Source organism: Rhodococcus sp. USK10, from assembly GCF_019378875.1.
Lineage (GTDB): Bacteria > Actinomycetota > Actinomycetes > Mycobacteriales > Mycobacteriaceae > Rhodococcus_F > Rhodococcus_F pseudokoreensis.
This window is the reverse complement of the sequence record NZ_CP076048.1, coordinates 4438021-4495301: the sequence shown is the minus strand read 5'-3', so window position 1 is coordinate 4495301 and position 57281 is coordinate 4438021. Positions and strand designations below refer to the sequence as shown.

The following is a 57281-nucleotide window of genomic DNA, read 5'->3' as shown; positions in this document are numbered from 1 at the left end:
CGTTGCGCTGCGCGGTGATCGGTATCGCCGCGGTACTGCTGATGTTCTGGCGCTACCCCACCGGACTGGTCGTACTGTGGATCGTCATCATCGGCCTGTTGGCGCTCGTGGCGATCGAGTTGCTCATCCGTCCGGCCCGCACGTCCGCCGCGGCGACAGACGCTATGCCAGCGTCTTCGCCTTGATCGTCTGGGTGACGTGGGCACTCGGCGAACGCGGCCAAACCGAACGCGCGCCACACCCTCGAAACCGTCGATTGCGAGATATCGAGATGCTCGGCCACCGAGCGTGTGGACCAGTCTGTCTCGCCACCGCCGCACCGTGCCTCGGTTCAACCCCAGACTCTGCGCCACTTCGGTATTCGATCCACCATCGGCAGCAGCAAGGCTAATGCGCGACCGTACCGCCACACTTGCAGCGGTCTTGCGTCGCCGCGCCCACAGGACACTGGTGAACGCGCAGCGCAGCCGCCGCGGCTTCGGGCAGCCGCGGCGACGACAAACCCTATGCCAGCGTCTTCGCCTTGATCGACTGGAACTCCGCCTCGGTGATCGCCCCGGAATCGAGGAGCGCCTTGGCATCCGAGATCTGCTGAGCCGGAGACTGTCCTGCCACGTCCCGAATGTAGGTGTCCTGCGCCTGCTTCACTTGCTGGGCGGCAGCCATCGACCGCTTCGCCATGCCGTCGCTGTTGACGATCAGGTAGATCAGCGCCGACAGGAACGGAACGAAGAACAGGAAGAAGATCCAGATCGCCTTCACCCAACCCGAAGTGTCGCGGTCCCTGAACAGATCGGTGATGATCGAAAACAGCACCGTCAGGTACGCCACGAAGGCGAAACAGACGAAGATGAACCAGAAAAACTCCCAGAAGCCTTCCATTTTCGGCGCTCCGTCCACTCGGTGTTGCGGTCAGGAGGCCAGGATTCTGGCCTTCTCGCTGGCGAATTCTTCCTCGGTCAGAACCCCCTGAGTGCGGAGTTCACCGAGTTGTTTCAGGGCGGCAATACGATCCGTGCCGCCGGCCGGCGGTGCGGGCTGCGCCGGCGGTGGGGGCGGTGGGGGCGGGGCCTGCTGCTGCGGAGCAGGTTGGTTCGCAGCCCACCGCTGCCCTTGACGTCGCGAAACCCGGTTCGAGACGGCGGTCGCTGTGCCCGCCACCACGGCGGTTCGGGCGACGCCGCGCAGGAGTCCTGGCATGATGTGCTCCTCAGCTCTCGATTCGGCGGCCTTCAGCTGGCAGAGTCGAGCGCGTCGAGCGCCGCCAGAATGCCTTGTACGGGGATGCGCCCGGATGCCACGAGCTGGGCCCCCTCGCGCCGCAGGGCGGAGGCGAACGGTGCGGCCCAACAATTCTCGTAGACGAGAATCGCCCCGGAACACCCCGGTTCGAGCACCGCCGCGGCTTCCTCGAGATCGGTGCGGTCGATCAGGCCCGATGCCGCTTCGGCAAAGAGCGTCACGTCCACACCGCCCTCGAACCCGAGGTCCTCGATCGCGATACCCGACAGCGCTCCGTCGGGTTCCTTACGGACGAAGATCAGGTCGAGTACCCGGATGATGTTCCGATCGACGAGATCGATCAGCAGTGGTAGTGCAGAACCGTCGGGTTTCCGGTCTGCGGGGAACTCCACGACGAGATAGTCGATGGGCCCGAGTACATCCAGATCGTTGTCGTTCACCGCAGGACCTCTCTTCTGAAGACAGCAGCGGCAGCCACACGGGCCTTCGCCCAGTATCCATGAGCGAGTGCGGCACCGCTAGAGCACAAAGTCACCCGACCGATTCCGTCGCACGGGCGGCGAGGTCGCGCCGAGCCGCCTTCTCGACGAGAAGGGGGATGAAGTCGCGAACGCGGCTCTCCGCCAGGCGTTTGTGGACAGTGCGCACGATGTGCTCGATGTCGACCGACGAAACCGACGGATATCGAGTGATCAGGCGCTCGATGACCTTTTCGACTTGAAGCAGTTCGTCGTCCCCGGTCATCGATCAATCGTCATCCCGGCGGGCGGCTACCGTCAAGACACGAAATGAACTCTCGAACAACACGGTTCGGTTCCGCTCGACGTATGTGCGGGATCCTGGAATGAATCCAGTATCCAACGGCGTCCGGAAATATCGTTTCACGACTGCGGCGGGGGTGGAACGGCGGACAATGGGGGGTACCGGGCCGCCGGCTCGCGGTAGAGAACTCGCGGTAGAGAAAGGGACTGTCATGTCCGAGACATCATCGGTCAAACAGGGCGTCGCGGCAGGCACCTCGATCGGGGCAGCCATCATCCTCGTCACGGTCGGCATCATCCAGTTCTTCCAAGGGGTCGCCGCGGTCGCCGAGAACGAAGTCTTCGTCGTCGGTATCGAATACGTCTACAAGCTGGACCTGACGACGTGGGGCTGGATCCACATCGTGCTGGGCATCGTGGTCCTGGGGGTCGGACTCGCGTTGTTCACCGGAGCGGGCTGGGCGCGGGTATCGGCGATCGTGGTCGCGGCCGTGTCGATTCTCGCCAACTTCCTGTGGCTGCCGTACTACCCGTGGTGGTCGCTGCTCATCATCGCACTCGACGTCGTCGTCATCTGGGCCGTGTCGACCTGGAAGCCGGATCGGGTCTGACACCCGGCAGAGCGGGAGAGACCGTGGGAAAGAAGAGCAAGCGCAGGGCCGGAGGCGAACTGTCCCGGCCCGACGCCGCCGAGCCGACCGCACCGATGAAGAACAAGGAGTACCGGCGACTCCTGAAACCCCTCCATGCCGAACTCGTCGCGCTGCAGGAGTGGGTGAAGTCATCCGGCGCGAAGGTGTGCGTCGTCTTCGAGGGTCGTGACACCGCGGGCAAGGGCGGCGTCATCAAGGCGATCACCGAACGGGTGAGCCCGCGGGTGTTCCGGGTGGTCGCGCTGCCCGCCCCCACCGAGCGCGAGAAGTCGCAGATGTATGTGCAGCGGTACCTGCCGCACCTGCCCGCCGGCGGAGAGGTCGTCATCTTCGACCGCAGTTGGTACAACCGTGCAGGGGTCGAACGGGTGCTCGGCTTCTGCACCGAGGAAGAAGCCGAGCACTTCCTCCAACTGATCCCGACGGTCGAACGCTCGATGGTCGACTCGGGAGTCATCCTGCTCAAGTACTGGCTGGAAGTGAGCGAGGAACAGCAGACGATGCGCCTGCAGAGCCGGATGGACGACCCCCGAAAGTACTGGAAGCTGTCGGAGCTCGACCTGAAGTCGTACAGCCGCTGGTACGACTACTCCCGCGCGCGGGACGAGATGTTCCACTTCACCGACACCGGCTGGGCACCCTGGTACGTCGCGAACAACGACGACAAGAAACGCGGACGGCTCAACGTCATCAGCCACTTGCTGAGCCAGGTCCCGTACGAGCCGCTGGACCGCCCCGACCTCACCCTGCCGAAGCGGCAGAAAGCGGAGGGCTATCAGGAACCGGCGCAACCCCTGCACTGGATTCCCACTCCTTTCTGAGAGTCCGAGACACGCGAAGGACGAGTGGTCATGGTCACCAGAGAACCCGCCCCGGCGCACACACCTATCACCGCAGAGTCGCGGACGGCCTGGCACGCCCAGGACGCCGCGGTCGTCGTGTCCACACTCGCCACCGACCGGCAGTCGGGTCTGCTCGACGGCGAGGCCGACGAACGACGCCGCCGGTACGGCCCCAACTCGATCGCGGCCGAGCCTGCGCCGTCGGCATGGTCGATCGCGCTGCTGCAGCTGAAGGATCCGATGAACCTGATGCTCGTCGCGGTGGCGATCGTCAGCGTGGTCATCGGCGAGGTTCCGACGGCGATCATCGTCGCGGCACTCGTCGTGCTCAACGTCGTGCTGGGCACGCGGCAGGAACTGAAGGCGCGCGCCAGCGTGGACGCGCTGGCGCGGATGCAGACGCCGCAGGCACGCGTGATTCGCGGTGGCACGCTGGTCCAGCTCGACGCGACCGACCTCGTGCCCGGGGACGTCGTCGCACTCGAGGCGGGCGACATCGTTCCCGCCGACGGCCGTTTGCTCACGTCGGCCACTCTCGAAACCCAGGAGGCGGCGCTTACGGGGGAGAGCGCGCCCATCGCGAAGGACCCGCAGACTCTCGCCGGCGCCGACGTCTCCCTCGGTGACCGCAGCGACATGGTGTTCCAGAACACCTCCGTCACCCGCGGCACCGCCACCATGGTCGTCACGGAGACGGGCATGCACACGGAGATGGGCCGGATCGCGTCGATGCTCTCCGCGGTCGCGCCGAGCAAATCTCCACTGCAGCGTGAACTGGACTCGCTCACCAAGGTGCTCGGCATCATCGCGTGGACGGCGGTCGCGATCATCGTGATCATCGGCGTGCTGCGCGGGGACAGCGTCACGACGCTCCTGCTGCTGGGCATCTCGATGGGCGTCTCCGCCATCCCGACGGGCCTGCCGACGTTCGTCCAGGCGATGCTGGCGTTCGGTGCACGCCAGCTCGCCGACGCCAAGGCCGTCGTGAAGAACCTCACCGACGTCGAGACGCTCGGCGCCACGAGCGCGATCAACTCCGACAAGACCGGCACGCTGACGATGAACCAGATGACCGTGCGGTCGCTGTACTTCCACTGCCGCTGGTACACGGTGGAGGGCGAGGGCTACAGCAAGTCGGGGAAGATCACGCAGGTTGCGGGAGAATCGGTTCCGGACTTCACCCTGCTCGCTTACGGGTTGTGCCTCGACAGCGACGCCACCGTCTCCGACAGCGGGGAGGTCGTCGGCGATCCGACGGAGGCCGCACTGGTGGTCCTCGCCGCGAAGATCGGCGTCGACGCGCCGCTCACCCGGCGAACATATCCGCGCGTCGCCGAGGTGCCGTTCGACTCCGCCTACAAATTCATGGCGACGTTCCACCACCTGCAGATCGACGGCACCACCCGGTTCGTCGAGCTCGTCAAGGGCGGGCCCGACGTGGTTTTGGCGCGGTGTACGACCGCGTACCGGCCCGGCCGCCAGGCGGTGCCCGTCGACGAAGTCCGGGACGAACTGACGGCAGCGAACCAAGCCCTGTCCGAGAAGGGACTTCGCGTGCTGGCGTTCGCGGTTCGCCGGCTGGACGGGCAGGAGGATGCCGCGACCGCCGACCCGATGTCGTTCGTCGAGGACCTCACATTCGTCGGCATGGTCGGCATCATCGACCCCCTTCGGCCGGAAGCGATCGACGCCGTGCGCACGGCCCACGAGGCCGGCATCGACGTCCGCATGATCACCGGCGACCACGCCGTCACCGCATCCGCGATCGGCGCCGAACTCGGGCTCGGACCGGGGGCGATCGGTGGAACCGAGCTCGCAGCCATGAGCGACGACGAACTCGCGGCGGCGCTGCCGAACCTGCACGTGTTCGGACGCGTCACCCCCCAGGACAAGCTGCGCCTGGCCGACCTCATGCAGAAGGGCGGCGCGATCGTCGCGATGACCGGCGACGCCGTCAACGACGCCGCCGCACTGAAGAAGGCCGACATCGGCGTGGCGATGGGATCGGGCAGCGAAGTCACGAAACAGGCGGGCAAGATGGTGCTCACCGACGACAACTTCGGAACCCTGATCACGGCAATCCAGCTGGGCCGCAGCATTTACGACAAGATCGTGTCGTACATCCGCTACCAGATGTCGAAGCTGTTCTCGCTGGTGCTGCTGTTCCTCGTCGCGAGCATCTTCGACATCAACGACGGGGTCGCGCTGACCCCGCTCATGGTGTTGTTCCAGCACTTCTTCATCACGCTGTTCCCCGTCGCCGTCATCATGCTCGACCCGGCGCCGCCGAACCTGATGAACCAGCCACCCCGTGACCCCGGGATGCCGATCGCCAATCGGAAGGCGTTCGTGCAGTGGTTCGCCTACGGTGTCCTGCAGTTCGCCGTCACCCTCGCTGCGATGCTCCTCGCCCCCGGTGACATGAGCACGACCGAGGCGAACGTCCCGATGACCATGGCGTTCGTGGTGTTGTCGATCGGATCGATTCTCGCCGGACTCGTCATGCGCCGCGATCCGGAATCCGGCCTCACCGCACCCATCCTCGGCGCACTGAAGATCCTGTCGATCCCGCTCGTCGTCACCGTGTGCGCGGTGGAACTCGGGTTCCTCCAGGACCTTCTCATGACGACCTCGCTGACGGGCGGCCAGTGGCTCGCCTGCCTCGGCTGGTCGCTGATCATTCCGGTGGTCGTGGAGGCGGAGAAAGCTCTCCGCCGCCGGCGGCACGCGCGGCCGATCGCACCGATCTCCGCCGCAGCCGCAGTCGATCCTCAACGCGCGCGCTGAAACCGGCATCATGTCCTGGACAGGAAGTCTCGCGCAGTTGCCCGGGATCGCGACGGCACGGGTGTACCGCCGCGAGTGGCTGCGGCCCGACATCACCGCCGGACTCGTCCTCACCGCACTGCTCATCCCCGCGGGGATGGGGTACGCGGAGGCTGCCGGGTTGCCCGCCTACGCCGGGCTGTACGCCACGATCGTCCCTCTGCTCGCGTACGCGGTGGTGGGTCCGTCGAAAATCCTGGTTCTCGGACCGGATTCGTCGCTCGCGCCGCTCATCGCCGCGGCGGTCCTGCCCCTCGCCGTCACCGACGATCCGGAGAGCGCCCTGGCCCTCGCAGGCATCCTGGGCGTCCTGATGGGCCTCATCCTCCTGGTCGGCGGGTTCCTGCATCTCGGCTTCGTGACCGAATTGCTGTCGAAGCCCATCCGGCTCGGGTACCTGAATGCGATCGCGTTGATCGTCGTCGTCGGCCAGTTACCCAAACTGCTCGGGTTCGACGTCGATGCGTCCGGACTCATCGGGGAGATCGGCGGGATCGGAAAGGCCGTGTTCGGGGGCGACATCGACCCCGTCGCCGCCGCGGTGGGTCTCGGCTCCCTCGCCGTCATCGTGGCGTTCCGCATCTGGATTCCCCGCGTCCCGGGCGTTCTGGTGGCGGTGGTCGGGGCGATGATCCTGTCGGCGGCGCTCGGGCTGACCGACGACATCGGGATGGTCGGCGCCCTCCCCGCGGGCCTGCCGCTGCCGTCGTTCGGCGGCGTCGACTGGGGCGACGTGGGACAACTCGTCGGACCAGCCGCCGGAATCGCCCTGATCGCGTTCGCCGACACGGGGGTGCTCTCGCGCACGTTCGCCGCCCGGCGCGGCGAAGATGTCAACGGCAGCACCGAGATGAAGGCGGTCGGCGTCGCCAACATCGCGGGCGGGCTGTTCGGCGGCTTCCCGATCTCGGCCAGCGGGTCCCGCACGCCGGTGGCCGAACAGAGTGGCGCCCGCACGCAATTGGCGTGTGTCGTCGGCGCCGTCGCGGTGCTGGTCTTCGTCCTCGTCGCCCCCGGTGTCACCGCATACCTCCCCGACGCCACGCTGGGCGCCGTGGTGATCGTCGCGGCCACGGCGCTGGTCGACGTGAACGGCATGGTCCGCATGTGGCGGATGAGCAGCGTGGAGTTCGGGCTCGCCGTCGCCGCGTTCCTCGGGGTCGCCCTGGTGGGTGTGCTGCAGGGCATCCTCGTCGCGATCGGGCTGTCCTTCGTCGCCGTGGTCGCGCAGGCCTGGCAGCCGTACCGCACCGAACTCGTCCGGACGGCGGACCGGCCGGGCTTCCACGACGTCGAACGCCACCCCGGCGGGGACCGCATCCCCGGACTGGTGCTGGTGCGCTTCGACGCTCCCCTGTTCTTCGCGAACGGTGAGATCTTCGACGAGTACGTGCGTTCGGTGGTCGCGGAGGCGCCGACCCCGGTCGAGTGGGTCGTGATCGCCGCCGAGCCGATCACCGGACTCGACACCACCGCCGTCGACGAACTCGTCGACCTCGACACCTACCTCGAGGGCAAGGGAATCCAGCTGGCGTTCGCGGAGATGAAGGGCCCGATCAAGGATCGGCTCATCCGGTTCGGGGTGGGCGACAGGTTCGACGCCACGCACTTCTACCCGACCATCGACTCCGCGGTGGCGGCATTCCGCGACCGGGCCGGAAGCGCCGGGGATCCGGCCGAAGACTGATTCGCTCAGACGGCCTGGCCGCGAAAGGTCCTGCGATACGCCGACGGCGGAACCCCCAGCACCGCACCCATGTGCTGCCGCAGGGAGGTGCCGGTGCCGAACCCGACCTCACGGGCGATGACGTCGACGGACAGGTCGGTGGTCTCGAGGAGCTGGCGCGCACGGTCGACCCGTCGGGTGGTCAGCCAGCGGTTCGGGGTGGTGCCGACCTCCTCGCCGAAGCGCCGGGTGAACGTGCGGACGCTCATGTTCGCGTGCGCCGCCAACCGGTTCAGCGCCAGCGGTTCGCCGAGGCGCTCCAGCGCCCACTCGCGGGTCGCCGCGGTCGACTCCGACGTGGTCTCCGGGATCGGCCGCTCGATGTACTGGGCCTGCCCGCCGTCGCGCCACGGTGGGACGACGCATCGGCGCGCCACCCGGTTGGCGACGTCCGACCCGTGGTCGCGGCGCACGATGTGCAGGCAGAGGTCCAGTCCGGCGGCGACGCCCGCCGAGGTGAGGATGTGGCCCTCGTCGACGAACAGCACGTCGGGGTCGACCCGGACCTGCGGATAGGTGCGCTGGAAGTGCTCGGTGTTGCGCCAGTGGGTGGTGGCGCGCAGGCCGTCGAGCAACCCCGCCGCGGCGAGGACGTACGAACCCGTGCAGATCGAGACGTACCGCGTGCCGGGCCGGACGAATGCGAGGGCCCGCTCGAGGTCGGCGGGCAGATGGCCTTCGTCGTACGCCGGGCCGAGTTCGTAGGACGCGGGGATCACGACCGTGTCGGCCTCGGTCAGCAACTCCGGGCCGTGGTCGACGGACACCGAGAAGTCGGCGTCCGAGCGCACCGGCCGTCCGTCGGCCGTGCACGTCTGCACGTCGTACAGCAGATTCCCGTCGGTGTCGTGCGCCCGTCCGAAGACCCGCGACGGGATTCCGAGTTCGAACGGGATCACACCGTTCAGGGCGAGCACGACCACCCGATGAGGCACAACCATGGCCAGATTCTTTCACATGTTGTCATTCCGGCAACTGTTCCGGCGCGGCGCCGTCCCGCAGACTTACCGTCGTGACGTCCGACATCGCGCCCCCGGCATCTCCCGCCCAGACGGCCCCGCCGCGCCTGCACTACGCCTGGCTCGTCGCGGCTGTCGCGTTCCTCGCCCTCGTGGGAGCCGCCAGCTTCCGGGCGGCGCCCTCGATCCTGATCGACCCCCTGCACCAGGACTTCGGCTGGTCGCGGGCGAGCATCTCGTCCGCCGTGTCGATCAACCTGGTGCTCTACGGGCTGACGTCGCCGTTCGCGGCGGCGCTCATGGAACGCTTCGGCATGCGCCGGGTGGTCACCGCCGCGCTGGTCCTGGTGTCCGCCGGCAGCGGACTGACCGTCTTCATGACCGCCACCTGGCAACTCGTACTGCTGTGGGGCGTGCTCGTCGGGCTCGGCACCGGCTCGATGGCACTCGCCTTCGTCGCCACCGTCGTCGACCGCTGGTTCGTCGCCCGCCGCGGCCTCGTCACCGGCATCCTCACCGCAGGCAGCGCCGCCGGACAGCTGGTGTTCCTGCCGATCCTCGCGATGGTCGCCGAACGCTACAACTGGCAGACCGTGGCGCTGACGGTGTCGTTCGCCGCCCTCGCCGTCGTCCCGCTGGTGCTCGTGTTCCTGCGCAACCGGCCGTCGGACGTCGGGACGGTCCCGTACGGCGCCGGGCCCGGCTACGTCGCGGAACCACCCGCCCCGACCGGTCGCGGCGGCGCCGCGGGCCGGGCCGTGACGGTACTGCTGTCGGCGGCTCGGACCCGCGTGTTCTGGTTGCTGGCCGGCACGTTCGCCATCTGCGGGGCGAGCACCAACGGACTCGTCGGCACCCATTTCGTCCCGGCCGCGCACGACCACGGCATGCCGGTGACGGCGGCGGCGACCCTGCTGGCGGTGATCGGGATCTTCGACGTGATCGGCACCATCGCGTCGGGCTGGTTCACCGACCGGTTCGACTCACGCAAGCTCCTCGGCATCTACTACGTGCTGCGCGGGATCTCGCTGATGCTGCTGCCGATCCTGTTCGCGAACACCGTGCACCCGCCGATGATCGCGTTCGTCATCTTCTACGGCCTCGACTGGGTGGCGACCGTCCCCCCGACCGTCGCGCTGTGCCGCAAACACTTCGGCAGCGACGCCCCCATCGTGTTCGGCTGGGTGCTGGCGTCCCACCAGATCGGCGCCGGCCTCGTGGCGTTCCTCGCGGGACTGGTGCGCGACCAGTTCGGCGGCTACGACGCCGCGTTCTACGTCGCGGGCGGGCTGTGCGCGATCGCGGCCGTGATGTCTCTGGCCATCGTCGCGAAACCCCGCAGGGTGGCGTCCGGGGTCGCTTGACCCGCGCCGAAACCACTCCCCGGAGCGCCCCCGGTTCCTAAGATCGGTACATGGCAGCTCAGCGCGCATCGGACGAAGTCATTGACCGCTCCAAGATCGAGAATCGGGCTCCGTCGGTAGCCGCACTGTTCGTGGACCGGGTGGCGCACTCACCCGGTCGCGAAGCGTTCCGATACGTCGACCCGGACGACCCGACGATGTGGGCGAGCGTCACGTGGTCCGAGGCGGGCGACCGGGTGCGCAACCTCGCGGCCGGTCTCATCGTCCTCGGCGTGCAGGCCGAGCAACGGGTGGCGCTGGCGTCCGCCACCCGCTACGAATGGGTGCTCGCCGACCTCGCCGTGATGTGCGCGGGCGCGGCCACCACCACCGTGTACCCCACCACCACGGCCGCCGACGTCGCCTACATCGTCGCGAACTCCGGCAGCCGCGTCGTCTTCGCAGAGGACGACAAGCAACTCGCCAAGCTGCGCGAGAACCGCAGCGAACTCGGCGACGTCGAGAAGGTCGTCCTCATCGACGGCAGCCCCGGCGACGACGACTGGGTCATCACGTTCGACCAGCTACACGACCTCGGCGAAGAACTGCTGGCCGAGACACCCGACGCCGTGCACGACCGGATCGAGGCCATCGACCCCGACGACCTCGCCACCCTGATCTACACGTCCGGCACCACCGGCAAGCCGAAGGGTGTGCGACTGTCACACTCGGCGTGGACGTACGAGGCCGCGGCGATCGACGCCACCGGCATCCTCGACGCCGACGACCTGCAATACCTCTGGCTCCCGCTGTCCCACGTGTTCGGGAAGGTCCTGCTCACGCTGCCGCTGCAGATCGGTTTCGCGACGGCGGTCGACGGCCGCGTCGACAAGATCGTCGAGAACCTCGCGGTCGTCCAGCCCACGTTCATGGGCGCCGCCCCCCGCATCTTCGAGAAGGCGTACGCGCGGATCGTCTCCACCGTCCGCGACGAGGGCGGGCCGAAGGAGAAGATCTTCGACTGGGCCATCGGCGTCGGGCTGCGGGTGTCGAAGGCCAAGCAGGCCGGCAAGAGTCCGTCGCTGCTCGACTCGCTACAGCACGCCGTCGCGGATCGGCTGGTGTACAGCACGATTCGCGAACGCTTCGGCGGCCGCCTGAAGTTCTTCATCTCCGGGTCCGCGGCGCTCAATCGTGATGTCGCGCAATGGTTCGACGCCGTCGGCATCGTCGTCCTCGAAGGGTACGGACTGTCCGAGACCAGTGCCGCCTCGTTCGTCAACCGCCCGTCGGCATACCAGTTCGGCACCGTCGGCTGGCCCATCCCGGGCACCGAGACCCGGATCGCCGACGACGGCGAAATCCTCATCAAGGGTCCGGGCGTCATGAGCGGCTACCACGAGAACCCCGAGGCCACAGCCGAAGCGCTCACCGACGAAGGCTGGTTCCGCACCGGCGACATCGGCGAACTCGACGACAAGGGCTATCTGCGGATCACCGACCGCAAGAAGGACATGTTCAAGACGTCCAACGGCAAATACGTCGCACCGTCCGCGCTGGCGGCCACGTTCAAGGGCATCTGCCCCTACGTCGGTGAACTCATCGTCGACGGCGAAGGGAAGTCGTACTGCGTCGCCCTGATCTCCCTCGACGCCGAATCGATCGAAGAATGGGCGAAGAACAACAACCTGGGCGGCAAATCTCTCGCCGAGATCGCCAACGCCCAGGAGACCCGCAACCTGATCGGAGGTTACGTCGAGGAACTCAACGCCGGACTGAACCGGTGGGAACAGATCAAGAAGTTCCGCATCCTCGAACGGGAACTCACCGTCGAGAACGGCGAGATCACCCCGAGCATGAAACTCAAGCGCAAGGTCGTGATGACCAACTTCTCGGGCGAACTGGAAAATCTCTACACCTGAGTTGACCCTCACGCGACGTAAGGCTGCACGGTAGGAGTCGTGAGCGAGAAACACACGGTCGGCGTGGTCGCCAGACTGGTCGGAGTGAGTGTGCGCACCCTGCACCACTACGACGAGATCGGTCTGGTGACCCCGTCCGACCGCACCCCCGGTGGGTACCGCAGCTATTCGGGCGCCGACGTGGAACGTCTGCACCGCGTACTGACGTACCGCGAACTGGGATTCCCCCTCGAGGAGATCGCAGCCCTCCTCGACGACCCGGACGTCGATGCCCTCGCGCATCTTCGGCGACAGCACGCGTTGCTGAGCGAACGGATCGATCGCCTGCACGAGATGGCTGCAGCCGTGGAGAAGATGATGGAGGCGAAAAGCATGGGCATTCAACTCACCCCCGAAGAGCAGAACGAAATCTTCGGCGACAACTGGCCCGGCGAGGAGTACGCGGCCGAGGCCGAGGAGCGGTGGGGCGACACCGACGCGTGGAAGCAGTCCCAGCAGCGCACCGCGAAGATGAGCAAGGACGACTGGAAGCGCATCAAGGCCGAGGGCGACGCGGTCGAAGCCGCACTCGCACAGGCGATGACCGACGGCGTCGCACCCGGATCCGATCGCGCCGACGCACTTGCCGAGCAGCACCGCGCCGGCATCGAACGGTTTTACGACTGCGATCACGCGATGCAGGTGAACCTCGCCGAGATGTACCTCGCCGACAATCGCTTCCGCAGGCACTACGACGACGTCGCCCCCGGCCTGGCGCAGTACGTGCGGGACGTCATCGTCGCGAATGCGGAGAAGCAGTAGCACTATCCTGAAACGCATGTCCGATCCGCAGCGTCCCAGCCCCAGTCAGTACGTCGGGTATCTGTTCGGTCGGACGCTGCCGGATTCGATGCAGGACTGGGTCCGCAACGACCTCGTCGGGCCGGGCGCGTCGGTGCGGTACGTGCTCCGTTTCATGCTTCCCGTCGCCGCGGTGCTGGCGTTGTTCCTCCTCATCCCCGGTCCGATCTGGATTCCGCTGGCGATGATGGCCCTGCTGCTGCTCCCGTTGCTCTACTTTGCGGTCGCGCTGATGAACATCTACCGTCGCCACCGTCTGCTCAGCCACGGCCTCGATCCGGACCTCGTCGGTGAGAAAGCGCAGCGCCGCGCCGACCGCACCCGCGAGGACTATGAACGCCGCCACGGCCGCACCGAGGACCGGTAACTGCAGGGTGACGCATCACACCGCCCCTCCGGGAGTGATGCAGCGCACGTGAACGATCGATAAGTAATGCGTTAAAGTGGCGAACGTCCGAGTGGGTACTCCCACGAACCGCGTACCCCACAGGGTGCAGCGCAGGTTCCGACAGCCTCGACGGGAAGAGCAGTCATAGATGACAGTCACAGATTCGGCGGTCACGCCCGATATTCACACGACGGCGGGAAAGCTCGCCGACCTGCGTAATCGTCAGGCCGAGGCGCAGCACCCGAGCGGTGAAGCCGCGGTCGACAAGGTCCACGCCAAGGGCAAGCTCACCGCCCGCGAACGCATCACCGCGTTGTTGGACGAGGGCTCCTTCGTCGAACTCGACGCCCTCGCCCGCCACCGCAGCGTGAACTTCGGCCTCGCCGACAACCGCCCCGTCGGCGACGGCGTCGTCACCGGCTACGGCACCGTCGACGGCCGCGACGTCTGCGTCTTCTCGCAGGACGCCACCGTCTTCGGCGGCTCCCTCGGCGAAATCTACGGCGAAAAAATCGTCAAGGTCATGGACCTCGCCCTCAAAACCGGGCGCCCCCTGATCGGCATCAACGAAGGCGCCGGCGCCCGCATCCAGGAAGGCGTCGTCTCCCTCGGCCTCTACGGCGAAATCTTCCACCGCAACGTCCAGGCCTCCGGCGTCATCCCCCAGATCTCGCTGATCATGGGCCCCGCCGCCGGCGGCCACGTCTACTCCCCCGCCCTGACCGACTTCGTCGTCATGGTCGACCAGACCTCCCAGATGTTCGTCACCGGCCCCGACGTCATCAAGACCGTCACCGGCGAAGACGTCACCATGGAAGACCTGGGTGGCGCGCACACCCACATGGTCAAATCCGGCGTCGCCCACTACGTCGCCTCCGGCGAACAGGACGCCCTCGACTACGTCAAGGACCTCCTCTCCTACCTGCCCAGCAACAATCAGGCCGCCGCCCCCCGGATGCTGCCCACCGACCCGATCACCGGCGCCATCGAGGACTCCCTCACCGCCGAGGACCTCGAACTCGACACCCTGATCCCGGACTCGGCGAACCAGCCCTACGACATGCACGAGGTCATCCGCCGCATCCTCGACGACGACGAATTCCTCGAGGTCCAGGCCGAACGCGCCGGCAACATCGTCGTCGGCTTCGGCCGCGTCGACGGCCGCTCCGTCGGGATCGTCGCGAACCAGCCCACCGTCTTCGCCGGCTGCCTCGACATCGACGCCTCCGAAAAAGCCGCCCGCTTCGTGCGCACCTGCGACGCGTTCAACGTCCCGATCATCACCCTCGTCGACGTCCCGGGGTTCCTGCCCGGCACCGACCAGGAATACAACGGCATCATCCGCCGCGGCGCGAAACTGCTCTACGCCTACGGTGAGGCCACCGTCGGCAAGATCACCGTCATCACCCGCAAGGCCTACGGCGGCGCCTACGACGTGATGGGCTCCAAGCACATGGGCGCCGACGTCAACCTGGCCTGGCCCACCGCCCAGATCGCCGTGATGGGCGCCTCCGGCGCCGTCGGGTTCGTCTACCGCAAACGCCTGCTCGAGGCCGCCAAAAACGGCGACGACGTCGACGCCCTGCGTTTGCAACTGCAGCAGGAATACGAGGACACCCTCGTCAACCCGTACGTCGCCGCCGAACGCGGCTACGTCGACGCCGTCATCCCCCCGTCCCACACCCGCGGACAGATCGTGGCCGCCCTGCGCCTGCTCGAACGCAAAATGGTCACCCTCCCGCCCAAGAAGCATGGGAACATCCCGCTGTGACCGCGGAGTTGGTCGTCGACGAGGTGCTCGACGAGATCGCGCTGGGCTCCGGCATCGCCGAAGAGTCGCCGGCGGCGCCGGCCGTGACGTTCTCGGGCAACCCGAGCGACACGGACATCGCCGCGGTGCTCGCAGTGTTCGCTGCGATCGCCTCGTCCGGTTCCGCGGCGGAAACGCCCGCGTCCGATGACGATTCGTGGGGCACCCCCGCCCTCATTCTGCGTCGGCAAGTAGCCGCCGCTGCCGTCCTGGTCAACGCAGGCTACTGAAACTGTAGAAAAGGGAAGACATTTCGATGAGTAGTGCACGTATTTCCAAGGTGCTCGTCGCGAACCGCGGTGAGATCGCAGTGCGGGTGATCCGGGCCGCCGCCGACGCCGGCCTGGCCAGCGTCGCCGTCTACGCCGAACCCGACGCCGACGCCCCGTTCGTGCGCCTGGCCGACGAAGCCTTCGCCCTCGGCGGACAGACCTCCGCCGAGTCCTACCTAGTGTTCGACAAAATTTTGGACGCCGCCGCCAAATCCGGTGCCGACGCCATCCACCCCGGCTACGGCTTCCTCTCCGAGAACGCCGACTTCGCCCAGGCCGTGCTCGACGCCGGCCTGATCTGGATCGGCCCGTCCCCGCAGTCGATCCGCGACCTCGGCGACAAGGTCACCGCCCGCCACATCGCCGAAAAGGCGAAGGCCCCGATGGCCGCCGGCACCAAGGACCCCGTCAAGAACGCCGACGAGGTCGTCGCCTTCGCCAAGGAATACGGCGTCCCCGTCGCCATCAAGGCCGCCTTCGGCGGCGGCGGGCGCGGCATGAAGGTCGCCCACACCATCGAGGAAATCCCCGAACTGTTCGACTCCGCCACCCGCGAGGCCGTCGCCGCGTTCGGCCGCGGCGAATGCTTCGTCGAACAGTATCTGGACAAGGCCCGGCACGTCGAAGCGCAGGTCATCGCCGACCAGCACGGCAACGTCATCGTCGCCGGCACCCGCGACTGCTCCCTGCAGCGCCGCTTCCAGAAACTCGTCGAGGAGGCCCCCGCCCCGTTCCTCACCGACGACCAGCGCGCCCGGATCCACTCCTCCGCGAAGGCCATCTGCAAGGAGGCCGGATACTACGGCGCCGGCACCGTCGAATACCTCGTCCAGGGCGACACCGTCTCCTTCCTCGAGGTCAACACCCGCCTGCAGGTCGAACACCCCGTCACCGAGGAAACCGCCGGCATCGACCTGGTGCTGCAGCAGTTCAAGATCGCCAACGGCGAACACCTCGACCTCACCGAGGACCCCACCCCCGCGGGCACGCCTTCGAGTTCCGCATCAACGGCGAGGACGCCGGCCGCGGCTTCCTGCCCGCCCCCGGACCGGTCACCAAGTTCGTGCCCCCCACCGGCCCCGGCGTGCGAATGGACTCCGGCGTCGAAACCGGATCCGTCATCGGCGGCCAGTTCGACTCCATGCTCGCCAAGCTGATCGTCACCGGCGCCACCCGCGACGAGGCCCTCGCCCGGGCCCGCCGCGCCCTCGCCGAATTCCAGGTCGAAGGCCTGGCCACGGTCATCCCGTTCCACCGGGCCATCGTCTCCGACCCCGCCTTCATCGGCGACGGCACCGGCTTCGACGTCTACACCAAGTGGATCGAAACCGAATGGGACAACCAGGTCGAACCGTTCACCGGCGGCGCCCCGCTCGACGACGAGGAGAACCTGCCCCGGCAGAACGTCGTCGTCGAGGTCGGCGGCCGCCGCGTCGAGGTGTCGCTGCCCGGCCAGTTCACCCTCGGCACCGGCGGCGCCCCCGCCGGCCCGGCCCGCAAGAAGCCCAAGGCCCGCACCCGCGGCGGCGCCGCCGGCGGCGCCGCGTCCGGTGACGCCGTCACCGCCCCCATGCAGGGCACCGTCGTCAAGGTCGCCGTCGAAGAAGGCCAGCAAGTCGCCGAGGGCGACCTCATCGCCGTCCTCGAGGCCATGAAAATGGAAAACCCCGTCAACGCCCACAAGGCCGGCACCGTCACCGGCCTCGCCGTCGAACCCGGCTCCGCCATCACCCAGGGCACCGTCCTCGCAGAGCTGAAGTAGCTGTGAGTACTTGTTAACCGCCCGCGGTTAACAAGTACTCACGGGTGGCGGCCGTGCATGGCGGTCGTCACCCGGGCCGCGGCGTCGCGGACCAATTCTCCGATTTCCGCCGTGCGCACCCCCGACATCGGCCGGGACGCATCGGCGACGCACAGCACGACAGCCGGTTCACCGTCGCGGTCGAACGCCGCCGCGTTGATCGACAGCGGCTGGTAGCTGCCCTCCGGGTCGATGTCGCCGACCACCGCATCCGCCGACAGCAGTTTGCGCGCCTCCCGCAGCGCGACGGTCGAGCGGTGCCCGCCCACTCCGCGACCGCGGAGTTCCGACACCGCATCCGCCAGCGAATGCTGTTGCTGCTGCATGCATTCCATCGCATATCCGCGCTCGCGGACGAGCGCGAGGGCCGGCTCGTACGTCGCGCGCAGCACGTCCACGTCGACACCCAGGCTCTGCCCGCCGAGGGCGTACCACTCGTCGCGCTGCTCCTGCGGATACCAGGCCGCGATTCCCGAACCGATGGGCGGCACCAGCAGCACCTTGTCGCCGAGACGCAACCCGAGGGTTCCCCGGCGCCCGCCGACCGGTTGCACCACCTCCGCGACCACCACGTCGCTTCCCGATTGCACGAACGCGATGGACGCCATATCGGACGCGTCGGCCAGTTCGTGCATCACCGACCGCGCGAGGTCGACGACGTCCGTGGCGGTCTCCGCGGCACGCCCGACCGGGATCAGTGCGGGACCGAGACGGTACGTCTTGCGGGTGGGGTGCCGGATGAGCCAGCCGGCTTCGGTCAGTGCGACGACCATCGGGTAGCAGGTCGCCTTCGCGACGCCGAGGTGCCGGGCGATGTCGGCGAGGCTCCGGGGCGTCTCCGGCTCGTCGGCGAGGAGTTCCGTCAACATCACGATGCGGTCGGTCTGCGGGGAATTTCGTGCCATGTGTTTGCATAATGCCACTCTGGCGTCGCACTGTGACAGGGGATACAGTCGAGCCATCTGAACGATCGCTAAATTGCCTGGCCATCTGTCACAGCCGCTGCAGGAAGTGAAACTCATGAAACGCTTCGACCTACGTCGCCGGACCGACCGCCTCGACCCCGAGACGCAGTACGAAGAGATCGCCCGGATTCTCGCCACGCAGGAGTTTCCCTGGGACATCAACCAGGCCCTCAGCTTCGCGCTGTTCCGGACGTACGCGGTGCCCACCATCGGCAGGCTGCTGTTCGAGACCGGCGAATTCACCGAGCGCGTGCAGAAACGCTACGACGACACCGGCCTGATCCTCGACGCGGTCCTCGAACACGGCCTCACCAGCGAGCCCGGTCGCGCCGGCATTCGCCGGATGAACCAGATGCACGGCTCCTACGACATCTCCAACGACGACATGCGGTACGTGCTGTCGACGTTCGTGGTGATCCCGGCGCGCTGGATCGAAGACTTCGGCTGGCGGAAACTCACCCACAACGAGATCGTCGGTTCCACCAACTACTACCGTGCGCTCGGCAAGTACATGGGCATCAAGGAGATTCCCGAGACCTTCGAGGCGTTCGAGAAGTTCCTGGACGACTACGAGCGGGAACACTTCCTCTTCGACCTGGGCGGCCGCGCCGTCGCCGACTCCACGCTCGACCTCCTCTGCACGTTCCCACCGAACAATCTCGCTCCCGCCGCCCTGATCAAGCGGTTCTCCTGGGCGCTCATGGACGATCCCCTTCTCGACGCGTTCGCCTACTGCAGGCCGTCCCGCCTCGTGCGGACACTGTCCCGGGGCGCGTTGAAGGCCCGCGCCCGCCTCGTCCGGTTCTATCCCGTGCGCACCGTGCCCAAGTTCGCCCGCGACCTCCCCAACATTCGCAGCTACCCGACCGGGTACGAAGTGGAGAAACTGGGCACCTTCCCCCGAACCTGTCCCGTGCAGCACACCAACGGTACGGTCCCGCCGGAAAACACCGCATCCCGAACAGCTTTGGACGCCTGATCGACGTAAAGCCGTGTGTTCGAACTATTCTCGGACACACGGCGAATGAGGGTGGGCAACTCCCGGTTCTGCCGTAACGTGGCTGCGCGTAGCGACCGTCGACAGGAAGGGATTGTGTGAACTTCACGCGAGGGACCCTGACCATTGCCGCACTGGCCGGAGCGGCCACACTTGCTCTGGCGCCCACGGCAACCGCCGCCACCACCTACCAGATCACCGTCATTCCGCCGATCGGCACCGTCCGCGCCAACAATCTGGTGACGCTCGGGACGCTGGTCACTCCCACCCCGACCGGCACGGACGGGTCCACCCCGGTCGAGCTGGAACTCAGCGACCCCTCCGGCGACGTGACCGCGCAGTCGATCCCCCTCACCCTCGGTGCCGGGACGGCCGCGATCCGGACCCACGAGGCCGGCCGCTACTCCGTCGTGTTCACGTTCGCCCCGCCGAACGGCACCCCCGCCGAGGCGACGGCGCAGTTCGACGTCGTCGCGTCATCGGGTCTGGGGAGCTGAAACCCGCACCCTGCCGGGGCGCATCGCCGGTCAGACGTCGGCGGTGCGCCTCTTCTTCGGCTTGACGGGAAGCTCGGTGGAGCCGACCGTCTTCATGGCGATCTCGACGTACTTGCGGGCCACGGCGTCCGGGGTCAGCTTGCCCTCGGCGTGGTACCAGCGCGGAATCGACTGGCACATGCCGAGAAGCGCCCGCGTGGTCTCCGCGGCGTCTGCCACGTCGAACAGTTCCCGCTTCTTGCCTTCCTTGACGATCTCGAGGACCAGTTCCTCCACGCCCTTGCGGACGATGCGGTACCGCTGCCGGTTCTCCGGGCTCAGGTAGCGCACCTCGCTCTCGAGCGCCGCCAGGCGGGACCGCATGGTCATCCGCAGCACGATCGCCTCGATCACGTTGGCGAGTCGTTGCACCGGATCGTCGCCGCCGTCGGCGCTCGCGGCGTGGGCCCGCTCGAGGACGTCGCTGGTGGAGAGTTCGAGAAGCGCGAGGAGAACGGCTTCCTTGTTCTCGTGGTGGTAGTAGAGAGCGGGTACCGTGACACCGACTCGGCGGGCGATGTCGCGCACCGAGGTGCCGTGGAAGCCGTGTTCGTAGAACGCGTCGAGGGAGGCGCTGAGGATCGGCGTCAACTTCGTGGGTTCGAGGCGGCGCCAGTCTGCCGCGTTGCCGACCTCGATGGGCGGCGTCGCACCCTTGGATGAGCTGACCATCAAAGACCTATCTACCGCTCGCTATGCCAGGACGGGTCAAGTGTAGCTGTAAAGGTAGTCGGCGAAGGTCTGCGGCGGGCGCCCGGTGAGCGCCTCGACGTCGCCCGTCACCACCGCCAACTCGCCGGCCGCGATCGCTGCGTACGAGGTCACCCACCCTGCGACCTCGAATTCCGGCGCCCCGTAGTGGGCCCGGGACGCGTACGCCTCCTCCAGGGTCTCGTTCTCGAAACGCACCGAACGTCCGGTCACCCTCGTGATCGTCTCCGCGGCCTCGGTGAGGGTGAACGCGTCGGGTCCGGTCAGCCGGTAGGTGACGCCGTCGTGGTCGCCGTTACCGGTAGTGAGGACGGCCGTCACGGCATCGGCGACGTCGCCGGGTGCTACCGCGCTCACCCGGCCGTCCCCGGCAGGTCCCCGGATGACGCCCTGATCGTCGGCCATCAGCGGAATCATCGACTGATACCAGCCGTCCTGCAGGAACGTGAACTTCAGGCCGCTCTCCCGGATGTGCTGCTCCGTGAAGTAGTGGTCGCGGCCGAACGTGAACGTGCACTCCGGCGCCGCACCCAGAAACGACAGGTAGACGATCCGCTCCACCCCGGCGGCACGGGCCGCGTCCACAGCGGTGCGGTGCTCCTCGCGCCGGGTCGCGCTCTCGTGACCCGAGACGAGGAACAGCAACCGGACACCGTCCAGCGCGGCCGTCATCGCCGGACCGTCGGCGTACGTGGCCACGGCGAACGCGGAGTCGAAATGCTCGGCCAGCGGCTCGAGCCGCTGCGCGTTCCGCCCGATCAGCCGCACACCCGCGCCGCCGCCGAGCCTCTCGAGCACCTTGCCGCCGACGGACCCGGTGGCTCCAGTCACTGCAATGGTCATGGCTCGCATTCTCCCAGCGCCGGACCTCTATCCTGGCGCGTATGACTGAACCCGTGGCAACCGCTGACCTGGCAGACGAGATCGGACCCGACATCCGGAGCTGCGACACGCAGTTCATCCAGTTCGGCGGCCGTGAAGTGTTCTCCGGCCCCATCACCACCATCAAGTGCTTCCAGGACAACCTGCTGGTCAAGCAGACCCTCGGCGAGCCCGGCAACGGCGGCGTCCTCGTGGTCGACGGCGACGCCAGCATCCACACCGCGCTGGTCGGCGACATCATCGCCGGTCGCGGCGTCGACAACGGCTGGGCCGGCGTGATCGTCAACGGCGCGGTCCGCGACTCGGCGATCCTGAAGACCCTGGACATCGGCGTCAAGGCACTCGGCACCAACCCCCGCAAGAGCACCCAGACCGGCTCCGGTGAGAAGAACGTCCCGATCGAGATCGGCGGCGTGACGTTCAACCCCGGCGAGACCGTCTACAGCGATCAGGACGGCGTCGTCGTCCGCTGAGTGCGCGCTCTGCACGTTACGACCTCGGTGCGGATCCGAACGTCTATCGTTGTGCGTGGTCGGGTCTCGTTCCCCCGGGCCGAATTTTCCCGGCCGGGGGAATGCACTGAAAGGACTTCCATGCGTGCTGTGGGCACAGGTGCCGCCCGAGCGCTCGCCGTGGGCTTCGCCGCGTTCACCTCCTTCGTCTGCTCGCATGGAATTGCCGCGGCGGCACCGATCACCGCCACCCCCTTTCAGATACCGCTCATACAAGGTGCTGTGGTGTTTGCGGGGCCATGCTCAACGGTGCCGTGCATCGAAACTTTCATCGCCACGACGGGGACCGAACCTGGAGTCACGATCTTCACCGTCTCGGGTGAGCAGGCAATTTCCACCGGCCCTTATTGGGTACATTGGCACAACCTTGCCACCGGCGCTTCGGGTGTCGCGACGGTGACACACGCCGAACCTGCCGTGGTCCGGTCGGGAATCGGACCGGTCACCGCCGTCGCGACTGGGACGAACGCCCTCGCGGGATCCGGCATGTTCTTCGCTGTGTAATCGAGGAGGCGTTGATGTCCGACGAGATCCGTTCCAAGGTCGCTGCACTGATGCCCACGGCGCGTGACGAACTCGCCGAACTGGTGGCCATGCGGTCGGTGGCCGATCCGCGGCAGTTCCCGCCGGAGGAGTGCGTTCGCGCCGCCGAATGGGTCAAGGACGCGTTCGTCGGGGCCGGAATCGGACAGGTCGAACTGATCGAGACGTCCGACGGTTCACACGCCGTCGTCGGACATCAACCCGCGCCGGACGGCGCCCCGACGGTGCTGCTGTACTGCCACTACGACGTTCAACCGCCCGGCGACGAGAAACTCTGGCACACCGACCCGTTCACCCTCACCGAGCGGGACGGGCGCTGGTACGGGCGCGGCGCGGCCGACTGCAAGGGCAACATCGTGATGCACCTGCTGGCGCTGCGCGCACTCGGCACCCCGTTCCCCGTCGGCATCCGAATGGTCGCCGAAGGGTCCGAGGAAATGGGCACCGGCGGGCTCGAGAACCTCGTCGAGGCCAGGCCCGAACTGTTCGACGCCGACATGATCCTCGTCGTCGACACCGGGAACGCCGCCGTGGGCAGACCCACCGTCACCACCACGCTGCGCGGCATCGCGAACGTGGTGGTGCACGTCGAGACCCTGGCCGGGGAGGTGCATTCGGGCATGTACGGCGGACCGGCCCCCGACGCGCTCGCCGCGCTCGTCCGGATGCTCGCCACGCTGCGTGACGCGGACGGCAACACCGTCGTCGACGGCCTCGAATCGGACCAGACGTGGTCGGGCGTCGACTACCCCGAGGCCCAGTTCCGCACGGACGCCGGGGTGCTCGACGGTGTCGGTCTCGCTGGTTCCGGTTCCGTCGCCGACGCCGTGTGGGCTCGGCCTGCCCTGACGATCCTCGGCATCGACTGCCCGCCCGTGGTCGGCTCCGCCGCCGCCATCGCGCCGCGCGCCGCGGCCCGCCTCAACCTGCGGGTACCACCCGGCATGGACCCGCAGAGGGCGCAGGACGCGCTCGCCGCGCACCTCCAGAACGCCGCACCGTGGAATGCGCGGGTGACGGTGGAACGCGAAGCGGTGGGCTCACCGTTCCGCGCGACCACGGACGGCCCCGGGTACGCGGCCCTCGGCGCGGCGATGGAGGAGGCGTTCGGGAATGACCTCGGAACCGCCGGGCAGGGCGGATCCATCCCGCTGTGCAACGTCTTCTCGGCCATGATCCCGGCGGCGGAGATCGCCCTGATCGGCGTGGAGGAACCGCGCTGCCTCATCCACGCGCCCAACGAGAGTGTGGATCCCAGCGAAATCGAGAACCTCGCCGTCGCCGAGGCACTGTTCCTGCAGCGGTTCGCGACCGCCGCCCGTCAGGACTGAGAACTCACCCGAGCCGTCATCCCACCGATCTCCACGACGTCCCCGTCCCGCAACTGACGGCCCCGCCGCACCTCGACCTCACCGTTCACCGACACGAGTCCGTCGGCGATCACTTCCTTCGCCTCGGCCCCCGACTCGATGAGGTTGGCGAGCTTCAGGAATTGGCCGAGACGGATGGATTCGTCGCGGATCGGCACGGCGTCGTGAATGTCGGACATGCCTCTATCTTCCCTCTTCACCCAAATCGCGGCCCGACGGCTCACACTGAACACTGGAACATCTGTCTCCCGTGATCGGTACGTATCTCTTGCCGGGAAGGAAACGCTCGATGTCAGCTAGCACCGAGACACACCACGCGTCCGAGGCCGACCTCACCGCACCACGGCCCCGGCCCGCACTCGGCTCGAAGAACGGGCGCCTGCACCAGGTTCCCCACATCGCGGGACTGATCCTGGGCGTCTTCTCGGTGCTCGTATTCCTGTGGAGCATCTCGCCGGTACTGCGCTACTACGTGCACGTGCCGCGGGAGTACATCGACACCTACTACTTCGACGCTCCCGACACCAGCCTGTCGTGGGCGCTGGTGGTCGCGCTGCTCGCGGCGGCGCTGGCGAGCCGCAAGCGGATCGCGTGGTGGCTGCTGACGATCTACCTGACTCTCATCCTGATCACCAACGTGATCGTGAGCATCACCGACCGGAACGTGAACGCGATGGTCGCCGCCGTGGTCCAGGTGGTGCTGATCGGCATCCTCATCGCGGCCCGGCCCGAGTTCTACACCCGGGTCCGGCGCGGCGCAGGCTGGAAAGCGCTGGGCGTCCTCATCGTCGGTCTCGCCATCGGCACGCTCGTCGGGTGGGGACTCGTCGAACTGTTCCCCGGCACCCTGCCGCAGGGCGAGCGTTTCCTGTGGGCGCTCAACCGCGTGACCGCGCTCGCCGCCGCCGACAACGAACAGTTCAGCGGTCGACCGCACGGATTCGTCAACACCCTCCTCGGCCTGTTCGGCGCGATCGCCCTCCTCGCCGCCGTCATCACGCTGTTCCGCGCCCAGCGCTCCCACAACGCGCTCACCGGTAACGACGAATCGGCGTTGCGCGGACTGCTGTTGCAGTACGGCGCCGACGACTCCCTCGGCTACTTCGCCACCCGCCGCGACAAGGCCGTCGTGTTCGCGCCCAGCGGGAAAGCGGCCATCACCTACCGCGTCGAACTGGGTGTGTGCCTGGCCAGCGGCGATCCGATCGGCGACCCGGAGGCGTGGCCGCACGCGATCGAGGCGTGGCAGGCGCTCGCGTCCCAATACGGTTGGGCCACCGCCGTGATGGGTGCCAGCGAAACCGGGGCCACCGCCTACAACAAGGCCGGTCTCACCGTCCTCCAACTCGGCGACGAAGCGATCCTCCGCACCCGCGAGTTCAACCTCAGCGGACGCGACATGCGGCAGGTCCGCCAGGCCGTGACCCGCGTCCGCCGCCAGGGCATCACCGTCCGGATCCGCAGGCACCGCGACGTTCCCGCCGAGGAGATGGCCGAGGCCATCCGGCTCGCGGACTCGTGGCGGGACACCGAGACCGAGCGCGGCTTCTCGATGGCCCTCGGCCGGCTCGGCGACCGCCTCGACGGCGACTGCCTGCTGGTGGAGGCCATCGCCGAGGACGGCGAGATCGACGGCATCCTGTCGCTGGTTCCGTGGGGACCCACGGGCGTCTCCCTCGACCTGATGCGCCGCAGGCCGACCTCCCCCAACGGGGTGGTCGAGCTGATGGTGTCCGAACTGGCCACCACCTCCGACCAATTCGGCATCACCAAGGTGTCGCTGAACTTCGCGGTGTTCCGTTCGGTCTTCGAGGAGGGCTCCCGCATCGGGGCCGGACCGATCCTGCGGATCTGGCGCTCGATCCTCGTGTTCTTCTCCCGCTGGTGGCAGCTCGAGGCGCTCTACCGGTCCAACGTGAAGTACCAACCGGAGTGGGTGCCGCGGTTCCTCTGCTTCGAGGACAACCGGGAACTGCTGCGCGTCGGATTCGCGTCGGCCGTCGCGGAAGGATTCGTGACCCTGCCCCGGTTCGGACGTTCCGGCACCCACGACGCCATCGCGCACACCGGCCACCACGCCGCGGTCCCCGCCGCGCTCGTCGCCGCCGAGGGACTGCACTCCGACGGCAGCGCACCCGGCGAAGGCCTGGCACCGGCCGCGAACGGACCGAAACGTCCCGAGCAGGTTCGCGTCCGGCTCGACAAGTTGGCCGGCCTCGCGGAACAGGGCATCGACCCCTACCCGGTCGCGTATCCGCCCTCCCACACGGTGACTGAGGCCGTGGAGTCGCCGGAGGGAACGACGGTCCGCATCGCCGGCCGCCTGCTCCGGATCCGCGACTACGGCGGCGTGGTGTTCGCGGTGGTCCGGGACTGGTCCGGCGACATCCAGATCCTCGTCGACGAGGCCCGGGTGGGTACCGACCGAATCCGGGCGTTCGCTGCCGAATTCGACCTCGGCGACCTGGTCGAGGTCGCCGGCGTCATCGGATACAGCCGTCGCGGTGCGCTGTCGCTGCTTGCGAACGAGTGGCGCATGACCGGCAAGTGCCTGCACCCCCTGCCCGACAAGTGGAAGGGCCTGTCCGACCCGGAGACCCGCGTCCGCCAGCGGTACGTCGACCTCGCCATCAACTCCGACGCCCGCCGGCTGCTGGAGGCCCGCAGCGCCGTCGTGAAGTCGCTCCGCGATTCGCTCGGCGGACGTGGTTTCCTCGAGGTGGAGACCCCGATCCTGCAGCAGGTGCACGGCGGCGCGAACGCGGCCCCGTTCCTCACCCATATCAACGCCTACAACCTGGACCTGTATCTGCGAATCGCGCCGGAGCTGTATCTCAAGCGACTGTGCGTCGCCGGCATGGAGAAGGTGTTCGAGATCGGCCGTGTCTTCCGCAACGAGGGCGTCGATTTCAAGCACAACCCGGAATTCACGATCCTCGAGGCGTACGAGGCGCACAGCGACTACGAGAAGATGATGGTCCTGTGCCGCGAGTTGATCCAGACCGCGGCGGTCGCGGCCTATGGGCGCGAGATCATCATGCGGCCGGGCCCCGACGGCACGCTGGTGGAGGTCGACATCTCCGGCGAATGGCCCGTCAAGACGATGCACCAGGCGGTCGCCGAGAAACTCGGCGTCGATGTCTCCCCCGAGACGCCGCTCGCGGAATTGCAACGGCTCTGCGACGAGCACGAGATCCCGTACCAGTCGGCGTGGGACGCCGGCGCCGTGGCGCAGGAAATGTACGAGCACCTGGTGGAGGACTACACCGAATTCCCCACGTTCTACACCAACTTCCCCACGTCGATGTCGCCGCTGACGCGTCCGCACCCCACGATTCCGGGAGTCGCGGCCAAATGGGACCTCGTCGCGTGGGGCGTCGAACTCGGCACCGCCTACAGCGAACTCACCGACCCGGTCGATCAGCGGAACCGCCTCACCGAGCAGTCGATGCTCGCGGCAGGCGGCGACGAGGAGGCGATGGAACTCGACGAGGACTTCCTGCAGGCCCTCGAACACGCCATGCCGCCGACCGGTGGGCTCGGCATGGGCGTCGACCGGGTGGTCATGCTCATCACCGGCGGCAGCATCCGCGAAACCCTCGCCTTCCCCCTGGCCAAGCCGAGGCAATGACCGCCCGTGGCCGGGTGGCCGTCGCGGCGCTGCTGATCCTCGGCGCCGTCGGCTACGCGTCGTGGCTGCTCGAATTCGTCCTCGACACCGGCATCGACCCGCTGCGGGGGTTCGCGAGCGAACTCGCCGCCGCGGATCAGCCGTACGGATTCGTGTTCCGCACCAGCGACCTGGTGACCGGATGCATCGTCGCCGTGGCCGGGGTGCTCGGACTGTCGCGGTACTCGCAGGGCTGGGTGACGGCGGTCGGATGGATCGGGCTGATCGTGTTCGCTGTCGCGACCATCGCCGATTCGCGCCTGCCGATGAGTTGCGCGGCCACCACCGACGCCGTGTGCGCCGCGCGCGAGTCCGCCGGGCACCTGCCCCTCACCCACGATCTGCACGCCGTGACCAGCGCGTCCGCGTCGACGGGCGCCGTCGTGTCGAACCTCGCGTTCCTGTTGGCCGCGTTCCGGTACGGCTGGCCGGCCTGGCTGAAAGTGACCGGCGTGGCCGTGGCGATCGTGTTCATCGGGGGCACGGTGTGGACGCTGACGGCCGCCGGACTACGCGGGGAACAGGACGCCTGGCTCGGGCTCGGCCAGCGCGTTCAACTGCTCGCATTCTGCGGGTGGCTGATCTTCGTGGCACTCAGCGTGATTCACGTCACCCCCGAAAGGGATGGTTCCACGTGAAACGTCCTGGGGAAATGGTCGTGGGAGTGCACGTGGTGGTCGACGGCGACGGCCCCCCCGTCGTCCTCTACGGCGGCCTCGGCGGGAACTGGTTCGACTGGGACGACGTGGTGGAACTGCTGTCCGGGACCTGCCTCGTCGTGCGGATCGATCGTCCCGGGTACGGACTCAGTCCCCCGTCCGGCGAGCGGCCGTCCGCTCGTGGCGAGGCCGACCGAATCGCCGACGTCCTCGACGCGCTACGGGTGACCACCCCGGCGGTGCTCGTCGGCCACTCGCTCGGCGGCATCTACGTCGAGGCGTTCGCGCGGCTGCACCCCGAGCGAACCGGCGGCGTGATTCTGCTGGACGCCACCGTCACCATCCGTCCGCACCGCGTGATCCCGACCCGGTGGCGCGTCACGGCGGGCCGGCGGGTGGCCCGGGCGGCCAGCGCGGCCGGACTGCAGAAACTTCTCGGCCCCACGGTCCGCCGGATCCTGAACCATTCGACCCCGCCCGACGGGCTCGCCCCGGACACCCGCCGGTGGGTCGAACGGATCTACCGCGAGCCCACCTACCTCGAATCGTCGATCGTCGAGAACGCGTCGTACCCGGCGCTGGCCCAGGAACTGGCCGCGCTGCGCGACACCACGACGATCACGGCACCGGTCGTCGTGGCCGCCGCCCACACCGGCCGCCCGACGCCCTGGGGGTCGGCGTGGATCCGCACGCAGAAGCAGTTCGCACACTTCCTGGGTGCCAGGTTCCGCGTCGTGCGCCCCGCGCACCACCACGCGATGATCGATCAGCCCGGCCAGATCGCGGCGCTGGTGCGGCAGCTGGCAAGCTGAGGTGCGTGCAACTGCTATTGATCCGCCACGCGCTGCCCGAGCTCGTCACCACATCCAGCGGGCGCGCGGACCCTGCACTGACCGAGGAAGGTCACGCGCAGGCCAAGCGGCTGCCCGCCGCTCTGGCCCCGTACCGCATCGCCCGGATCGTGAGCAGCCCGCAACGCCGCGCACTCGAGACGGCGGCGCCGGTCGCCGAGGCGCTCAACCTTCCCGTCACCGAGTACGTCGGGCTCGCGGAATACGACTACGACCTCGACCACTACATCCCGTTCCACGAGGCGGAAGCTCGCGCGCCGGAGGCCTACGCCCGCATCCGGGCAGGCGAGTTCCCGAAGTCCGTCGACGCCGACGCGTTCCGCACCAGGGTGTTCGACTCCCTCGGCCGCATCGTCGACGAGTCCGGCCACGAGGACACCGTCGCGGTGTTCGCCCACGGCGGCGTCATCAACGTGTTCCTGCAGGAGCTTCTCGGCCTCGACCGCCCCCTCGTGTTCCCGATCGAGTACGTGTCCGTGACGCGGGTGCTCGTCTCCCGCAGCGGTGAGCGACGGGTGGCGTCAGTCAACGAGACCGGCCACGTCCGGGACATGCTGCGTCGGTAGAGCCCGCTCCGAGCCGCTAGAGGCCCGGAATCCGGGGCAGCGGAGGCAACGGCGGGGGCGGCGGGAGCGTCGGCAGCTGAATCTGCGGCAGACCGGGAATGAGGGGCCGCGGGGCGGGGGCAGGCGCGGGCGCGGGATCCGGCATGCTCGCCTCCTCCTGGGCCGGCTCCGGAATCGACACCGCGGCCGGCGGTGGCGCCGCCGGTGACGGCGCGGGCGACGGAGCCGCCTCCTCGGCGCTCGGCTGCGTGGCGACCGGACGTGCGTCACCGTCGGAGCTCTGGCTACCACCGAAGCCGAGACCGAGACCGATCACGGCGACGACGGCCAGCGCACCACCGGCCAGCGCACCACCGCGGATCACGGGTTTGGCGAACCTCTCGGCGCCGCCGCGGTCCGAAGAGTCCGCGCGGTCCTGTGCCAGCAGCGCAGCGCCTTCCGCGGCCACCAGTTCGGGCTGCACCGGCACGATCACCGGGAGCGCGAGCCACGACTCCATCAGCGACGCCACCAGCGGGATATGCGCACCGCCCCCGATCAGAACCACCGCGTCGGCACCACGCCCGGACGATTCGATCACCTCACGCGCCAGACGCGCCGACGCCTCCACCGGGCGGACGATGAGCGAATCGAGATTGTCCTGCGAGAGCAGCAGCAGACCGCCGTCGCCGGGTACGCAGACCGCGGTGTTGGTCGACAGTTCCTCCTTGGCCCGCCGGCAGCGTTCGGTGAGCGCCCACTCCGCGGCCTCGTCGACCGGGTGGGCAATGCGTTCCTGCTCGAGCTGGTGGTCGCGGATCAAGCGATCGATGCCGTCGCCGCTGATCTCGTCGGTACGCGCCGACGAGAGCACCGCGCCGGTGAATCGGTCGACCACGGTGACGGTGAGGCCGGAGCTGCCGAGGTCGTAGAACACGAGCGTCGAATGGTCGCCGAGCTGTCCCGACGCCTCGAGCATCCAGAGCGCCGCAGTCACTTCCGGGACCAGATGGCAGTCGATCGCGGCCTCCACGGCAGCGGCCTGCGCCTCGTCCCGATACGCGACACCGAAGACCTGCACGTCGTCGGCGGCGGAGCGCTCGGCCATCACCGTTTCGATGGAGTCGGCAACCAGCAATTCCGGTTGAGTGTGGGCCGAATCCACGGGAAATGACCGGAATACGGCCCCCTCGTCGTCCGGGTACGCCACGCGCACCGCGCTGGCACCGACCGATACACCGAGAACTGAAACCATGGAAATACTATAACGGTTTGGTCACGGAAGGCGTGTCGGGGCCTCGCGACATCCGCCGTCGTTATTTCGGCTCAGAGCCCGGGAATCCGCGGCAATTCCAGCGGTGCGGGCGGCGGAATCGTCGGCATCTGGAACTGCGGCAGACCCGGGATCAGCGGAGCGGGTTCCGTCGTCGTCGGCGGAGCCGACGTGTCGGACGGCGCGACGCTCTGCGTTTCGGGGACGACCGGCACCTGCGTCGGACTCTGTGCCCGTGTCTGCGGCTGGTACGTGCTGCGCACCTCGGTCTGCGGTGGGATCACCGGCTGCTCGTCGACGTCCGACGGAGCCGCCTCCACGGGCGTGTGCACTTCCGCGGTCGTGGTGGGCTGCGACGGCGCTGCCTCTTGCGCGGCGGGCGCTTCCGTCGTCGCCTGCGTGGCGGCCGGCTGCGTCTCCTCCTCCGTACCCTGCAGAAGGTCGGTGCCGAAACCGAGTCCGAGACCGACCGCGGCGACCAGGGCAACGCCTGCGAGGACGAGGCCACGACGCTTCCGGGCCGGTGCGATCGCCTCGTCCGAGTACGAGTGCGAGGACGAGTGCCACAGGGCCTGCGTCTCGGGTTCCAATTCCGGTTCGGGTTCGTGCTCCGGCACCGGCTGGGGCAGCGGTGCCACGAACTCGTCGAATGTCGGGAGCGCCAACAGGGCCGCACCCTCCGCCGCCACCAATTCGGGCTGCGCGGGGACGATCACGGGAAGATCGAGCCAGGACTCGATCACCGACGCGACCAACGGAATGTGGGCGCCGCCGCCGATCAGCACCGCGGCGTCGGGGGCGCGTCCCGAGCGGCGGATGACCTCGCGGGTGAGGCGCGCCGAGGTCTCGACGGGGCCCACGATGAGCGAATCGAAGGTGTCCTGCGACAGAAGCAGCAGACCGCCCTCGCCCGGCATGCACACCGCTCCGCTACTGGACAGCTGCTCTTTCGCGTCGCGGCACCGCGCGGCGAGCGCGAAGGCGGCCGCAGCGTCGGCGGGGTGCGCGAAGCGGTTCAGTTCGAGTTGGTTGTCGCAGATCAGCCGGTCGACTAGGTCGCCGCTGATCTGATCCGAGCGGGCACGGCTCAGCACCATGCCGGAGTCGCGGTCGAGGACGGTGACCGTGAGACCCGAACTGCCGAGGTCGTAGAACACGAGCGTCGAGTGGTCGCCGAGTTCGCCGGACATCTCGAGCATCTGCAGCGCGGCGGTGACTTCGGGGACCAGTTGGAAGTTGGCGATCTGCAGCCGCGCCATCGCGGCCTGCATGGCACCGGCCTGCGCGTCGTCCTGGTACGCGACGCCGATGGCCTCCACCTCGTCGGTCTCGTCCCGTTCGGCGAGCACCGTCCCGATGGATTCGGCGGCCAGTTCCGCCGGCAATTCGAGTGTTGCGGTCACCGACCGTGATTGGAAGGTCGGGGTTTCGAGGCTCACGGCGTCGTGGCACGCGAAGCGCACCGCGCTGGCGCCGACGGATACACCGAGAACTGAAGTCATGCCGCCGACTATAACGGTTCGATTACGGGTCTCGCGCATGAAGGAGACCGGACGCCACGTCAGACGGGTTTTCGACGTACTCCTGTGACGCACATCGTATTAACGGCGAGCCGTCGACGTCGAAACCTGCGGAAACGCGGCACAAGAAACGCGGCGAACGCAACACGCCGTGCCCTGTCTCGTTCGTGGACGAATGTCGCGTTTCCGTCCACCCGAGGGGATTCGGCCGCGATCAGTCGGTTCCGGCTGCGCGTGTGCCGTCGACGTGGGTGCCGAACCACTGCAGCGTTCGCGCCCATCCGTCCCGGGCGGCGGCCTCGTTGTACACGGCGGGCCGGTCGTCGCAGTGGAAGCCGTGCTCGGCCTCGGGGTAGCGGACGATCTCGGTGTCCACCGGGGCGTGCGCGACGGCGGTGCGCAACTCCTCGACCTCCTCGGCCGGGATCCCCTTGTCGCGGTCACCGAACAGGCCCAGCCACGGCGTTCGCAGCAGGCCGGCGGCGTCGAGTTGCGTCGGATACCCGAACCGCGCCTTCGCGATGCCGCCGCCGTAGAAACTCGCCGCCGCGCCCAGGTCGAGGCGGGTCGCCGTGTGGAACGCGACGGTCCCGCCCATGCAGAATCCGACGATCGCCGTGTTCCGGGGTTCGATCGAGGCCGCCGACAGAGCCGCGACGGCCCCGTCGACGTCCTCGTCGATGTGCTCCGCCGTGAGCTCACCGATCAGCGACATCGCCGCCTGAAGGTCGTCGTAGTTCAGCACCGGATCGCCGCTGCGGTGAAACAGGTGCGGGGCGACGGCGTGATACCCGGCCGAGGCGAAACGGCGGCAGACGTCGACGATGTGGTCGGTGACGCCGAACGCCTCCTGGATGACGACGACGCCGCCGCGGGCCGGACCTTCGGGGGCGATGACGGTGAGTGGTGTGGTCACGAACTACGACTCTAGGAAACCGGCTTCAGCGGGTGGATCCCCGGTGCCCCGGCGAGGTGCTCACCGAACTTCCCGAGCGCGGCCTGGAAGTGCGGCGACTGCATGTGCGCGTCGAGCGCCTCCTGGCCGGTCCACACCTCCACGGTGACGAAGGTTCCCGCGACCGCGGCTGATTCGAACACCTCGTACGAGATGCAGCCCTCTTCCTTGCGGCTCTCCGCGGCCAGCGCGGACAGTCCGCCACCGACAATGTCCTCGGAGCCGGGCTTGGCAGGAATGGTCGCTACGACATGCAGATCGGACATCGACTCCCTTTCGTGAACGCCACCTCGTGTGGCCCGTCTCACGTAAGCACAGTTGGGTCGGCTAGGAAACCCGAAGTCGCGTCAAATAATCGGCGACCTTCGGTTCGTCCCAGCCGTGCGCCTCGCGGAGGCCGTCCGCGATGGTCGCGAGATAGGCGGGCGCCGGCGCGTTCCTGGCCACGACGTCGCCGCGGGCACGGGTGGTGAACGTGCGCATGGGGACGCCGTTGCGGGATCCGAGTGCGACCAGGCGGTCGTAGCAGGCGGGTTCCTGCGCGTGAATGTCCTCGAACTGTTCCCGCGTCACCAGGAAGGCGCGGGCCGCGACGGTGCCGGGCGCGTCGGGGTCGTAGAACGCGCGGCCGCCGCCCCAGATCCGCGACTCTCCCGCGAAGAACACCGTGCCGGGTATCACCACCGGCATCGACGCGCGTGGGGCGCGCGCATCGCGGGCGCCCGTGTGCACGAGGTTGCCCCCGGCCGGGCGACCACCGCGCAGGTAGCAGGTCAGACGCGTCGCAGCCATGTTCGATCCATAGCTGACGTACCAGATCAGCACACAACCGACCGTACTCGGACAAGATGGTCACATGAGTCTTCTCGGCGAAGTCAGGGGCTGGCGCAGCGGTGCACGGAAGCATCACCGGCTGCGGGATCTCGACGGCACTCTCGTCGTCGTCACCGGTGGCGGCAGCGGGATCGGGCGCGAGACCGCGCTGGCGTTCGCGTCCGAGGGTGCCGTGGTGGTGGTCGCCGATCGCGATCTCGAATCCGCGCAGCAGACCTCCGATCTCATCAATTCCGCCCAGATGAAGGGCGGCGGCGCCGTCGCCATCTTCGGGGGCGGCTCCCACGCCTATCAAGTGGACGTCGCGGTGGAGGACGAGGTGCAGCGCTTCGCGGAGAAGGTGCAGGCCGAGCACGGCACCCCCGACGTCGTGATCAACAACGCCGGAATCGGATATTCGGGCACGTTCACGCAGACCCCGCAGAAGGACTTCGAGCGGGTGATGGACGTGAATTTCTGGGGAGTCGTCTACGGTTCCCGCGCGTTCGCCGAGCAGATGATCGAACGCGGTACCGGCGGGCACATCGTGAACCTGTCGTCCGCCGCGGCGTTCACGCCGCAGAAGCGACTCACCGCGTACGCGACGAGCAAGGCCGCGGTGTTCATGCTGTCGGACTGTCTCCGAGCGGAATTGGTGAATCACGGCATCGGCGTCAGCGCCATCTGCCCCGGACTCGTCCACACCAACATCATCCAGGCCACCGACTTCGCCGGCGCCACCCCGGAGGAGCAGACGAAGATGCGGGACCGGACCGACAAGCTCTACCGCAAACGCGGTTTCACCCCGGACCGGGTGGCGACGCAGATCGTGAAGGCCGTCAAATCCAACAAGGCCGTCGTCCCCGTCACGCCCGAAGCCAAGTTCGGGCGCGCGCTGAGCCGCCTCACCCCGGGCAGCATGCGGCTCGGCGCCCGCCTCGACCTCGGCTGATCCGAGACGTCAGGAGGTGGGCGCCTGTACCCGGCCGGCCCCCGGCGACCTCCACACGTGAGTGGGAAAGCGTCCCGGAACACACTTTGCCGCTCACGTACGAGACCAGCGGGCCAGGTACTCGCGCTCGGTGGGCGTGATGCGGCGTAGCCGCTGGGCGTCGACATCCGCGACGGCCATCTGAGTGGTCGCGGTGACGGCGGGCGGGTCGGTGATCGGGGTACGCGCGCCCCGGACCTCGTAGCCGATGGTGAAGTCGACGGCCCGGTGCTTCGCGATCCACATCGTGACCCGGAGCGGGCTGTCGGAATGCCGCAACTGTCCCCGGTACTTCACGTGGATGTCGGCGATGAACGCGCTCGTGATGAGCGACGAGTTCTCGCTGCCCTCGCTGAGCAGCCAGTCGATCCGGGCCTCTTCGAGCAACGTCACCATCCGCGCATGGTTGATGTGCTGAAAGGCGTCCATGTCGGACCACCGGACGGTCACGAAGGCGTCGTAGCCGACGACGGCGGCAGGGGAGTCGGTCACGATGGACATCATCCCCTGCCGCCGTCGGTGGAACTCACGCGATGTCGCGCAACCAGTTCCTCAGCCACGTGGTGGCCGGCGTACCCGAACCGTCGACCGCGTAGCTGGTGTAGTCCTGGTGGGCCTGCGACTTGTAGAACTGCTCCAGCTCGTCGATCCTCTTCTCGTTGTGCTGCTCGTCCAGCTGAGCCATCAGCGCGGGCACACCACCGACCGCGAGGATGTCGTTCCAGATCGCCAGCGCTTCCTGCTGGTAGCGGCCGAACAGGTTCGGCGTCGGATCCGACGTCTGCGCGAGGAACCCGGCGAGCCGCGTCACGAAGTCTTCCTTCGGCGTGGAGCAGTACAGGTCGCCGTACGCGCAGAAGGTGCGCGTGTTCTGGCTGACCCAGCCGAACCCGCCGATGCGGGGACCACCGGCGCCGCTGCCGGCGACGGCGGGGCCGACGAGGGCGTCGGTCGGCGACCGCCGCGGATCGGAGACGAGTCCGACGGCCGCGATCTTGTCGGCGGGGACGACACCGAGGCCGGTGCCGATCTCGGCGGCGAGATCACCCGCGGCGTCGGCGCCCTGGCTGTAGCCGATGATCGACAGCTTGGTGTCGGGGCACTGCTGCGACATCGACGACAGCATGCCCTTGGCATTGGTGACCGCCTGCGCCTTCGAGCGCCCGTACACCTCGGACTCCCATGGGAAGGCCGTGGCGGCGTACGTGACGTAGTCGGTGCGGATCGACGACGGCAGACCGTTCGTCACCGCGGACAGCAGACCCGGCGTGGGCCGGACGTTGTCCTTGGTGGACGTTTCCCACGTCCCCGGAATCGCGACCACGTACAGGCTCGGGCAGGGGTCCGCGTTGGCTACTGCGCTCGTACCCATCACCCCCGACGCCACCGGGATGGCCGCGGCAGCGGCCACTGCGGTCAAGAATGCGATAACCCGTCTCATTGCCATGGCATCAACCTGTTCTCCCCTTCGCCGTCCAGCAGACGGGATGCTGCCAGGACGACGTGACCTAAAGATGCACGATCGGTAAATGAACGTTACCGACCGAACGTGACCTCCGCACGATAAACCGACACCCCGGTAGGAAAACCTACCGGGGTGCGGATTGAACTGGCGGTTACAGCTACCGCTGCGGGGCGGTGGTGGTCTCGATCGGAGACGGCAGCGACGTCTTGCCCTCGAGGTACGCATCGACCGCTGCGGCCGCGGAGCGACCCTCGGCGATGGCCCACACGATCAGCGACTGTCCGCGTCCCATGTCGCCTGCCACGAAGACGCCGTCGACGTTGGTGGCCCACTTCGCGGAGCGGGCGACGTTGCCGCGCTCGTTGAGGTCGACGCCGAGATCGGTGAGCAGGCCCGGCTTCTCGGGTCCGGTGAAGCCCATCGCCAGCAGGACGAGGTCGGCCTCGAGCTCGAAGTCCGAGCCCTCGACCTTCTCGAAGCGACCCGACTTCATCTCGACCTCGTGGGCCTTCAGCGCGGTCACCTTGCCGTCGGCACCGACGAACCGTTCGGTGTTCACGGAGAAGAGACGTTCGCCGCCTTCCTCGTGAGCGGACGCGACGCGGTACATCAACGGGTACGTCGGCCACGGGGTGTGCTCGGCGCGGGTCTCGGGCGGTCTCGGCATGATCTCGAACTGGTAAACGCTCTCGGCACCCTGACGGTGCGAGGTGCCCAGGCAGTCCGCGCCGGTGTCGCCGCCACCGATGATGACGACCTTCTTGCCCTCCGCGGTGATGGTCGGCTGCTCCAGATCGCCGAGCTGCACGCGGTTGGCGATCGGCAGGAACTCCATCGCCTGGTGGATGCCGTCCAGCTCGCGGCCGGGGATCGGCAGGTCGCGGGCCTCGGTGGCACCGCCGGCCAGGACCACGGCGTCGAACTGCTCGCGCAGTGCGTCCGCCGTGATGTCGACACCCACGTTGACACCCGTCTTGAAGACGGTGCCCTCGGAGTTCATCTGGTCGAGACGGCGGTCGATGTGCCGCTTCTCCATCTTGAACTCGGGGATGCCGTACCGGAGGAGCCCGCCGATGCGGTCGGCCCGCTCGAACACGGTGACCATGTGCCCGGCGCGGGTCAGCTGCTGCGCTGCAGCGAGACCCGCGGGTCCGGAACCGACGACGGCGACCTTCTTGCCCGTCGAACGCGTCGGGTGCACCGGCTTGACCCAGCCCTCGTCGAAGGCGCGGTCGATGAGCTCGACCTCGACCTGCTTGATGGTGACGGGGTCCTGGTTGATGCCCAGGACGCACGACGCCTCACAGGGTGCGGGGCACAGCCGCCCGGTGAACTCCGGGAAGTTGTTGGTCGCGTGCAGGCGCTCGATGCCGTCGTGCCACCGGTCCTTGTACACCAGGTCGTTCCACTCGGGAATCAGGTTCCCCAGCGGACAACCGTTGTGGCAGAACGGGATACCGCAGTCCATGCACCGGCTGGCCTGAGTCTTCAGGGTGTCCGACGAGAACTCCTCGTAAACCTCGTTCCAGTCGAGCAGACGCAACGGCACCGGCCTGCGAACCGGAAGCTCGCGTGACGTGTGCTTCAGGAAGCCGCTTGGATCACCCACGAGCTGCCTCCATCACTGCCTCGTCCACGTTCTTTCCATCCTTCTTCGCGGCCTCGATGGCCAAGAGCACCTTCTTGTAATCGCGGGGCATGACCTTCGCGAAATGATTGACCTGCTGCGACCAGTCGGAGAGGATGCGCGCGGCAACCTCGGAGCCCGTCTCGTCGCGGTGACGCTCGATCGCGGACTTGAGCCAAGTGAAGTCGTCGCCCGTCAGGTCCTCGAGATCCACCAGTTCCGTGTTGAGGTTGTCCTCGAACACCTTGTCCGGGTTGTAGACGTACGCGACGCCACCGGACATGCCGGCACCGAAGTTGCGTCCCGTCGCACCGAGGATGACGACCTTTCCGCCGGTCATGTACTCGCAACCGTGGTCGCCGACACCTTCGACGACAGCGGTGGCACCGGAGTTGCGGACCGCGAACCGCTCGCCCACGACACCGCGGAGCAGAGCCTCACCGCTCGTGGCACCGAACAGGATCACGTTGCCGCCGATGATGTTGTCCTCGGCGACGAACCCGGGCGCGGTCTCCAGCGGCGGGCGCACCACGAGGCGTCCACCGGACAGGCCCTTGCCGACGAAGTCGTTGGCATCGCCGTGCAGGCGCAGGGTCATGCCCTTGGGGACGAACGCACCGAAGCTGTTACCGGCCGAACCGGTGAACGTGATGTCGATCGTGTTGTCCGGCAGTCCGTCGCCGCCGTACGCCTTCGTCACCTCGTGGCCGAGCATGGTGCCGACCGTGCGGTTGACGTTGGTGATCGGCGACTCGAACGTGACCTTCTCGCCCTTGTCGAGAGCGTTACGGCTCTGGACGATCAGCTGCTGGTCGAGCGCCTTGTCGAGGCCGTGGTCCTGGGTGCCCGTGCAGTACAGGTCCTGGTCCATGAACGCCGACTCGGTCTCGTGCAGGATCGGCGACAGGTCGAGGTTGCCGGCCTTGCTGCCCTTCCAGTGCTCGAGCGCCTTCGTGGTGTCGAGGGCGTCGACCTGGCCGACGGCCTCGTCGAGGGTGCGGAAGCCGAGCTCCGCGAGAAGCTCGCGCACCTCTTCGGCGATGAAGAGGAAGAAGTTCTCCACGAACTCCGGCTTGCCGTTGAACCGCTTGCGCAGCACCGGGTTCTGCGTCGCGACACCCACGGGGCAGGTGTCGAGGTGGCAGACCCGCATCATGATGCAACCCGACACCACCAGCGGGGCGGTCGCGAAACCGAACTCCTCGCCACCGAGCAGCGCGGCGACCATGACGTCGCGGCCCGTCTTCAGCTGGCCGTCGACCTGCACGACGATGCGGTCGCGCAGACCGTTGAGCAGCAGCGTCTGCTGGGTCTCGGCGAGGCCGAGCTCCCACGGGGCGCCCGCGTGCTTCATCGACGTCAGCGGGGTGGCACCGGTGCCACCGTCGTGACCGGAGATCAGCACGACGTCCGCGTGTGCCTTGGACACACCCGCGGCGACGGTGCCGACACCGACCTCGGACACCAGTTTCACGTGGATCCGGGCCTGCGGGTTGGCGTTCTTCAGGTCGTGGATCAGCTGCGCGAGATCCTCGATCGAGTAGATGTCGTGGTGCGGCGGCGGCGAGATCAGCCCGACGCCGGGCGTGGAGTGCCGGACCTCTGCCACCCACGGGTACACCTTGTGCGCCGGCAGCTGGCCGCCCTCACCGGGCTTGGCTCCCTGCGCCATCTTGATCTGGATGTCGGTGCAGTTGGTCAGGTAGTGCGACGTGACACCGAAGCGTCCCGACGCGACCTGCTTGATCGCGGACCGGCGCCAGTCACCGTTCTCGTCCGGCGTGAAGCGGGCCGGGTTCTCGCCGCCCTCACCGGAGTTGGAACGACCGCCGAGGCGGTTCATGGCGATCGCGAGCGTCTCATGTGCCTCGGCGGAGATGGAGCCGTAGCTCATCGCACCGGTCGAGAAGCGCTTGACGATCTCGGTGGCGGGCTCGACCTCGTCCAGCGGGACGGGCTCGCGCACACCCTTCTTGAACTCGAACAGGCCGCGCAACGCTGCGAGGCGCTCGGACTGGTCGTCGACGAGCTTCGTGTACTCCTTGAACACCTCGTACTGCCCGGTGCGCGTGGAGTGCTGCAGCTTGAACACCGTGTCCGGGTTGAACAGGTGGTACTCGCCCTCACGACGCCACTGGTACTCGCCGCCCACCTCGAGCTCGCGGTGCGCGCGCTCCTCGGGACGGTCCAGGTACGCGTTGGCGTGGCGGACCGCGACATCGGCGGCGATCTGGTCGAGGCCGATGCCGCCGAGGCTCGAATTGAGCCCGGTGAAGTACTCGTCGACCAGGTCCTGCGACAGGCCGATGACCTGGAACAGCTGGGCGCCGGTGTAGGACGCCAGGGTGGAGATGCCCATCTTGGACATCACCTTGAGCACACCCTTGCCCGCGGCCTTGATGTAGTTCTGGATGGCCTTGTCGAGCGTGACACCCTGCAGTTCGTTGTTCTGCACCGCCTCGTCGACGGTTTCGAACGCCATGTACGGGTTGACCGCGGCCGCACCGAAGCCGATGAGAAGCGCCATGTGGTGCACCTCGCGGGCGTCGCCGGCCTCGACGATGAGACCGACCTTGGTGCGCGTCTTCTCGCGCACCAGGTGGTGGTGTACGGCCGACGTCAGCAGCAGCGACGGGATGGGCGCGTACGTCTCGTTCGACTCACGGTCGGACAGGACGACGAGGCGCGCACCGCCGGCGATGGCCTCCGACACCTGGTAGCGGACGTCGTCGAGGGCCTTGCGCAGACCCGCTCCGCCTTCGGCCACCGGGTACAGACCGCGGACGATGACGCTGCGGAAGTTCGGGAATTCGCCGTCGTCGTTGACGTGAATGAGCTTCGACAGGTCGTCGTTGTGCAGGATCGGCTGCGGCAGGAAGATCTGCCGGCAGGACTCCGCGGTGGGGTGCAGCAGGTCGTGCTCGGGGCCGATGGTGCCGCCGAGGCTGGTGACAACCTCCTCGCGGATGGCGTCGAGCGGCGGGTTCGTGACCTGCGCGAACAGCTGCGAGAAGTAGTCGAACAGCATCCGCGACCGCGAAGACAGCACGGCGATCGGGGTGTCGGTACCCATGGAGCCGAGAGCCTCGGCACCGGAGATCGCCATCGGCTTGACGAGGAGGTTGACCTCTTCGTTGGTGTACCCGAACATCTGCTGACGCAGAACCACACGCTCGTGCGACATGTAGGTGTACGGGCGGTCCGGCAGGTCGTTCATATGGGTCAGACCCTGGTCGAGCCACTCCTGGTAGGGGTGCTCGGCGGCCAGTTCCGACTTGATCTCGTCGTCGCTGATGATGCGACCCTCGGCGGTGTCGACGAGGAACATGCGGCCGGGCTGCAGCCGGATCTTCTTCACGACGGTGGCCGGGTCGATCGGCAGGACGCCGACCTCGGAGGCCATGACGACGAGGTCGTCGTCGGTCACCCAGAGGCGGGAGGGGCGCAGGCCATTGCGGTCCAGGACGGCGCCGATGACGGTGCCGTCGGTGAAGCACACCGACGCCGGTCCGTCCCACGGCTCCATGAGCGACGAGTGGTACTGGTAGAACGCCCGGCGCGCGGGGTCCATGCTCTCGTGGCGTTCCCAGGCTTCCGGGATCATCATCAGCACGGCGTGCGGCAGGCTGCGGCCACCGAGGTGCAGCATCTCCAGCACCTCGTCGAAGCGCGCGGTGTCGCTGGCGCCGTTCGTGCAGACCGGGAAGATCTTCTCCAACTGCTCGCGACCGCCGAAGATGTCGCTGTCGATGAGCGCCTCACGGGCACGCATCCAGTTCTCGTTGCCGGTGACGGTGTTGATCTCACCGTTGTGCGCCACGCGCCGGAACGGGTGGGCAAGCGGCCACGACGGGAACGTGTTGGTGGAGAAGCGCGAGTGCACCAGGCCGAGGGCCGACTCGACGCGCTCGTCCTGCAGGTCCAGGTAGAAACCCTTCAGCTGCGGCGTGGTGAGCATGCCCTTGTAGACGAACGTCTGGCTCGACAGGCTCGGGAAGTACACGGTCTCGCGACCGGGACCGTCCTTGCCTGCGCCTTCGCTGCCCAGTTCGTGCTCGGTGCGCTTTCGGACGACGTAGGCGCGGCGCTCGAGGTCGAGTCCGGTGAGGGCGTCGTTCTCGCTGCCGATGAAGATCTGCCGGAACGTCGGCATGGCGTCGCGGGCCAGGGCGCCGAGCGACGAGTCGTCGGTCGCGACCTCACGCCAGCCGAGGACCTTCAGGCCCTCGCTCTCGACGATCTTCTCGACGGCGTCGGCGGCGCGCTGCGCGTCGGCCTTGCTCTGCGGCAGGAAGGCGATGCCGGTGGCATACGTGCCTTCCGCGGGCAGCGGAAAGTCGACCACGGCGCGGAAGAACTTGTCCGGGACCTGGAGGAGGATGCCGGCGCCGTCACCCGTGTTGGGTTCGGAGCCCGCGGCACCACGGTGCTCGAGGTTCACCAGCGCGGTGATCGCCTTTTCGACGATGTCCCTGCTGCGGCGGCCCTTCATGTCCACGACGAACGCGACACCACAGGAATCGTGCTCGTTCGACGGGTGATACAGCCCCTGGGGGCCTGGAAGTTGCTTCATACCTAGCCTTCGTATGCCAAAAGATGCACCGACGACCAGCAGCGCTGATGGCCATCAACTTGCAATGCAGGTGCCGTCACGACGTGCTCGGCACCACCGATCGGCTATCGCCCTTTTGCAGCACGCTGGGTGTGGTCCTCGCACCAGGCGACGTGGCTTTTCGGTCGGGTCGGACTTTCGTGGGTCCAACGTGTAACGAAAACGATAATTCAGAACCCCTGACGAAACACAACTTAGGTTGGCCTATTAACCCTCTGAACTGGGCATTGTCGAGGGCGGACCTCGTCCGACTGCACTGAGTACATGTTAAGTGAGCGCGCGGACGACCGCTGTAATTCCCGCAGTCGGATCGAAATCGAGATCCGGGACGGTCAGTTGATGAAGGATCAGACCGTCCAGGTAGTCGGTGATCACGGCGGCGTCCGAGGCGGGATTCTTCGAACCCACACGTTCCAGCATGTCCGCACCCCATTCCACGAGGGCGCGCCGGGCCGATCCGATCTTCGCGTCGAGCCCCGGCGTGACGGAGGCCTCGACGAACAGCGAGTAGCGCGCGCTCGTGCGGACCCGGTCCGGACCGGTGGAAAATCTCACAAAGGCGACCAGCGCAGCGATCAGCGCGTCCGCGCTTTCGGGTCGGAGGTGCGCGAACTTCTCCCAGTCCTCCCGGTCACGTTCGACGAGCCGTGTGACGATCCCCTCGAGCAGCGTGCCCCGGCTGCGGAAGTAGTTGGACGTGGACCCCTGCGGCATTCCGGCCAGCTCGTCGACGCCGCGGTGCGTGAGGGCCCGGACCCCCTTCGTGCCGAGAAGCGCGATGGCGGCGTCGAGCACCTGCTCCCGTTTGTCTGCCATAACACCGACACTACATCGGTAGTAAATTCACTACACCCGTAGTAGCGTGGTGGTAATGACGCACTCCGCAGCAGTCCTCGGCGGTGGCATCGGCGGTGGCATCGGCGGACTCGCCGTCGCCCGCTACCTGCACCGCGCCGGCTGGCACGTCGACGTCTTCGAGCGTGCCGACGCCCTGCCCACGTCGGGCACCGCGCTCGACATGTGGCCGCAAGCCCTCGACGCGCTGGACGCGATCGGCGCGGGCGACCGGGTCCGCACCCTGGGATCACCCCAGCACCGCGGCTCGCTCCTGCGCCCCGACGGATCCGTGATCGGCACCATCGACAACCGCGACCGCACCGCCTATCTGCTGTCGCGGCCCGCGCTGCTGGCGACGCTCGCCGAGACGCTGCCCGACAGCATGATCTCGTTCGGCACCCCCGCTCCCGTCCTCGACGCGCTGACGGACCGCGACGTCGTGATCGGCGCGGACGGTCTGCGCAGCCCGACCCGCACGCATCTGTTCGGCGACAAATTCGAGCCACGGTATGTAGGAGCCACCGCCTGGCGCGGCTGGGTGCCCGGACATCGCGACACCGTCAGCGAAACCTGGGACGCAGACGCACTTTTCGGCATCACCCCGCGCGACTGCGATCTCGTCAACTGGTTCGCGTGCATCCGTACCGACGCCGGGCACCCCGGCGGCCTCGACTTCCTCCGGTCCCGGTTCGGGGGCTGGCACGCCGACGTCCGGGCGGTCCTGGAGGCAGCCACCCCCGACGCGATGCTGCACCACGACCTGTACGAGTCGCCGGCCCTCCCGTCGTACGTGTCGGGCACCACGGCGCTGCTCGGCGACGCCGCCCACGCGATGGCGCCGAACCTCGGCCGCGGCGCGTGCGAGGCCCTCGTCGACGCCGTCACGCTCGGCCGATTCCTCACCGCCGACACCGACATTCACACCGCGCTGCGCCGCTACGACCGCACGCGGCGGCCCGCCACCCGGCGGCTGGTGCGCGGATCGCGCGCCATGTCCGCCGTCGCGATGACCGGCCGTCTCCGCCCGCTGCGCGATCTGACGGTGAAGCTGGCCGCGGGCCTGGCCTGACCGGAATCCGGGGGCGCGGGAACGGTTGCCCGTCTGGTACTTTGCCGCGGTAGGGGGAAGAGAAAGAACCGGGGGCGGTCATGGGGGCGATGAACGACGGCTGCGGCAGTGCGCCGGCAGCACGGACGGATCTCATCGGGGAAACAACACATCCACCGTGTCGGTGGAGGCATTCTGCTGTGCTCGCTTCCCTCTTTCGGTGCCTCTGATCTGCATCTCTCCTGCGTTTGCTTCGTCAGCACCAGTCCGTTCGATCAACCATGTCCGTTCGACTTCAGGAGTCAAAGACTTGAGAATCCGCATGCACGCTCTGGCCGCAGCGATCTCGGTGTGCGCCGCCGCACTGCTCGGGACCGCGGCCGCACACGCCGCTCCGGCCACCACCCCGCCCTCGACGTCGCAGCCCGGCGTCACCGACCCCTCGGCGGCGCCCACCACGTCGCAACCCGGCGTGACGGTCCCGTCCACGCCGCCGAGCACATCCCAGCCGGGTGTCACCGACCCGGCGGCCCCGACCACGACGACGCCCGCTCCCCCGCAGGCGCCGCTGGCCGTCCCGGGCGCCGAGACGGCCGCACCCGCCGCGCCCGATCCGGCGAAGGACGAGGCTCCGGCGGAACCGGCACCCGCGGCGCAGTCCGTGCCCGCCGAGCAGGCCACCCAGCCCGCGACCGTGTGGATCGACCCCGACGACATGCCGAAGTCGCACCAGGCACCCGTCGCCCCCGCCCTGCCCGTGCCGAAGCCGGTGGTCGAGGTGAACGCGGCCGCCGACACGCTGGTCGGCGCGGTGCCGGTGGCCGTCAACGGCCGCCAGTACGGCAACCCCGAGGGGTACGTCGGCACCATCGGCTGGCGCGTCGGTGACGCCACCGGAACCGCGGGCATCGCCGTCGACCCGTCCTCGCCGACCGCCGCCACCGTCTCCGCGTTCTCGGCCGACTCCAACGCCGAGCACCCGACGAACTGGTCGGCACCCGTCGACGTCACACCCGTCGCCGCCGCGATCGCCGACGCCGCCGACCGGTACCCGGCGTTCGGGCAGCTGGTACAGACGATCGCGTCCCTGCCCGCACCGCAGCTCCCGCAGCTGCAGTCGACCGACAGCGGTCCGGCGACCACCACCATCGGCGGCGTGAACGTGCGCAGCCAGGCGACGCTGCACGTGTGATCCGATTCCCCCACGCGGAGCCCGTCAGGGGTGGGCTCCGCGCGGGGGAATGAGGTGTGGAGGATTCAACTGTGACAGAACCGCCGAACAGGGCACCCCTCGACCGCTTCTCGCACTGGTACCCGCCCTTCCCGTCGGCCGCGGCACCGACGGTTCCCGTCGTGGAGCCCGAACCCGAACAGCTGCCCCCTCCCCCGCGCCGACATGGCTGACGCCGGGCGACGAACCCGACCCCACCCCGCCCGTCCGGGACGGTCGCGGCAAGCGGAAACTCGCGGTCGCCGGAGCCGCCGCCGCGGTGGTCGCCGTCGTCGTCGGTGTGGTCGCCGTGTTCACCTCGACTTCCGGTGACGCGAGCGGAAACCCGGTCGCCGCGGGTTGGTGCGCCGCATCCCGCGACGGTGCGACGGTCGTCGGCAACGGTCCCGGCGGGACCACCGACGGCGTCGCCGCGATCCTGGCCTTCGATCACGCCTACTACGTCGAACGAAGCGGCGCGAAGGCCCGCGAGGTGGTCGCCCCCGACGCGCCGCTCGGGTCCGCCGAGACCATCCAGGGCGGCATCGACTCGCTGCTGCCCGAAGGCACCGAGCACTGCCTCGCCATCACCGAAACCGAACCCGGCCACTACGCGGTGACGCTGTCGGAACTGCGACCGGACGGGTCGACGAAACGGTACGAGCAGGTCGTGACCACCGCGGACCGCGACGGTCGCACGTACATCACATCCATTGGAGACGCGAAGTGACCGACCAACTGCAGCAAGCACTTCCGGCGTCGACCCTGGTTCTCGGGGCGTGCGGAGGAGCAGGTGCCACCACGACGGCGCTCGGGCTCGCCAACACCGAGGCGGCCCGCGGCGGTGCCGTCGTCGCCGTGGACGCGACCCCCGCAGGCGGCGATGTGGCCGAACGCGGCGCCGACGCCGTGCTGTCGGTGAGTGGCCTGGAGCAGCTGGTGGCCGCCGGCCCCGTCGCGGACGACGGGGCCGGCCCCGTCGCGGACGACGTGTTCGACGAGTACTGCTCCCGCACGAGCGCCGGGACCCGCATCCTGAACCGCATCGGCAACCAGACCGCGGCTGACCGTGAATTCCACACTCTCACAGTGGCACTGCGTGCTCGCAGGGTGAGTGACGTCCACGACCTCGGTCACCGGTTGCGTGCCGCGTACCTCGCGCCGCTACTGGCCACGCCGACCCCCATCGTCCTCGTCGTCCCGTGCCGGGCCGACGCGTTCAACCGCCTCCGGTCCGCACTGCAGTCGATCGGTGACACGCTCGGCGAACCCGGACTCGCCCGCACCGTCGTCACCGTGTCCAACCAGGACGCCACCGGCTGGCAGGTGGATCTCGACCTCCTCCGCGAATACCTGGGCGGACAGGTATGGGGCGTCGAGACCATCCCCTACGACGAACACCTCGGCATGGGAATCGTCATCGAGCACGCCAAGCTCGCCCCGGAAACCCGGGCGGCGTACCAACGCGTCTCCGCGGCAGCATCGGCCGTGGCCGAAGGTCGTGCGGAACGGGTCTGAGCACGGCACGTCCAGTACCCTTCCGGGCCGGGAGGACATTCGACAACAGGGGGCTGTCTTGGGGGACACTGTCGGGGACTGCAGCGCGCTGCTCACCGAAATGGACGCGTTCCGGCAAACCTCCACCGGTACTACAACCCCCACACCGCCCGATACCTCACCCAAGACCCCCTCGGACTCGCCCCGTCACCCAACCCGAACACCTACCCCCACAACCCCACCGGATGGACCGACCCACTCGGCTTGGTGCCGGCGGCGCGTGATGGGGTAAGTCGAAATTCTGCACTCAATCAGGCCAAGCAAGATGCCGGAATTCCTCGATCACAACACCCATTCGAAGTGAATCGAATTCCGATGACCGACAGATTTGACAGAAACATCCTCGGAGACAATGGATTACCGATTATGACGCGAGAGTGCAGTTACCAGCTCCCCGACGGGCGTGTCATCATTATTCAGGATCACGGGGCTGGACACATGTTTGGAGAAGGCGGTATCGGTGATCAGGGCCCGCACTTCAACGTAAGACCGGATGGGGACACCCGAAGTGGCAACGTTCCCGGAACATTAGAACATTATCCCTTTAGGAGTTGACGAATGACTTGGGTGAATTTCCTTCTAGACAGCCAATCAATTCGGTCCATATATGGTGAACATCTTCCGCCCCTATCCGACCTCGATCTCCACGAAGTAAGATTGGACAGGCGTGGCACTTCGGTCTTCTTGAGATTCGATCTAGGCGAGTATCCAACCTCTCCTCCGAAAAAGTGGATCGCGCAGAATGCGAACACAGTTCAATTGGAGTTGCAATTCTCCGACGTCGGCAATCTAACCCTTAATGGGTGGGGTAACGACTTGCCGATATCATTGAAAATCTCCGAGATCCCTGACGGTGGATACGAGATTTCTTGCGGAGAGCTACCTAACTTGTCAATGACTGCCCGTTGGATAAGCATCTACAAAATATCCGCGCATCACAACATTGACCGGGAGTAGGCGAGCGGCGATGGCCGCGGCTACAGGACGACATCGGCACGCTGTCGCCACCTGCGCACACAATTGCGTGCGCATTGACTACCCAGTGGACGGATTTGCCCGAATGGCCGAGTTACAATCGCGGCGACTGAGCGGAGGCCCGATATCCGCGCACGGATTTGCCACTTGCGCACGCAATTGCGTGAGCTTCTGACCAATCGGTGCGCGGATGTGCCCGAGGCACGCACAACGGCGCCAACGAACGGACGCCTCACGCCTCGAGCAACCCCTTCAGCTTCTGGAGGTCGGCGGTGACGGCTGCGGCGTCCTGCGCGAATTCTTCGGCGCTCACGCCGTCGCGTCGGCGGATGGTGAAGAGGACTTCGCTGTGGTCGCCGTCGGGGATGACGCGCACGGGGTTGTAGACGGTGTCGCCGCTGGGGAGGGTGACGTCGTGGTCGAGGATGCCGTAGTCGTTGGCGGGTGCGAAGGTCACCGCTACCTGACCCATCGGGGAGTCGGCGAGCCAGCGGTCGCCGTCGCGGGTGATGGTGCTGCTGAGGCCGGCAGCCCAGGCGGGGAGGTTGGCGGGGTCGCTCGCGTAGGCGTAGACGTCGGCGGCGGTCCGGGCGATGAACACACTGACATGGGTTGATTCGGTGGTCATGACTCCCAGCATCCCCGCTGTACGGCCCGGGTGATTGAAGAAATCGGACCCGCATGCGCTCGATGTCCGAAACCTTCAATGCGGGTCCGTCCCAGATCGTTAGCGTTCTGGACATGACCGCAACATTCAGTGCCATCGAACTGGTCGTCCGCGACCTGCCCACGTCGCTCGCGTTCTACCGGCGGCTCGGACTCGACATTCCGGCCGACGCCGATCAGGCGCCGCACGTCGAATTCGAACTTCCGGGTGGGGTTCGCCTGCTGTGGGACACGATCGAGACCATCCGCTCGTTCACTCCCGACTGGACCGAACCCGCCGGCGGGCATCGCATCGCGCTCGCCTTCGACTGCGGAACCGCCACCGGCGTCGACAGCCTCTTCGACGAGATCACCGGGGCCGGCTACAACGGCAAGAAAAAGCCGTGGGACGCACCGTGGGGGCAGCGCTACGCCACCGTCGACGACCCCGACGGCAACTCCGTCGACCTCTTCGCCGCGCTCACGCCGTGACCAGCTGACCGAACGTGCGGCCCGTCAACTCCTGGGCCTCCCGGATCAGGTGGGCCTGGTCGGCGAACCCGGCCATGCCGGCCGCCTGCGCAGCGGGAACGGCCGACCCTGCCAGCCCGACCGCCGACTGCAACCGCAGGATCCGGGCCAGCATCTTCGGCCCGTAACCGAACTGCCGGCGGCACAAACGGTGCAGTTGGCGCTCGCCGACACCGATCCCGTCCGCGACGTCGCGGACGGACGCCTGCTGCTCCAGAAGTCGCACGACCGCGGGGATCCTGCCGTCCGGCGGCGGCCCGAGGAGCCTGCGTGACCGCGCGAACTCCTCGAGCGCCCGGCCGGGGTCGGCGGTGTCGGCGATCCTGCCGAGGAATTCTGCGGTGACGCGGTCGCTCAGCACGTCCGCGAGCGGCACCCGCTGATTGATCAACTCCTCGGCCGGGGTTCCGAGCAGATCCGGCAGAGTGCCCGGGGAACAACGCAATCCGACGTAGCGGGCGCCCTCCCGGCTGCGAGTGAGATACGGGCGGGAATCGGGACCGGCCACGACGACGTCGCCGTTCATCCAGATGAGGTCCATGCAGCCGTCGGGCAGGATCGCGGCTTCACCGCCGGCCGCCGTCTTCTGCCACACGACGGCGCCGGGGAACACCGACCGCCGCTCCGTGTACATGACCCCATGCTAGGCAGCCACTACGACACTCTGCAGGGATGCGAGGTCAGGTTTTCGGCTCGCCGACGTGCAGATCCGGCTCCCAGTCGTAGACGACGGCGGTGCGCAGCAGGATGTCCTGCAGGGACCGGCGCCTGCCGTCGACCGCCGCCCACAGCAACCCGAACCCGAACATCACGCACAGCAGCGCCCGGAGAAGGGCGCGGAGCCAGCCGATCAGTTCACCGTTGCGGCTGACCACCCGCAGCCCCATGATCACGGCGCCGACGGTGCGGCCGCTCACCGCCCAGCACGCGGTCAGGTACAGCACGGCCACGCCGATGAACATGCTGACGGAGAGCAGGGCGCTGGCATCGGGAAACGTGAACTCCTGCGGGGAGAACAGCAACCGCACGAATAGTGCACCCACGTAGATGCCGCCCATCACGGCCATGACGATCGCCAGATCGATGCCGCAGGCCAGACCGCGGGTGACGATCCCGGCGGCACGATGCGCCGGCGCGCTCATGCATCGTCCGGTTCGTGCCCGCGCCCGAACAACTTGCCCACGAACCCGGCGACGGCGTCGTCGGCCTGCATGCCCTGGGTACGCACCCCGCGGACCGCCTCGTTGGACATCGAGTCGGTCGATTCACGGATGATGCGCGGGAGGTCGACGCCCTCGATCACGGTGTCGGCGAGCACCACCAGGTCGACCCGTCCGATGACGGAATCCACGTCGACGCGGTCGACGATCGCATCCACGTCGACCCGCGCAGCGACGGCGTCGATGTCCACGCGATCGAGGATCAGCGGAATATCGACCCGGGCGGCGATCGCGTCCACGTCCACCCGGTCGATGATCCGCTGGATGTCGATGCCCTCGGCGACGACGTCGAGATCGACGTGATCACGCACGATCGCGGTGAGATCCACCTCCTGAAGAGCGACCTGCACGACCTTCCGCAGCACCGCATGCAGCACCCGATCCGCAAGTTCGTCGGCGCCGCGAAGTGTCTCGGTGCCACGTTCCTCGAGGGTGACCAGCACCGGGTCGACTCCCGGCAGGCGTCGCGCCGTGTCGATCCCGAATCCGATCACGCGCTGCAACGCACCGGCTGCGGTCGTGGCGGCGCCGGCCGCGAGGCGCAGCGGATCGGGGGCTCTCCTGCCGTCCATATTCGCTATCCAAGCCGGTCGACGCCGGGGCCGCACGGGTTCCCGCGAACTGGGTCACCCGCGAGGAGCGCCGGGGCCGTGCACGATTCGCGGGGCAGGCTTCCCGGTCGCCCGCTGAGGGGCCCAGCCGGCGAGTTCGGTGAGCATCTCGGCGACCCGATCCGAACACCGTGCGGGATCCGGGGCCGGTCCCAACCCGAGTGCCTCGACCACCAGAACGTTTCCCTGCGAGAGTCCGTGGACTCCGAGCGACCACCCGAAGTGGCGGTTCCAGGCCAGGACGGCCTTCCGGCCACGGTAGTAGGGGATCTCGCTGGAAAGGGTCACGACCACGTCGAACGCCGGGGTGAACCACCAGTCGACCGACAGGGCGTCCACCATCGTCGCGACGGAACCGACGTACTCACCGACATTCGCCGAGCTGGTGGCCCGGACCTGGCTGATGCTCATCTACAACCCACTCTCGACGTTCGCAGTAACCGAGCGGAAGAAGCCGGACGGCAGGTTCACACTCGAGTCATTCGTCACGAACCGCCGAGGGGACGGGTTCCGGTCCGGAAGGGCCGGAGGTTCGCGACGAGGCTTCCACTTCATCGTCGGGCCGCGCGGGCTGCCGAGGTAGGCACCCTGGGGTGGGGATGACATCACCCAGACCCGAAGAAGCACGTGGTGCGAGGTCGGCGTCTCGACGGGTGCGTACACGACCTGCGGACTGCAGGAGGGGATCGTCACGTACGTCAGCGTCGGCTGCAATCCGATCCGCCCCCAGTAGACGCTGGGACCGCCAACGAAACGAGGCCACGAACTCCGTGAAGTTCGTGGCCTCGTTGTCGCGATTCCGAAGAATCGCTTGTGGTGGGCGAAGGGGGACTTGAACCCCCACGTCCCGAAGGACACTGGCACCTGAAGCCAGCGCGTCTGCCATTCCGCCACTCGCCCGAGCGACCCGGAAACATTAACACGAGGTCGCCAAAAATCACGATTCGTACAGGTCAGGCCCCGAAACGGCGACAAAAACACCCGTCCAGGCAAAGACCGATATCATGCAAGGGCGTGGACCCGTGTCTTGGCTCGAGGCAATGACAGTACCGTGGGATACGCGTACGGCAGCGGCGCGACACGGACGTGTCTCGTCACAGCCACCGCGCACGAGGACAGAAGGCCCGACCGACAGGCACCGTGAGGAGGTTCCGATGGGGATAGTTCAACGTTTCGAGCGGAAGCTCCAGGGAGCCGTTGGCGACGCGTTCGCCCGGGTCTTCGGCGGTGGTGTGGTGCCGCAGGAGGTGGAGGCCGCGCTTCAGCAGGAAGCCTCCGACCGGATCCAGCAACTGGACGGTGGGCATCTGCTCGCGCCGAACAGCTATGTCATCGCCATCAACAACTCGGACCACGAAGAACTTGCCGCCGACCGCGAGTTGACGGTCAAGGCCTTCGCCCGACACCTCGAAGACTTCATTCGCGACCAGGGCTGGCAGACGTATGGTCCCATTCATGTCGCGTTCGAACCGTCGCCTTCACTGCACACCGGGCAGTTCCGCACCCGGGGTTCGGTGGATCCGGACGCAGGCCGCCAGGGTGCGGCCACGCCGGGGCGACCCGAACCGCCACGCGGTCCCGCACCGCGACCACAGGCACCGTTTGTACCCGTCACGTCGAATCCAGGAGCTGGCCCCATGACGCAGAACTCAGGCTACGACCCCAGCCGCGAACCAGCGGGCAACCGCAATCCCGACCCGCAGTACGCGCGCAACGGTCATGCCCATGCAGGTCAGGACCAGCGGTACCCGCAGGGCTACCAGAACGGTTACGACCGCGGCGGCTACCAGCAGGGCGGCTACGACCAGCAGCAGTACCCCGACGACCAGCGCGGCGCGTACCCCCAGGATCAGGCCTACGGTCAGGCGTACGACCAGGGCGCGCAGGCTCCCGGCTACGAGCAGCCCGCGGACGCCGGCTACGACTACCAGCAGGGCGGCTACCAGCAGGACTACCAGGGCGGCTACGACCAGCAGGCTCCCGCGCGCTACCCGGACGGTTCCTACGCCGACGCCGGCTACCAGCAGCCGCAGGGCTACGACCAGGGTTACGACCGCGGCGGCTACCAGCAGGGCGGCTACGACCAGCAGCAGTACGACCAGCAGGGCTACGCCGACTACGACCAGGGCGGCTACGGCCAGCAGGCATACGCACCGGACGGGCACACGTTCACGGCGACGCTGCAGCTCGAGGACGGCAGCGGACGCCACTTCCAGCTGCGCGAGGGCAACAACATCATCGGCCGCGGCCAGGAGGCACAGTTCCGCCTGCCCGACACCGGTGTGTCGCGCCGCCACATCGACATTCGCTGGGACGGTCAGGTCGCGATGCTGTCCGACCTGGGTTCCACCAACGGCACCACCGTCAACGGTGCGCCGGTGCAGGACTGGCAGCTGGCCGACGGAGACATCATCCGGGCCGGTCATTCGGAGATCCTGGTCCGAATCCTCTGAGGCCCCACCGAGTTGGGACCCCGAGGACACATCGCCGATACCCGAACCCGAACTCCCTCGCCGAGACACAACCGAGACGGCTTCGATACTGGACCGACATCGCGTCGGAGCCCGTGTCGGACGTAACACGGTGGGGACTCCGTATCGTTGTGGGCTGTCCGTATCCTGATCGCAGGGTGCGGGTTGCCCCTATGATGCTGCGAGAAAAAGACGCCGGAATCTCGACTGTTCCGGCCACAGAAGGAGGTGGACTGCCGTGCAAGGTTTGATTCTGCAACTCACACGAGCAGGTTTCCTGCTTCTGCTGTGGCTGTTCGTCTGGACCGTCCTGCGGGCGTTGCGAGGCGACATCTACGCCGGCTCCGGCGTCCGTGTGCCGCCCCGATATTCGCGCAGCGGCAATGTTCTGCCGTCGCTGGGCAAGACGAAGACGGCCAAGTATCTGGTGGTGACGCAGGGCGGCCTCGCCGGCACGCGCATCACGCTCAGCACCCAGCCCGTGCTCATCGGCCGGGCCGACGACTCCACGCTCGTCCTCACCGACGACTACGCGTCCACCCGCCACGCTCGGCTCTCCCCGCGGGGCGCCGACTGGTACGTCGAAGACCTCGGCTCGACCAACGGCACGTATCTGGACCGCGCCAAGGTCACCACATCTGTCCGCGTGCCGCTCGGTACCCCCGTACGGGTCGGCAAAACGGTAATCGAGTTGCGCCCGTGACCCTCGTACTCCGCTATGCCGCCCGCAGCGATCGTGGCCTCGTCCGTTCCAACAATGAAGATTCGGTGTACGCCGGGGCCCGCCTGCTGGCGCTCGCGGACGGCATGGGCGGTCACGCGGCCGGTGAGGTCGCGTCGCAGTTGATGATCGCGGCCCTCGCGCATCTCGACGACGACGAGCCCGGCGAGGACCTGCTCGGCAAGCTGGAGGCCGCCACCCGCGAGGGCAACGACACCATCGCCGATCACGTCGAGGAAGACCCGGAACTCGACGGCATGGGCACCACGCTCACCGCAATCCTGTTCTCCGGCAACAAGCTCGGGCTGGTCCACATCGGTGACTCCCGCGCCTACCTGCTCCGCGACGACTCCCTCGCACAGATCACCCGCGACGACACGTTCGTGCAGTCGCTGGTCGACGAGGGCCGGATCACCGCCGAGCAGGCGCACACCCACCCGCAGCGCTCGCTCATCATGCGCGCCCTCACCGGAAACGAGATCGAACCGACGCTGACGGTCCGCGAGGCCCGCGCCGGCGACCGTTATCTGCTGTGCTCCGACGGACTGTCGGACGTGGTCAGCGACGAAACCATCGAGAACACGATGCGGGAAGGCTCCCAGGACGAGTGCGCCGACCGGCTCATCGAACTGGCGCTGCGCAGCGGCGGCCCGGACAACGTGACGGTCGTCGTCGCCGACGTCATCGACCTCGATTACGGGCAGAGTCATCCCATCGTGGCCGGTGCCGCGTCCGCCGACGACGAAGAGGACACGCCGCCGCCCAACACGGCTGCGGGACGTGCCGCGGCGATGCGCCCGCCGCGCGCCACCCCGAAGCGGGTGGTCCCGCAGGCCGAGGAACCGCCGACGAAGAAGAAGCGTCACCGCATGTGGTGGGCTGCACTCGCGCTCGGTCTGATCGTCGTGGTCGCCGTCGCTGCCTTCGTGGGGCGGGCTCTGGTCCGCAACAACTACTACGTCGGCGCCGACGGCGAACGCGTCACCGTGCTGCGTGGAGTTCCCGGTTCGGTGCTGGGTTACTCGCTGCAGGAGGCGAATCTCGTCGGCTGTGTCAGCGATTCCGGCGACCTGACGTTGATGTCGCCTACCGAATCGCCGAACGGGTGCACCATCCTCGAGGTCGACGACCTCCAGCCGTCCGCCCGTGAGCAGGTGCGTGCCGGGCTGCCCTCGGGCAAGCTCGACGACGTCCGCAACCAGATGACGCGGCTCGCGCAGAACGATCTGCTTCCGGTGTGCGAGTCGGAGACGGCTACCACCACGACGACCACCCCGGCGCCGAGTCCCGCTCCGACGCCGGCACCCGCGCCCGTCCCGGAGACCACGCCGCCGCCCGCTCCCGCACCCGCTCCCCGGCAGCGTTGCCGGCACCGGAGACGCCTGCACCCCAGACCCCGACCGCCACCCCGGCGCCGACCGTGACCCAGGTTCCCGGTCAGAACTGCAGGACGGCTAGCTGATGTCGGTCGCAAGTGCATCACCGGGGGCGCAGTTTCCCAGTCCACCCGGCGGGTTCGCGCCAGCCCCCGTCCAGTCGACGCGCCGGGGCACCGAGCTGATCCTGATCGGTTTCGCGATCCTGATCACGACGATCTCGCTGGTGCTGGTAGAGGCCAGCCAGGAACAGAGCATCACCTGGGACCTCGCCAAGTACGCCGCCGCCTACTCGGCGCTGTTCCTGATCGCCCATCTCGCGGTGCGCCGGTTCGCGCCGTACGCCGACCCCCTGATCCTGCCGATCGTCGCGCTGCTCAACGGCCTCGGCCTGGTGCTGATCCACCGGCTCGACCTCGCCGACGCACAGTCCGCCGCTTACTTCGGGCTGCCCGTCCCGTCGCCGGACGCCAACCAGCAGGTGCTGTGGACGACGCTGGCCATCGCCGGTTTCGTGGCCGTGCTGGTGCTGCTCAAGGACTACCGCCTGCTCGCCCGCTACAGCTACACCCTCGGACTCGCGGGACTGGTATTCCTCGCCGTCCCGGCGATCCTGCCGTCGAGCTTCTCCGAGGTGAACGGCGCGAAGATCTGGATCCGCCTCCCCGGCTTCAGCATTCAGCCCGGCGAGTTCGCGAAGATCCTCCTGATCATTTTCTTCGCGTCCGTCCTCGTCGCGAAGCGCGACCTGTTCACCACCGCCGGCAAGCACGTGTTCGGCATCGACCTTCCCCGCGCCCGCGACCTCGGGCCCATCCTCGTCGCGTGGATGGTGTCGGTGGGCGTGCTGGTGCTGGAGAAGGACCTCGGCACGTCGCTGCTGCTGTTCAGCACCGTGCTCGTGATGCTCTACATCGCCACCGAACGCGTCGGATGGCTGCTGATCGGCGTCGGGCTGCTCGGCATCGGTTTCTTCTTCGCGTACCAGCTGTTCGGCCACGTCCGGGTCCGGGTCAGCACCTGGCTCGACCCGCTGGGCGACTACAACAACACCGGCTACCAGATCTCGCAGTCGCTGTTCGGACTCGCGACCGGCGGCGTCGCGGGGACGGGGCTCGGCAGCGGCAGACCCGCCCAGGTGCCGTTCGCTAAGACCGACTTCATCGTCGCGACGATCGGCGAGGAACTCGGACTCAT

54 protein-coding genes, 1 tRNA gene and 4 pseudogenes (2 of these 59 only partly in view) are annotated in these 57281 nt (G+C 67.8%); 33 read left to right on the top strand and 26 right to left on the bottom strand.

Annotated features, from left to right (window positions below; genetic code table 11):
* Positions 1-185, top strand: the 3' portion of a protein-coding gene (locus I1A62_RS27675; RefSeq protein WP_219455453.1) for a hypothetical protein. Its footprint begins 1213 nt before the window's first position; only the last 185 of its 1398 coding nucleotides appear in the window; the start codon falls outside the window, past its left edge; its stop codon occupies positions 183-185.
* 32 nt (positions 186-217) lie between these two features.
* On the opposite strand, the pseudogene I1A62_RS27670 reads toward I1A62_RS27675, so the two are convergent.
* The 5 genes and pseudogenes from I1A62_RS27670 to I1A62_RS27650 all read right to left on the bottom strand — a co-directional run.
* A pseudogene (locus I1A62_RS27670) lies at positions 218-440 on the bottom strand (helix-turn-helix domain-containing protein); the annotation flags it as partial.
* Positions 441-504: 64 nt separating this feature from the next.
* Positions 505-882, bottom strand: a complete 378-nt coding sequence (locus I1A62_RS27665; protein WP_072943820.1) for an SHOCT domain-containing protein — start codon at positions 880-882, stop codon at positions 505-507.
* A 30-nt stretch (positions 883-912) separates the two neighbouring features.
* The gene (locus I1A62_RS27660; RefSeq protein WP_124391804.1) at positions 913-1200 is read right to left on the bottom strand and encodes an SHOCT domain-containing protein; all 288 of its coding nucleotides are present in this window, start codon (positions 1198-1200) and stop codon (positions 913-915) included.
* Between the two features lie 32 nt (positions 1201-1232).
* The gene (locus tag I1A62_RS27655) at positions 1233-1682 is read right to left on the bottom strand and encodes a DUF6325 family protein (protein ID WP_124391803.1); all 450 of its coding nucleotides are present in this window, start codon (positions 1680-1682) and stop codon (positions 1233-1235) included.
* A 91-nt stretch (positions 1683-1773) separates the two neighbouring features.
* Positions 1774-1986 carry a three-helix bundle dimerization domain-containing protein gene (locus I1A62_RS27650; RefSeq protein ID WP_124391802.1) on the bottom strand — a complete coding sequence of 71 codons (213 nt, stop codon included), beginning with the start codon at positions 1984-1986 and terminating at the stop codon, positions 1774-1776.
* Between the two features lie 229 nt (positions 1987-2215).
* Between I1A62_RS27650 and I1A62_RS27645 the strand changes: the two genes are divergently transcribed.
* Genes I1A62_RS27645 through I1A62_RS27630 form a run of 4 tightly spaced genes read left to right on the top strand, consistent with a single transcriptional unit; the run spans position 2216 to position 8011 of the window.
* Positions 2216-2614: a hypothetical protein gene (locus I1A62_RS27645; RefSeq protein ID WP_219455451.1), complete on the top strand. Its 399-nt coding sequence runs from the start codon at positions 2216-2218 to the stop codon at positions 2612-2614.
* Positions 2615-2637: 23 nt separating this feature from the next.
* On the top strand, positions 2638-3477 hold the full coding sequence (gene ppk2, locus I1A62_RS27640; protein ID WP_219455449.1) for a polyphosphate kinase 2: 840 nt from the start codon (positions 2638-2640) through the stop codon (positions 3475-3477).
* A gap of 30 nt (positions 3478-3507) precedes the next feature.
* Positions 3508-6285, top strand: a complete 2778-nt coding sequence (locus I1A62_RS27635; protein ID WP_219455447.1) for a cation-transporting P-type ATPase — start codon at positions 3508-3510, stop codon at positions 6283-6285.
* A 10-nt stretch (positions 6286-6295) separates the two neighbouring features.
* Positions 6296-8011, top strand: a complete 1716-nt coding sequence (locus tag I1A62_RS27630) for a SulP family inorganic anion transporter (protein ID WP_124391798.1) — start codon at positions 6296-6298, stop codon at positions 8009-8011.
* A 5-nt stretch (positions 8012-8016) separates the two neighbouring features.
* Here I1A62_RS27630 and I1A62_RS27625 read toward each other — a convergent pair whose 3' ends face one another.
* Entirely contained in the window at positions 8017-8991 is a 975-nt protein-coding gene (locus I1A62_RS27625; RefSeq protein WP_219455445.1) for a GlxA family transcriptional regulator, read from the bottom strand.
* 71 nt (positions 8992-9062) lie between these two features.
* On the opposite strand from I1A62_RS27625, the gene I1A62_RS27620 reads away from it, so the two are divergent.
* From I1A62_RS27620 to I1A62_RS27590, 7 genes and pseudogenes are all read left to right on the top strand, one after another.
* Entirely contained in the window at positions 9063-10373 is a 1311-nt protein-coding gene (locus I1A62_RS27620) for an MFS transporter (protein ID WP_219455444.1), read from the top strand.
* Between the two features lie 50 nt (positions 10374-10423).
* The gene (locus I1A62_RS27615; protein WP_219455443.1) at positions 10424-12274 is read left to right on the top strand and encodes a long-chain fatty acid--CoA ligase; all 1851 of its coding nucleotides are present in this window, start codon (positions 10424-10426) and stop codon (positions 12272-12274) included.
* A 39-nt stretch (positions 12275-12313) separates the two neighbouring features.
* Entirely contained in the window at positions 12314-13075 is a 762-nt protein-coding gene (locus tag I1A62_RS27610; protein WP_124391794.1) for a MerR family transcriptional regulator, read from the top strand.
* A gap of 16 nt (positions 13076-13091) precedes the next feature.
* Positions 13092-13481: a DUF5313 family protein gene (locus I1A62_RS27605; protein ID WP_192581843.1), complete on the top strand. Its 390-nt coding sequence runs from the start codon at positions 13092-13094 to the stop codon at positions 13479-13481.
* Between the two features lie 169 nt (positions 13482-13650).
* Positions 13651-15273 carry an acyl-CoA carboxylase subunit beta gene (locus I1A62_RS27600; protein ID WP_095865491.1) on the top strand — a complete coding sequence of 541 codons (1623 nt, stop codon included), beginning with the start codon at positions 13651-13653 and terminating at the stop codon, positions 15271-15273.
* A complete protein-coding gene (locus I1A62_RS27595) occupies positions 15270-15542 on the top strand; it encodes an acyl-CoA carboxylase subunit epsilon (protein WP_124396601.1) in 273 nt (90 codons plus the stop codon). The genes I1A62_RS27600 and I1A62_RS27595 overlap by 4 nt, the downstream gene beginning before the upstream one ends.
* Before the next feature lie 26 nt (positions 15543-15568).
* A pseudogene (locus I1A62_RS27590) lies at positions 15569-17346 on the top strand (biotin carboxylase N-terminal domain-containing protein).
* Positions 17347-17384: 38 nt separating this feature from the next.
* Here I1A62_RS27590 and I1A62_RS27585 read toward each other — a convergent pair.
* Positions 17385-18290 (bottom strand): IclR family transcriptional regulator, encoded by a 906-nt coding sequence (locus I1A62_RS27585; protein WP_219455441.1) that lies wholly within the window; start codon positions 18288-18290, stop codon positions 17385-17387.
* Positions 18291-18405: 115 nt separating this feature from the next.
* Here I1A62_RS27585 and I1A62_RS27580 point away from each other — a divergent pair, with 115 nt between their 5' ends.
* Both I1A62_RS27580 and I1A62_RS27575 read left to right on the top strand, forming a co-directional pair.
* Positions 18406-19329 (top strand): oxygenase MpaB family protein, encoded by a 924-nt coding sequence (locus I1A62_RS27580; protein WP_219455439.1) that lies wholly within the window; start codon positions 18406-18408, stop codon positions 19327-19329.
* A gap of 116 nt (positions 19330-19445) precedes the next feature.
* On the top strand, positions 19446-19844 hold the full coding sequence (locus I1A62_RS27575) for a hypothetical protein (RefSeq protein ID WP_219455437.1): 399 nt from the start codon (positions 19446-19448) through the stop codon (positions 19842-19844).
* Positions 19845-19874: 30 nt separating this feature from the next.
* Here the strand turns inward: I1A62_RS27575 and I1A62_RS27570 are convergent, their stop codons facing one another.
* Positions 19875-20555 carry a TetR/AcrR family transcriptional regulator gene (locus tag I1A62_RS27570; RefSeq protein ID WP_124392303.1) on the bottom strand — a complete coding sequence of 227 codons (681 nt, stop codon included), beginning with the start codon at positions 20553-20555 and terminating at the stop codon, positions 19875-19877.
* Positions 20556-20591: 36 nt separating this feature from the next.
* Positions 20592-21437 (bottom strand): SDR family oxidoreductase, encoded by an 846-nt coding sequence (locus I1A62_RS27565; protein ID WP_124392304.1) that lies wholly within the window; start codon positions 21435-21437, stop codon positions 20592-20594.
* Between the two features lie 41 nt (positions 21438-21478).
* Here I1A62_RS27565 and rraA point away from each other — a divergent pair, with 41 nt between their 5' ends.
* The 3 genes from rraA (at position 21479) to I1A62_RS27550 (ending at position 23862) form a co-directional block, all read left to right on the top strand.
* On the top strand, positions 21479-21949 hold the full coding sequence (gene rraA / locus I1A62_RS27560) for a ribonuclease E activity regulator RraA (RefSeq protein ID WP_005563989.1): 471 nt from the start codon (positions 21479-21481) through the stop codon (positions 21947-21949).
* Between the two features lie 120 nt (positions 21950-22069).
* Positions 22070-22492, top strand: coding sequence for a hypothetical protein (locus tag I1A62_RS27555; protein ID WP_219455435.1), 423 nt, complete (start codon positions 22070-22072; stop codon positions 22490-22492).
* 14 nt (positions 22493-22506) lie between these two features.
* Positions 22507-23862: a dipeptidase gene (locus I1A62_RS27550; RefSeq protein WP_219455434.1), complete on the top strand. Its 1356-nt coding sequence runs from the start codon at positions 22507-22509 to the stop codon at positions 23860-23862.
* On the opposite strand, the gene I1A62_RS27545 is transcribed toward I1A62_RS27550, so the two are convergent.
* The gene (locus I1A62_RS27545) at positions 23853-24080 is read right to left on the bottom strand and encodes an RNA-binding S4 domain-containing protein (protein WP_005263380.1); all 228 of its coding nucleotides are present in this window, start codon (positions 24078-24080) and stop codon (positions 23853-23855) included. The genes I1A62_RS27550 and I1A62_RS27545 overlap by 10 nt on opposite strands.
* A gap of 110 nt (positions 24081-24190) precedes the next feature.
* On the opposite strand from I1A62_RS27545, the gene lysX reads away from it, so the two are divergent.
* From lysX to I1A62_RS27525, 4 genes are read left to right on the top strand one after another with little or no spacing between them, the layout of a single operon-like run.
* A complete protein-coding gene (gene lysX / locus I1A62_RS27540; protein WP_124392308.1) occupies positions 24191-27532 on the top strand; it encodes a bifunctional lysylphosphatidylglycerol synthetase/lysine--tRNA ligase LysX in 3342 nt (1113 codons plus the stop codon).
* Positions 27529-28209 carry a DUF998 domain-containing protein gene (locus I1A62_RS27535; protein ID WP_124392309.1) on the top strand — a complete coding sequence of 227 codons (681 nt, stop codon included), beginning with the start codon at positions 27529-27531 and terminating at the stop codon, positions 28207-28209. The genes lysX and I1A62_RS27535 overlap by 4 nt, the downstream gene beginning before the upstream one ends.
* Positions 28210-28223: 14 nt before the next feature.
* On the top strand, positions 28224-29042 hold the full coding sequence (locus tag I1A62_RS27530) for an alpha/beta fold hydrolase (RefSeq protein ID WP_219461476.1): 819 nt from the start codon (positions 28224-28226) through the stop codon (positions 29040-29042).
* Between the two features lie 5 nt (positions 29043-29047).
* Positions 29048-29647 (top strand): histidine phosphatase family protein, encoded by a 600-nt coding sequence (locus I1A62_RS27525; RefSeq protein ID WP_219455432.1) that lies wholly within the window; start codon positions 29048-29050, stop codon positions 29645-29647.
* 16 nt (positions 29648-29663) lie between these two features.
* Here I1A62_RS27525 and I1A62_RS27520 read toward each other — a convergent pair whose 3' ends face one another.
* The 5 genes from I1A62_RS27520 to I1A62_RS27500 all read right to left on the bottom strand — a co-directional run bounded on the left by I1A62_RS27520 (position 29664) and on the right by I1A62_RS27500 (position 34199).
* Positions 29664-30881: an Hsp70 family protein gene (locus I1A62_RS27520; protein WP_219455431.1), complete on the bottom strand. Its 1218-nt coding sequence runs from the start codon at positions 30879-30881 to the stop codon at positions 29664-29666.
* 71 nt (positions 30882-30952) lie between these two features.
* Positions 30953-32401, bottom strand: coding sequence for an Hsp70 family protein (locus I1A62_RS27515; RefSeq protein WP_219455429.1), 1449 nt, complete (start codon positions 32399-32401; stop codon positions 30953-30955).
* Between the two features lie 232 nt (positions 32402-32633).
* Complete coding sequence (locus I1A62_RS27510) at positions 32634-33335, bottom strand: dienelactone hydrolase family protein (protein WP_219455427.1); 702 nt, start codon at positions 33333-33335, stop codon at positions 32634-32636.
* A gap of 11 nt (positions 33336-33346) precedes the next feature.
* On the bottom strand, positions 33347-33640 hold the full coding sequence (locus I1A62_RS27505; RefSeq protein WP_072942817.1) for a putative quinol monooxygenase: 294 nt from the start codon (positions 33638-33640) through the stop codon (positions 33347-33349).
* A gap of 61 nt (positions 33641-33701) precedes the next feature.
* Positions 33702-34199 carry a hypothetical protein gene (locus I1A62_RS27500; RefSeq protein ID WP_219455426.1) on the bottom strand — a complete coding sequence of 166 codons (498 nt, stop codon included), beginning with the start codon at positions 34197-34199 and terminating at the stop codon, positions 33702-33704.
* Positions 34200-34230: 31 nt separating this feature from the next.
* Between I1A62_RS27500 and I1A62_RS27495 the strand changes: the two genes are divergently transcribed.
* Positions 34231-35139 (top strand): SDR family NAD(P)-dependent oxidoreductase, encoded by a 909-nt coding sequence (locus I1A62_RS27495; RefSeq protein ID WP_219455424.1) that lies wholly within the window; start codon positions 34231-34233, stop codon positions 35137-35139.
* Positions 35140-35232: 93 nt separating this feature from the next.
* Here the strand turns inward: I1A62_RS27495 and I1A62_RS27490 are convergent, their stop codons facing one another.
* The 5 genes from I1A62_RS27490 to I1A62_RS27470 all read right to left on the bottom strand — a co-directional run bounded on the left by I1A62_RS27490 (position 35233) and on the right by I1A62_RS27470 (position 43698).
* On the bottom strand, positions 35233-35682 hold the full coding sequence (locus tag I1A62_RS27490; protein WP_124392315.1) for a thioesterase family protein: 450 nt from the start codon (positions 35680-35682) through the stop codon (positions 35233-35235).
* Positions 35683-35704: 22 nt separating this feature from the next.
* A complete protein-coding gene (locus I1A62_RS27485; RefSeq protein WP_219461475.1) occupies positions 35705-36619 on the bottom strand; it encodes a cutinase family protein in 915 nt (304 codons plus the stop codon).
* A 181-nt stretch (positions 36620-36800) separates the two neighbouring features.
* Positions 36801-38252 (bottom strand): glutamate synthase subunit beta, encoded by a 1452-nt coding sequence (locus I1A62_RS27480; RefSeq protein WP_124392316.1) that lies wholly within the window; start codon positions 38250-38252, stop codon positions 36801-36803.
* Entirely contained in the window at positions 38245-42843 is a 4599-nt protein-coding gene (gene gltB, locus I1A62_RS27475) for a glutamate synthase large subunit (RefSeq protein ID WP_124392317.1), read from the bottom strand. Before gltB ends, I1A62_RS27480 begins: the two co-directional genes overlap by 8 nt.
* A 306-nt stretch (positions 42844-43149) precedes the next feature.
* Positions 43150-43698 carry a TetR/AcrR family transcriptional regulator gene (locus I1A62_RS27470; protein WP_124392318.1) on the bottom strand — a complete coding sequence of 183 codons (549 nt, stop codon included), beginning with the start codon at positions 43696-43698 and terminating at the stop codon, positions 43150-43152.
* A gap of 55 nt (positions 43699-43753) precedes the next feature.
* On the opposite strand from I1A62_RS27470, the gene I1A62_RS27465 reads away from it, so the two are divergent.
* The 6 genes and pseudogenes from I1A62_RS27465 to I1A62_RS47295 all read left to right on the top strand — a co-directional run bounded on the left by I1A62_RS27465 (position 43754) and on the right by I1A62_RS47295 (position 48491).
* The gene (locus I1A62_RS27465; RefSeq protein WP_219455422.1) at positions 43754-44788 is read left to right on the top strand and encodes an FAD-dependent monooxygenase; all 1035 of its coding nucleotides are present in this window, start codon (positions 43754-43756) and stop codon (positions 44786-44788) included.
* Positions 44789-45077: 289 nt separating this feature from the next.
* Positions 45078-45959, top strand: coding sequence for a glycoprotein (locus I1A62_RS27460; RefSeq protein WP_307720176.1), 882 nt, complete (start codon positions 45078-45080; stop codon positions 45957-45959).
* A gap of 56 nt (positions 45960-46015) precedes the next feature.
* A pseudogene (locus tag I1A62_RS27455) lies at positions 46016-46707 on the top strand (hypothetical protein).
* Entirely contained in the window at positions 46704-47495 is a 792-nt protein-coding gene (locus tag I1A62_RS27450; protein WP_219455421.1) for a hypothetical protein, read from the top strand. The pseudogene I1A62_RS27455 and the gene I1A62_RS27450 overlap by 4 nt, the downstream one beginning before the upstream one ends.
* Positions 47496-47573: 78 nt before the next feature.
* Positions 47574-48089: an HNH/endonuclease VII fold putative polymorphic toxin gene (locus I1A62_RS46550; protein WP_257890972.1), complete on the top strand. Its 516-nt coding sequence runs from the start codon at positions 47574-47576 to the stop codon at positions 48087-48089.
* A 3-nt stretch (positions 48090-48092) separates the two neighbouring features.
* Entirely contained in the window at positions 48093-48491 is a 399-nt protein-coding gene (locus I1A62_RS47295; protein ID WP_124392325.1) for an Imm50 family immunity protein, read from the top strand.
* A gap of 250 nt (positions 48492-48741) precedes the next feature.
* On the opposite strand, the gene I1A62_RS27430 is transcribed toward I1A62_RS47295, so the two are convergent.
* On the bottom strand, positions 48742-49137 hold the full coding sequence (locus tag I1A62_RS27430) for an SRPBCC family protein (RefSeq protein WP_219455417.1): 396 nt from the start codon (positions 49135-49137) through the stop codon (positions 48742-48744).
* Between the two features lie 113 nt (positions 49138-49250).
* On the opposite strand from I1A62_RS27430, the gene I1A62_RS27425 reads away from it, so the two are divergent.
* Positions 49251-49646, top strand: coding sequence for a VOC family protein (locus I1A62_RS27425; protein ID WP_124392327.1), 396 nt, complete (start codon positions 49251-49253; stop codon positions 49644-49646).
* On the opposite strand, the gene I1A62_RS27420 is transcribed toward I1A62_RS27425, so the two are convergent.
* The 5 genes from I1A62_RS27420 to I1A62_RS27400 all read right to left on the bottom strand — a co-directional run bounded on the left by I1A62_RS27420 (position 49636) and on the right by I1A62_RS27400 (position 52416).
* Positions 49636-50319: a helix-turn-helix domain-containing protein gene (locus tag I1A62_RS27420; RefSeq protein ID WP_124392328.1), complete on the bottom strand. Its 684-nt coding sequence runs from the start codon at positions 50317-50319 to the stop codon at positions 49636-49638. The genes I1A62_RS27425 and I1A62_RS27420 overlap by 11 nt on opposite strands.
* 46 nt (positions 50320-50365) lie before the next feature.
* Positions 50366-50827, bottom strand: coding sequence for an RDD family protein (locus tag I1A62_RS27415; protein ID WP_219455416.1), 462 nt, complete (start codon positions 50825-50827; stop codon positions 50366-50368).
* Entirely contained in the window at positions 50824-51477 is a 654-nt protein-coding gene (locus I1A62_RS27410) for a hypothetical protein (RefSeq protein WP_219455414.1), read from the bottom strand. Before I1A62_RS27410 ends, I1A62_RS27415 begins: the two co-directional genes overlap by 4 nt.
* A gap of 54 nt (positions 51478-51531) precedes the next feature.
* Positions 51532-51927, bottom strand: coding sequence for a DUF6292 family protein (locus I1A62_RS27405; protein WP_124392331.1), 396 nt, complete (start codon positions 51925-51927; stop codon positions 51532-51534).
* Positions 51928-52330: 403 nt separating this feature from the next.
* A tRNA-Leu gene (locus tag I1A62_RS27400) sits at positions 52331-52416 on the bottom strand.
* 254 nt (positions 52417-52670) lie between these two features.
* Between I1A62_RS27400 and I1A62_RS27395 the strand changes: the two genes are divergently transcribed.
* The 4 genes and pseudogenes from I1A62_RS27395 to I1A62_RS27380 all read left to right on the top strand — a co-directional run.
* Entirely contained in the window at positions 52671-53969 is a 1299-nt protein-coding gene (locus I1A62_RS27395) for a DUF3662 and FHA domain-containing protein (protein ID WP_124392332.1), read from the top strand.
* 256 nt (positions 53970-54225) lie between these two features.
* Complete coding sequence (locus tag I1A62_RS27390) at positions 54226-54690, top strand: FHA domain-containing protein (RefSeq protein WP_087554963.1); 465 nt, start codon at positions 54226-54228, stop codon at positions 54688-54690.
* Positions 54687-56170, top strand: a pseudogene (locus I1A62_RS27385) (PP2C family serine/threonine-protein phosphatase). Before I1A62_RS27390 ends, I1A62_RS27385 begins: the two are co-directional and overlap by 4 nt.
* A protein-coding gene (locus tag I1A62_RS27380) for an FtsW/RodA/SpoVE family cell cycle protein (RefSeq protein WP_219455412.1) crosses the window boundary here: on the top strand, positions 56170-57281 show its 5' portion. The gene runs 343 nt beyond the window's last position; 1112 of the gene's 1455 nt are visible here — the first part of the coding sequence; its start codon is at positions 56170-56172; its stop codon lies off the right edge, out of view. Before I1A62_RS27385 ends, I1A62_RS27380 begins: the two are co-directional and overlap by 1 nt.

Bases quoted from the DNA above. Each gene is read 5' to 3' on its own strand.
- I1A62_RS27665 (WP_072943820.1), bottom strand. From the start codon at position 882: ATGGAAGGCTTCTGGGAGTTTTTCTGGTTCATCTTCGTCTGTTTCGCC.
- I1A62_RS27660 (WP_124391804.1), bottom strand. From the start codon at position 1,200: ATGCCAGGACTCCTGCGCGGCGTCGCCCGAACCGCCGTGGTGGCGGGC.
- I1A62_RS27650 (WP_124391802.1), bottom strand. From the start codon at position 1,986: ATGACCGGGGACGACGAACTGCTTCAAGTCGAAAAGGTCATCGAGCGC.
- I1A62_RS27645 (WP_219455451.1), top strand. From the start codon at position 2,216: ATGTCCGAGACATCATCGGTCAAACAGGGCGTCGCGGCAGGCACCTCG.
- I1A62_RS27635 (WP_219455447.1), top strand. From the start codon at position 3,508: ATGGTCACCAGAGAACCCGCCCCGGCGCACACACCTATCACCGCAGAG.
- I1A62_RS27630 (WP_124391798.1), top strand. From the start codon at position 6,296: ATGTCCTGGACAGGAAGTCTCGCGCAGTTGCCCGGGATCGCGACGGCA.
- I1A62_RS27625 (WP_219455445.1), bottom strand. From the start codon at position 8,991: ATGGTTGTGCCTCATCGGGTGGTCGTGCTCGCCCTGAACGGTGTGATC.
- I1A62_RS27615 (WP_219455443.1), top strand. From the start codon at position 10,424: ATGGCAGCTCAGCGCGCATCGGACGAAGTCATTGACCGCTCCAAGATC.
- I1A62_RS27605 (WP_192581843.1), top strand. From the start codon at position 13,092: ATGTCCGATCCGCAGCGTCCCAGCCCCAGTCAGTACGTCGGGTATCTG.
- I1A62_RS27600 (WP_095865491.1), top strand. From the start codon at position 13,651: ATGACAGTCACAGATTCGGCGGTCACGCCCGATATTCACACGACGGCG.
- I1A62_RS27585 (WP_219455441.1), bottom strand. From the start codon at position 18,290: ATGGCACGAAATTCCCCGCAGACCGACCGCATCGTGATGTTGACGGAA.
- I1A62_RS27580 (WP_219455439.1), top strand. From the start codon at position 18,406: ATGAAACGCTTCGACCTACGTCGCCGGACCGACCGCCTCGACCCCGAG.
- I1A62_RS27570 (WP_124392303.1), bottom strand. From the start codon at position 20,555: ATGGTCAGCTCATCCAAGGGTGCGACGCCGCCCATCGAGGTCGGCAAC.
- I1A62_RS27565 (WP_124392304.1), bottom strand. From the start codon at position 21,437: ATGACCATTGCAGTGACTGGAGCCACCGGGTCCGTCGGCGGCAAGGTG.
- rraA (WP_005563989.1), top strand. From the start codon at position 21,479: ATGACTGAACCCGTGGCAACCGCTGACCTGGCAGACGAGATCGGACCC.
- I1A62_RS27555 (WP_219455435.1), top strand. From the start codon at position 22,070: ATGCGTGCTGTGGGCACAGGTGCCGCCCGAGCGCTCGCCGTGGGCTTC.
- I1A62_RS27550 (WP_219455434.1), top strand. From the start codon at position 22,507: ATGTCCGACGAGATCCGTTCCAAGGTCGCTGCACTGATGCCCACGGCG.
- I1A62_RS27545 (WP_005263380.1), bottom strand. From the start codon at position 24,080: ATGTCCGACATTCACGACGCCGTGCCGATCCGCGACGAATCCATCCGT.
- lysX (WP_124392308.1), top strand. From the start codon at position 24,191: ATGTCAGCTAGCACCGAGACACACCACGCGTCCGAGGCCGACCTCACC.
- I1A62_RS27535 (WP_124392309.1), top strand. From the start codon at position 27,529: ATGACCGCCCGTGGCCGGGTGGCCGTCGCGGCGCTGCTGATCCTCGGC.
- I1A62_RS27530 (WP_219461476.1), top strand. From the start codon at position 28,224: ATGGTCGTGGGAGTGCACGTGGTGGTCGACGGCGACGGCCCCCCCGTC.
- I1A62_RS27520 (WP_219455431.1), bottom strand. From the start codon at position 30,881: ATGGTTTCAGTTCTCGGTGTATCGGTCGGTGCCAGCGCGGTGCGCGTG.
- I1A62_RS27515 (WP_219455429.1), bottom strand. From the start codon at position 32,401: ATGACTTCAGTTCTCGGTGTATCCGTCGGCGCCAGCGCGGTGCGCTTC.
- I1A62_RS27505 (WP_072942817.1), bottom strand. From the start codon at position 33,640: ATGTCCGATCTGCATGTCGTAGCGACCATTCCTGCCAAGCCCGGCTCC.
- I1A62_RS27495 (WP_219455424.1), top strand. From the start codon at position 34,231: ATGAGTCTTCTCGGCGAAGTCAGGGGCTGGCGCAGCGGTGCACGGAAG.
- I1A62_RS27490 (WP_124392315.1), bottom strand. From the start codon at position 35,682: ATGATGTCCATCGTGACCGACTCCCCTGCCGCCGTCGTCGGCTACGAC.
- I1A62_RS27485 (WP_219461475.1), bottom strand. From the start codon at position 36,619: ATGAGACGGGTTATCGCATTCTTGACCGCAGTGGCCGCTGCCGCGGCC.
- gltB (WP_124392317.1), bottom strand. From the start codon at position 42,843: ATGAAGCAACTTCCAGGCCCCCAGGGGCTGTATCACCCGTCGAACGAG.
- I1A62_RS27470 (WP_124392318.1), bottom strand. From the start codon at position 43,698: ATGGCAGACAAACGGGAGCAGGTGCTCGACGCCGCCATCGCGCTTCTC.
- I1A62_RS27465 (WP_219455422.1), top strand. From the start codon at position 43,754: ATGACGCACTCCGCAGCAGTCCTCGGCGGTGGCATCGGCGGTGGCATC.
- I1A62_RS47295 (WP_124392325.1), top strand. From the start codon at position 48,093: ATGACTTGGGTGAATTTCCTTCTAGACAGCCAATCAATTCGGTCCATA.
- I1A62_RS27430 (WP_219455417.1), bottom strand. From the start codon at position 49,137: ATGACCACCGAATCAACCCATGTCAGTGTGTTCATCGCCCGGACCGCC.
- I1A62_RS27425 (WP_124392327.1), top strand. From the start codon at position 49,251: ATGACCGCAACATTCAGTGCCATCGAACTGGTCGTCCGCGACCTGCCC.
- I1A62_RS27420 (WP_124392328.1), bottom strand. From the start codon at position 50,319: ATGTACACGGAGCGGCGGTCGGTGTTCCCCGGCGCCGTCGTGTGGCAG.
- I1A62_RS27415 (WP_219455416.1), bottom strand. From the start codon at position 50,827: ATGAGCGCGCCGGCGCATCGTGCCGCCGGGATCGTCACCCGCGGTCTG.
- I1A62_RS27410 (WP_219455414.1), bottom strand. From the start codon at position 51,477: ATGGACGGCAGGAGAGCCCCCGATCCGCTGCGCCTCGCGGCCGGCGCC.
- I1A62_RS27405 (WP_124392331.1), bottom strand. From the start codon at position 51,927: ATGAGCATCAGCCAGGTCCGGGCCACCAGCTCGGCGAATGTCGGTGAG.
- I1A62_RS27395 (WP_124392332.1), top strand. From the start codon at position 52,671: ATGGGGATAGTTCAACGTTTCGAGCGGAAGCTCCAGGGAGCCGTTGGC.